This window comes from Mucilaginibacter flavidus, from assembly GCF_024055575.1.
Classification (GTDB): Bacteria; Bacteroidota; Bacteroidia; order Sphingobacteriales; family Sphingobacteriaceae; genus Mucilaginibacter; species Mucilaginibacter flavidus.
The window spans coordinates 57672-115342 of sequence record NZ_JAMXOE010000017.1 but is presented as its reverse complement, the minus strand read 5'-3'; the positions used below and the strand labels follow the sequence as shown (position 1 = coordinate 115342).

General features: G+C 42.3%; 53 protein-coding genes and 1 pseudogene (2 of these 54 cut by a window edge). 35 read left to right on the top strand and 19 right to left on the bottom strand.

Features of this window, described 5'->3' with window-relative positions:
* Both NAF19_RS21755 and NAF19_RS21750 read right to left on the bottom strand, forming a co-directional pair.
* A protein-coding gene (locus NAF19_RS21755; protein ID WP_252792450.1) for a chloride channel protein crosses the window boundary here: on the bottom strand, positions 1-589 show its 5' portion. Its footprint begins 2 nt before the window's first position; only the first 589 of its 591 coding nucleotides appear in the window; it begins with the start codon at positions 587-589; only part of the stop codon is in view: it crosses the left edge, with 1 base visible at position 1.
* A gap of 169 nt (positions 590-758) precedes the next feature.
* Positions 759-2162 (bottom strand): alpha-L-fucosidase, encoded by a 1404-nt coding sequence (locus tag NAF19_RS21750; RefSeq protein ID WP_252792449.1) that lies wholly within the window; start codon positions 2160-2162, stop codon positions 759-761.
* A gap of 107 nt (positions 2163-2269) precedes the next feature.
* On the opposite strand from NAF19_RS21750, the gene NAF19_RS21745 reads away from it, so the two are divergent.
* The 4 genes from NAF19_RS21745 (at position 2270) to NAF19_RS21730 (ending at position 6312) form a co-directional block, all read left to right on the top strand.
* Positions 2270-2800 (top strand): hypothetical protein, encoded by a 531-nt coding sequence (locus NAF19_RS21745; RefSeq protein WP_252792448.1) that lies wholly within the window; start codon positions 2270-2272, stop codon positions 2798-2800.
* 162 nt (positions 2801-2962) lie between these two features.
* Positions 2963-4273 (top strand): aspartate kinase, encoded by a 1311-nt coding sequence (locus NAF19_RS21740; protein WP_252792447.1) that lies wholly within the window; start codon positions 2963-2965, stop codon positions 4271-4273.
* A 105-nt stretch (positions 4274-4378) separates the two neighbouring features.
* Positions 4379-5578 carry a diaminopimelate decarboxylase gene (gene lysA, locus NAF19_RS21735; protein ID WP_252792446.1) on the top strand — a complete coding sequence of 400 codons (1200 nt, stop codon included), beginning with the start codon at positions 4379-4381 and terminating at the stop codon, positions 5576-5578.
* Positions 5579-5595: 17 nt separating this feature from the next.
* Positions 5596-6312 (top strand): SDR family NAD(P)-dependent oxidoreductase, encoded by a 717-nt coding sequence (locus NAF19_RS21730; RefSeq protein ID WP_252792445.1) that lies wholly within the window; start codon positions 5596-5598, stop codon positions 6310-6312.
* 78 nt (positions 6313-6390) lie between these two features.
* Here the strand turns inward: NAF19_RS21730 and NAF19_RS21725 are convergent, their stop codons facing one another.
* Together NAF19_RS21725 and NAF19_RS21720 are read right to left on the bottom strand one after the other, a co-directional pair.
* Entirely contained in the window at positions 6391-7158 is a 768-nt protein-coding gene (locus NAF19_RS21725; protein ID WP_252792444.1) for a hypothetical protein, read from the bottom strand.
* Between the two features lie 96 nt (positions 7159-7254).
* Positions 7255-7908 carry an HAD family hydrolase gene (locus NAF19_RS21720; RefSeq protein ID WP_252792443.1) on the bottom strand — a complete coding sequence of 218 codons (654 nt, stop codon included), beginning with the start codon at positions 7906-7908 and terminating at the stop codon, positions 7255-7257.
* Positions 7909-8371: 463 nt separating this feature from the next.
* On the opposite strand from NAF19_RS21720, the gene NAF19_RS21715 reads away from it, so the two are divergent.
* Both NAF19_RS21715 and NAF19_RS21710 read left to right on the top strand, forming a co-directional pair.
* On the top strand, positions 8372-8566 hold the full coding sequence (locus tag NAF19_RS21715) for a cold-shock protein (protein WP_073404972.1): 195 nt from the start codon (positions 8372-8374) through the stop codon (positions 8564-8566).
* A gap of 221 nt (positions 8567-8787) precedes the next feature.
* Complete coding sequence (locus NAF19_RS21710) at positions 8788-9174, top strand: YtxH domain-containing protein (RefSeq protein ID WP_252792442.1); 387 nt, start codon at positions 8788-8790, stop codon at positions 9172-9174.
* Between the two features lie 170 nt (positions 9175-9344).
* On the opposite strand, the gene NAF19_RS21705 is transcribed toward NAF19_RS21710, so the two are convergent.
* Positions 9345-11222, bottom strand: a complete 1878-nt coding sequence (locus NAF19_RS21705; protein ID WP_252792441.1) for a M1 family metallopeptidase — start codon at positions 11220-11222, stop codon at positions 9345-9347.
* A gap of 332 nt (positions 11223-11554) precedes the next feature.
* Between NAF19_RS21705 and NAF19_RS21700 the strand changes: the two genes are divergently transcribed.
* The 3 genes from NAF19_RS21700 to NAF19_RS21690 all read left to right on the top strand — a co-directional run bounded on the left by NAF19_RS21700 (position 11555) and on the right by NAF19_RS21690 (position 17445).
* A complete protein-coding gene (locus NAF19_RS21700) occupies positions 11555-12502 on the top strand; it encodes a Smr/MutS family protein (RefSeq protein ID WP_252792440.1) in 948 nt (315 codons plus the stop codon).
* Positions 12503-13115: 613 nt separating this feature from the next.
* Complete coding sequence (locus NAF19_RS21695) at positions 13116-16115, top strand: glycoside hydrolase domain-containing protein (protein ID WP_252792439.1); 3000 nt, start codon at positions 13116-13118, stop codon at positions 16113-16115.
* 4 nt (positions 16116-16119) lie between these two features.
* Positions 16120-17445 (top strand): DUF3472 domain-containing protein, encoded by a 1326-nt coding sequence (locus tag NAF19_RS21690; protein ID WP_252792438.1) that lies wholly within the window; start codon positions 16120-16122, stop codon positions 17443-17445.
* Positions 17446-17529: 84 nt separating this feature from the next.
* Here NAF19_RS21690 and NAF19_RS21685 read toward each other — a convergent pair whose 3' ends face one another.
* Positions 17530-18402 (bottom strand): creatininase family protein, encoded by an 873-nt coding sequence (locus tag NAF19_RS21685; RefSeq protein ID WP_252792437.1) that lies wholly within the window; start codon positions 18400-18402, stop codon positions 17530-17532.
* 72 nt (positions 18403-18474) lie between these two features.
* Positions 18475-18657, bottom strand: a complete 183-nt coding sequence (locus NAF19_RS21680; RefSeq protein ID WP_252792436.1) for a hypothetical protein — start codon at positions 18655-18657, stop codon at positions 18475-18477.
* Positions 18658-18883: 226 nt separating this feature from the next.
* Between NAF19_RS21680 and NAF19_RS21675 the strand changes: the two genes are divergently transcribed.
* The 6 genes and pseudogenes from NAF19_RS21675 (at position 18884) to NAF19_RS21650 (ending at position 24564) form a co-directional block, all read left to right on the top strand.
* The gene (locus tag NAF19_RS21675) at positions 18884-19096 is read left to right on the top strand and encodes a cyclic nucleotide-binding domain-containing protein (RefSeq protein WP_252792435.1); all 213 of its coding nucleotides are present in this window, start codon (positions 18884-18886) and stop codon (positions 19094-19096) included.
* A gap of 108 nt (positions 19097-19204) precedes the next feature.
* The gene (locus tag NAF19_RS21670) at positions 19205-19753 is read left to right on the top strand and encodes a carboxymuconolactone decarboxylase family protein (RefSeq protein WP_252792434.1); all 549 of its coding nucleotides are present in this window, start codon (positions 19205-19207) and stop codon (positions 19751-19753) included.
* Between the two features lie 176 nt (positions 19754-19929).
* Positions 19930-20346 carry a nuclear transport factor 2 family protein gene (locus tag NAF19_RS21665; protein WP_252792433.1) on the top strand — a complete coding sequence of 139 codons (417 nt, stop codon included), beginning with the start codon at positions 19930-19932 and terminating at the stop codon, positions 20344-20346.
* Between the two features lie 10 nt (positions 20347-20356).
* Positions 20357-20974 carry a pyridoxamine 5'-phosphate oxidase family protein gene (locus NAF19_RS21660; protein ID WP_252792432.1) on the top strand — a complete coding sequence of 206 codons (618 nt, stop codon included), beginning with the start codon at positions 20357-20359 and terminating at the stop codon, positions 20972-20974.
* Positions 20975-21022: 48 nt separating this feature from the next.
* A complete protein-coding gene (locus tag NAF19_RS21655) occupies positions 21023-21910 on the top strand; it encodes a helix-turn-helix domain-containing protein (RefSeq protein ID WP_252792431.1) in 888 nt (295 codons plus the stop codon).
* Between the two features lie 68 nt (positions 21911-21978).
* Positions 21979-24564 (top strand): annotated as a pseudogene (locus tag NAF19_RS21650) (DUF3857 domain-containing protein).
* 46 nt (positions 24565-24610) lie between these two features.
* Here the strand turns inward: NAF19_RS21650 and NAF19_RS30845 are convergent.
* Together NAF19_RS30845 and NAF19_RS21645 are read right to left on the bottom strand one after the other, a co-directional pair.
* Positions 24611-24964: a sensor histidine kinase gene (locus NAF19_RS30845; RefSeq protein ID WP_370362909.1), complete on the bottom strand. Its 354-nt coding sequence runs from the start codon at positions 24962-24964 to the stop codon at positions 24611-24613.
* A 7-nt stretch (positions 24965-24971) separates the two neighbouring features.
* Positions 24972-25730: a sensor histidine kinase gene (locus NAF19_RS21645; RefSeq protein ID WP_252792430.1), complete on the bottom strand. Its 759-nt coding sequence runs from the start codon at positions 25728-25730 to the stop codon at positions 24972-24974.
* A gap of 506 nt (positions 25731-26236) precedes the next feature.
* Here NAF19_RS21645 and NAF19_RS21640 point away from each other — a divergent pair.
* The 6 genes from NAF19_RS21640 to NAF19_RS21615 all read left to right on the top strand — a co-directional run bounded on the left by NAF19_RS21640 (position 26237) and on the right by NAF19_RS21615 (position 34407).
* The gene (locus NAF19_RS21640; protein ID WP_252792429.1) at positions 26237-27031 is read left to right on the top strand and encodes a polysaccharide deacetylase family protein; all 795 of its coding nucleotides are present in this window, start codon (positions 26237-26239) and stop codon (positions 27029-27031) included.
* A gap of 16 nt (positions 27032-27047) precedes the next feature.
* Positions 27048-27590 (top strand): dual specificity protein phosphatase family protein, encoded by a 543-nt coding sequence (locus tag NAF19_RS21635; RefSeq protein WP_252792428.1) that lies wholly within the window; start codon positions 27048-27050, stop codon positions 27588-27590.
* Complete coding sequence (locus NAF19_RS21630) at positions 27587-28639, top strand: acyltransferase (protein WP_252792427.1); 1053 nt, start codon at positions 27587-27589, stop codon at positions 28637-28639. Before NAF19_RS21635 ends, NAF19_RS21630 begins: the two co-directional genes overlap by 4 nt.
* Before the next feature lie 78 nt (positions 28640-28717).
* A complete protein-coding gene (locus tag NAF19_RS21625; protein WP_252792426.1) occupies positions 28718-30346 on the top strand; it encodes an ArnT family glycosyltransferase in 1629 nt (542 codons plus the stop codon).
* A 154-nt stretch (positions 30347-30500) separates the two neighbouring features.
* Complete coding sequence (locus NAF19_RS21620; protein ID WP_252792425.1) at positions 30501-32222, top strand: beta-N-acetylhexosaminidase; 1722 nt, start codon at positions 30501-30503, stop codon at positions 32220-32222.
* A gap of 283 nt (positions 32223-32505) precedes the next feature.
* Positions 32506-34407, top strand: a complete 1902-nt coding sequence (locus NAF19_RS21615) for a hypothetical protein (RefSeq protein ID WP_252792424.1) — start codon at positions 32506-32508, stop codon at positions 34405-34407.
* A gap of 73 nt (positions 34408-34480) precedes the next feature.
* Here the strand turns inward: NAF19_RS21615 and NAF19_RS21610 are convergent, their stop codons facing one another.
* Together NAF19_RS21610 and NAF19_RS21605 are read right to left on the bottom strand one after the other, a co-directional pair.
* Complete coding sequence (locus NAF19_RS21610; protein ID WP_252792423.1) at positions 34481-35032, bottom strand: ferritin; 552 nt, start codon at positions 35030-35032, stop codon at positions 34481-34483.
* A 134-nt stretch (positions 35033-35166) separates the two neighbouring features.
* Entirely contained in the window at positions 35167-35514 is a 348-nt protein-coding gene (locus NAF19_RS21605; RefSeq protein WP_252792422.1) for a hypothetical protein, read from the bottom strand.
* A 414-nt stretch (positions 35515-35928) separates the two neighbouring features.
* On the opposite strand from NAF19_RS21605, the gene NAF19_RS21600 reads away from it, so the two are divergent.
* From NAF19_RS21600 to NAF19_RS21575, 6 genes are all read left to right on the top strand, one after another.
* Complete coding sequence (locus NAF19_RS21600; RefSeq protein ID WP_252792421.1) at positions 35929-36315, top strand: VOC family protein; 387 nt, start codon at positions 35929-35931, stop codon at positions 36313-36315.
* Positions 36316-37089: 774 nt separating this feature from the next.
* Positions 37090-38268 (top strand): phage tail-like protein, encoded by a 1179-nt coding sequence (locus NAF19_RS21595; RefSeq protein ID WP_252792420.1) that lies wholly within the window; start codon positions 37090-37092, stop codon positions 38266-38268.
* A gap of 17 nt (positions 38269-38285) precedes the next feature.
* Entirely contained in the window at positions 38286-38873 is a 588-nt protein-coding gene (locus NAF19_RS21590) for a hypothetical protein (RefSeq protein ID WP_252792419.1), read from the top strand.
* Entirely contained in the window at positions 38824-39417 is a 594-nt protein-coding gene (locus tag NAF19_RS21585) for a porin family protein (RefSeq protein WP_252792418.1), read from the top strand. Before NAF19_RS21590 ends, NAF19_RS21585 begins: the two co-directional genes overlap by 50 nt.
* Positions 39418-39476: 59 nt before the next feature.
* The gene (locus NAF19_RS21580; RefSeq protein ID WP_252792417.1) at positions 39477-41276 is read left to right on the top strand and encodes a response regulator; all 1800 of its coding nucleotides are present in this window, start codon (positions 39477-39479) and stop codon (positions 41274-41276) included.
* Between the two features lie 18 nt (positions 41277-41294).
* Positions 41295-43697: a T9SS type A sorting domain-containing protein gene (locus NAF19_RS21575; RefSeq protein WP_252792416.1), complete on the top strand. Its 2403-nt coding sequence runs from the start codon at positions 41295-41297 to the stop codon at positions 43695-43697.
* Positions 43698-43836: 139 nt separating this feature from the next.
* On the opposite strand, the gene NAF19_RS21570 is transcribed toward NAF19_RS21575, so the two are convergent.
* The 5 genes from NAF19_RS21570 to NAF19_RS21550 form a co-directional block, all read right to left on the bottom strand.
* Positions 43837-44835 (bottom strand): hypothetical protein, encoded by a 999-nt coding sequence (locus NAF19_RS21570; protein ID WP_252792415.1) that lies wholly within the window; start codon positions 44833-44835, stop codon positions 43837-43839.
* A gap of 85 nt (positions 44836-44920) precedes the next feature.
* A complete protein-coding gene (locus NAF19_RS21565) occupies positions 44921-46315 on the bottom strand; it encodes an alpha-amylase (RefSeq protein ID WP_252792414.1) in 1395 nt (464 codons plus the stop codon).
* Between the two features lie 667 nt (positions 46316-46982).
* Positions 46983-47753 (bottom strand): copper homeostasis protein CutC, encoded by a 771-nt coding sequence (locus NAF19_RS21560; protein ID WP_252792413.1) that lies wholly within the window; start codon positions 47751-47753, stop codon positions 46983-46985.
* Positions 47754-47980: 227 nt separating this feature from the next.
* Positions 47981-48988 carry a glycosylasparaginase gene (locus NAF19_RS21555; protein WP_252792412.1) on the bottom strand — a complete coding sequence of 336 codons (1008 nt, stop codon included), beginning with the start codon at positions 48986-48988 and terminating at the stop codon, positions 47981-47983.
* A gap of 166 nt (positions 48989-49154) precedes the next feature.
* Positions 49155-49583, bottom strand: coding sequence for a putative signal transducing protein (locus tag NAF19_RS21550; protein WP_252792411.1), 429 nt, complete (start codon positions 49581-49583; stop codon positions 49155-49157).
* Positions 49584-49642: 59 nt separating this feature from the next.
* Here NAF19_RS21550 and NAF19_RS21545 point away from each other — a divergent pair, with 59 nt between their 5' ends.
* The 5 genes from NAF19_RS21545 (at position 49643) to NAF19_RS21525 (ending at position 52509) form a co-directional block, all read left to right on the top strand.
* Positions 49643-50605: a helix-turn-helix transcriptional regulator gene (locus NAF19_RS21545; RefSeq protein WP_252792410.1), complete on the top strand. Its 963-nt coding sequence runs from the start codon at positions 49643-49645 to the stop codon at positions 50603-50605.
* Positions 50606-50654: 49 nt separating this feature from the next.
* The gene (locus NAF19_RS21540; protein WP_252792409.1) at positions 50655-51002 is read left to right on the top strand and encodes a DoxX family protein; all 348 of its coding nucleotides are present in this window, start codon (positions 50655-50657) and stop codon (positions 51000-51002) included.
* Positions 51003-51007: 5 nt separating this feature from the next.
* A complete protein-coding gene (locus tag NAF19_RS21535; RefSeq protein ID WP_252792408.1) occupies positions 51008-51421 on the top strand; it encodes an EVE domain-containing protein in 414 nt (137 codons plus the stop codon).
* 116 nt (positions 51422-51537) lie between these two features.
* Entirely contained in the window at positions 51538-51963 is a 426-nt protein-coding gene (locus NAF19_RS21530; protein WP_252792407.1) for an SRPBCC family protein, read from the top strand.
* Positions 51964-52041: 78 nt separating this feature from the next.
* The gene (locus NAF19_RS21525; RefSeq protein ID WP_252792406.1) at positions 52042-52509 is read left to right on the top strand and encodes a GyrI-like domain-containing protein; all 468 of its coding nucleotides are present in this window, start codon (positions 52042-52044) and stop codon (positions 52507-52509) included.
* Positions 52510-52668: 159 nt separating this feature from the next.
* Here the strand turns inward: NAF19_RS21525 and NAF19_RS21520 are convergent, their stop codons facing one another.
* From NAF19_RS21520 to NAF19_RS21510, 3 genes are all read right to left on the bottom strand, one after another.
* Complete coding sequence (locus NAF19_RS21520; protein WP_252792405.1) at positions 52669-52956, bottom strand: hypothetical protein; 288 nt, start codon at positions 52954-52956, stop codon at positions 52669-52671.
* A gap of 60 nt (positions 52957-53016) precedes the next feature.
* The gene (locus tag NAF19_RS21515; protein ID WP_252792404.1) at positions 53017-54351 is read right to left on the bottom strand and encodes a dihydroorotase; all 1335 of its coding nucleotides are present in this window, start codon (positions 54349-54351) and stop codon (positions 53017-53019) included.
* Between the two features lie 437 nt (positions 54352-54788).
* Positions 54789-55430, bottom strand: coding sequence for an outer membrane beta-barrel protein (locus NAF19_RS21510; RefSeq protein ID WP_252792403.1), 642 nt, complete (start codon positions 55428-55430; stop codon positions 54789-54791).
* A 271-nt stretch (positions 55431-55701) separates the two neighbouring features.
* Between NAF19_RS21510 and NAF19_RS21505 the strand changes: the two genes are divergently transcribed.
* The 3 genes in view from NAF19_RS21505 to gldC are tightly spaced (at most 52 nt apart) and all read left to right on the top strand, a layout consistent with a single transcriptional unit that may run on beyond the window.
* On the top strand, positions 55702-57048 hold the full coding sequence (locus NAF19_RS21505; protein ID WP_252792402.1) for a DEAD/DEAH box helicase: 1347 nt from the start codon (positions 55702-55704) through the stop codon (positions 57046-57048).
* A gap of 52 nt (positions 57049-57100) precedes the next feature.
* Positions 57101-57367 carry a hypothetical protein gene (locus NAF19_RS21500; RefSeq protein WP_252792401.1) on the top strand — a complete coding sequence of 89 codons (267 nt, stop codon included), beginning with the start codon at positions 57101-57103 and terminating at the stop codon, positions 57365-57367.
* 6 nt (positions 57368-57373) lie between these two features.
* On the top strand, positions 57374-57671 hold the 5' portion of the coding sequence (gldC, locus tag NAF19_RS21495) for a gliding motility protein GldC (RefSeq protein ID WP_252792400.1). 32 nt of this gene lie beyond the right edge of the window; only the first 298 of its 330 coding nucleotides appear in the window; the start codon lies at positions 57374-57376; its stop codon lies off the right edge, out of view.

Below are 57671 nucleotides of genomic sequence, written 5' to 3'. Positions count from 1 at the left end.
ATTTTGTTTCTTTGGTGATTTTTAACGGGACGAAGTGACGCGTGGTATCATTAGTTTTATCGAGCGTGATCAATTTGTTCTTGTTTTTAAGCAGGGTTTTGCCGACCCAGGGAGATGCCGATCTATCATACGCCAAAAACAAAGTATCACCTTTTTTCGAATACATGCCGGTAAACCACTTATTATATCCGAAAACTGCCTTAGAGTTTATTTCAAAGGTGCGGTTTCTCCTGAACTTGGCAATAGTTTCATTTTGTTTCCCCTGGTAGCTGGCAACTATAATCGCATCGCTTTCAAACGATTGGGAACCGGGTATTATGGCACACAATAAAAATGTTATGATATAAATTAATGCAGGTAAATGCGTTCTTAAAGTCGATTGCTTTCTTTTTTTGATGCTGCGCCTTACGCTTTTTATAAAAAACACAACTGTTGCCAGGAACAGTATCAGCATAAATACCGTCCATGCGATGAAATTTATTCCGTTAAAGTAAACGTCGATGTTATGATTGAAAATTGTGAATATAAAAAACAGGCTGCAAAAAACTACTGCGCTGAGCACCCTTGTTTTGTTCGGTTTTTCGGTCATATAAACAGGTCAATTTGTTTTCTTGTCGTCCGTAGGTGGCTTAGTTTGCTACCAGGTAGCCAGCAGGGACTTTCCATTCGAATTAAAAACAAAATTCCTGCCATAATTGGGATAATCAACACTTTAACTGTGTGCAAAGCCATGGTCTAAAAACTCCCCACTTACCAGCCTACCTTTGCTCGTCATAAACCCCAAACTCGGCAATTGAAGCCTGGTGGTCCGATTTTTCTATCCAGATACGCACTTTGCTGCCGTAAACCCGGTTAAAGCGGTTTATTTTTACGCGTTTGCCGTTTTCGCCATCGAACAATGGCTTCCAGGTGCTGTTTTCATAATATTCCAGTTTATATTTGGTGATGTTGGCTTTCTCTTCGGCAATGCTGATAGTGTTAAAGGCGCGGTCGCTGGTAAAATCAATTTCATACCATGGCTTATCGACTGTGGGGTTTGATATCCATGAGGTAGTAAAGTCATCGTCATTTGCCTGGTCCATAATATTGCTGTCGTCGGCCCAACTTGAACTTGATGGTTGTTTTTTGGCGATGTTCGACGAAATAATCGGGGCATCAAGTTCTGGCAGTTTCTTTAGGGCACCTTCGTTGTGCCACAATTTGCCAATCTCTTTCAGTCCGGCTAAGGCATTGTCATCAAACAAACCGTCCCGGTTTGGCGCAACATTCAGTATGAAATTGCAATCCACCTTGTTCAATGGGATTAAAGTTTCATTCACAAGCTTTGCAGCATCCTTAACAGGTTCGGTTGGAAAAGCTTTTTTCCAAAACCATGCTTTTTGGATCGGCAAACAAGCTAACGCCGGCATGTTATTGCCATCTTTCGATACGCGCTGCCCGGCGCCCATTTCAAAAGTTTTTATATCACTGTAGTACAATCCTTCTGCAGGGTATTTGGCGCCGTTTAAATCCATCAGCACACAATTTGGCTGTAACGATTTTACCAATTTGTAAATATCCTCAAATGGGATATCGTCATAACTTATGCGCGACCATGGCGCGTCCCATCCATCAATTATCAGTGCAGATACCTCGCCGTAGTTGCTTAATAACTCAGTTATCTGTGCCTTTACCATTTCAATATGCTTACGCGTTATCATATTTGGGCGCAGGCGGTGGTGTGTATCCAAAATGGAATAATACAGCATTACTTTCAGTCCGTTTTTTCGGAAAGCATCTGTAAATTCACGAACAACATCTTTTTTAAGCGGGCTGTTCATTACGTTGTAGTCGGTTGTTTTGGTATCCCAGATACAAAAGCCGCTGTGGTGTTTGGTAGTTAAGCAACCATAGCTCATATTGGCCGATTTGGCGGCTTTGGCCCATTGGTCGCAGTTGAGTTTTGTTGGGTTAAATATAGCTGGTGAAGCATCTGGATCAGGCCAGTCCTGGTCCATATAGGTTGGGATATTAAAATGGATGAACATACCGAAACGCAAATCGACAAATTGTTGTTGCAGTTGTGAAAGCGGTGTTGGTGTAGCAGTTTTTTGTGCGATTGATAAAGATGATAAATGTGCAAAAGCAAAAATCAGCAGGCAAATGGTCAGTTTTTTGTTCATGCTCAAAGCTATAAAATTTACGAAAATGGTTTGTAATAGCATAAATATAATTTTTGGTTATAAATTTCCCGTCAAACCCTTATTATTGCATAAACCTAATTATAACGATGGAAAGTTCTGGCTCAAAAATTAATGTAAGATTGATGGTAATCCATTTTATAGCATTTTGGCTATTCATCTTTGGATTTCAAACCCTTGCCTATTTGTACGATTTTAACTTTTTGATTTTTTTGCCGGTAGAGGCAAGGATAAATGATGTGCCGAGGACTAATCTTGATATGAAGATTGTAGCGCAGGCGGCATTAGTCGGAGCAATTGTGGCTTATATCATATCGTGGCGCATCTCATTGAAACGCAATTGGTTTTGGCTGAACTCCGTTTTTATTTTTGTACTGATTTATATTTTAAAACTGTACGACTTTTTAGGCTGGAGCCAGCTGCAAAAAGTGTTCTTGTTGCCCGGCAGTATATTCCGTTTAAATACACGTACATATTACGTAACCAACGGTGCTGTTATGCTAGCAATAGGTTGTTTTTTACTTTTTTCGGGCAAGGTGAAGAAGTTTATTGATGGGAAGCGTTCCGGAAGCCCGGAACCGGCTCGTTCGGTTAAGGTAAAAGCCGCGAAAGCTAAATAAATAGGCCATTCCCAATATTTTCTTTGGTTGTCATAAATCTTTGGCAATCTGTTCCAAATTTTATTTGCCCATCATTAGCTATCAACCGTTTAAAATCCTAATTTTAGCGCCTCAAAATTAGTGCAATAAATATTGCATGTTTTGAATGAAGAGGAACAAAAAATGAAGGTTTTAAAATTTGGCGGAACATCTGTTGGCAGTCCCGAAAGAATGAAAAAGCTGCTGGATATTATCAATCCGGCTGAACGGCAGATTGTGGTGTTGTCCGCAGTATCCGGTACTACCAACAGCCTGGTTGAGATTGGCAACGCATATCTTGAAGGGGATAAGACTAAGGCGGCCAGCCTTATCGCAGCTTTAAAAAACAAATATGAAGATTTTATAAAAGAGCTTTTCGCCAAGCCTGAATATCTGCAACAAGGCCGTGAAGTGGTTGACTACCATTTTGCGTTATTAAGCGGCCTCGCGAACGACCTGTTTACCAATATTGAACAGAAAATAATACTGGCGCAGGGCGAACTTCTTTCAACAACCTTATATCACGTTTACCTTAAAGAAATTGGTGTTGCGTCGGTTTTGTTGCCGGCGCTTGACTTTATGAAGACTGATGAGGATAGTGAACCTATCGTCGATTATATCACGTCTCACCTTACTCCATTGTTGGATAAGCACCCCGATAACAAACTGTTTATTACCCAGGGCTATATTTGCCGCAACAGCTTTGGTGAAATTGATAACCTGCGCCGTGGTGGCAGCGATTATACCGCGTCGCTGATAGGGGCGGGCATCCGCAGCGAAGAGGTGCAAATTTGGACCGATATTGACGGTATGCACAACAACGATCCACGGATTGTAAAAGGTACTAAACCCATTGCTCAATTGTCATTCGACGAAGCTGCGGAACTTGCCTATTTCGGTGCGAAGATATTGCACCCGCAAAGTGTTTTCCCGGCGCAAAAATACAAGATTCCGGTTAGGCTGTTGAATACCATGGAGCCTGACGCACAAGGCACTTTAATATCCGATGCCAGCGAAAAAGATGGCATTAAATCCATTGCAGCAAAAGACGATATCACCGCCATAAAAATACAATCGAGCAGGATGTTGCTGGCGCACGGCTTTTTACGGCGTATTTTCGAGGTCTTTGAGCGGTATAAAACATCGATCGACATGATTACCACTTCAGAAGTGGCTGTATCGTTAACTATCGATGATACCACTTACCTTGACGATATCACCAAAGAACTGCTGAAGTTTGGTTCGGTCGACATAGATAAAAATCAAACCATTATTTGCGTGGTAGGTGATTTTGGCGCCGAAAAACATGGCTATGCCGCACGCGTACTGGAAGCCGTAAAACACATCCCAATCAGGATGATATCCTACGGTGGCAGTGACCATAATATGTCGTTACTGGTAAGTACCGGCGATAAAACAGAAATATTAAGAAGTTTACATAACAGGCTTTTTTAGCCTCACCCTGCCCTCTCCAAAGGAGAGGGTTCTAAAAAATGAGCGAAGTTAAAGTCCTCTCCTTTGGAGAGGATTTAGGTGAGGCAAACAACGAAACAAATTACAATGTTCAACACAAATACCATATCCCGTTTTCAGCAATTAGAAACGCCTTTCTATTATTATCACCTCGATGTTTTGCGCAACACTTTAGATGCTTGCCGTGCGGCATCGTCAAAGCATGGTTTTCATGTGCATTACGCCATGAAGGCAAACTTTAACCCCCGGGTGCTTGATATGATAAAGGCCTATGGTTTTGGGGCCGATTGTGTGAGCGGCAACGAGGTTAAAGCCGCCATTGCCCATGGTTTTGGCAAGGAAAAAGTGGTGTTTGCCGGTGTAGGAAAATCGGACAAGGAGATTAACCTTGCGCTTGATGAGGATATTTTTTGCTTTAATGCGGAGTCTGTTCAGGAATTATTTGTGATTGACGAGCTGGCAAGGGCTAAAAGCAAAGTGGCCAAAATAGCCATCCGTATAAACCCGAATGTTGATGCGCATACCCATCATTTTATAACAACGGGGCTCGATGAAAATAAATTCGGCATCAACACCTGGCAACTGCCCGAAGTTGCCGATGCGCTGCGTAAATGCCCTAACCTGCAATTTTTAGGCATACACTTTCACATCGGTTCGCAAATAACAGATATGGAGGTTTATAAGAACCTTTGTAACCGTATAAATGAAATACAGGACTGGTTTGAAGACCACGGTTTTGCAGTAAAAGTGCTGAACACCGGCGGTGGACTTGGAATTGACTACCATCACCCGGATACCAACGGCATCAGCGATTTTGAGAGCTATTTTAAAGTATTTAAACAGTTCCTCAATGTTCGTCCGGGGCAGGAGGTTCACTTTGAATTAGGCAGGGCCTTGGTTGGCCAATGCGCCACCTTAATATCGAGAGTCCTGTATGTTAAAAACGGCCAAAAGAAGAACTTTTTAGTGCTTGACGCCGGTATGACCGAACTGATAAGGCCGATGCTTTACCAAGCGTATCATTTGATAGAGAATATTAGTCGGGGGGAGTCGGAAGTCGGAAGTCGGAAGTCTGAAGTCGGAAAAGAGTTGACTCAGGACTTGATAAAATATGACGTGGTTGGGCCGATATGTGAAAGTACTGACTGTTTTCAAAAAGATGTGGAGTTGCCCGAGTCTTTCCGCGGAGATTTGATTGCCGTGCGCACCGCCGGCGCGTATGGCGAGGTGATGGCCTCAAGTTATAACTTGAGGGACAGGGTCAGCAGTGTTTATTCGGGAGAATAGTTTTTAAACAACAACAAATGAAGAAAGCAATTGTAGTCGGCGCATCATCAGGTATTGGCTATCAACTTGCTGTTTTGTTGGCCCAAAACGGCTACAAGGTTGGCATAACAAGCAGGCGCGACCAATTGCTGCTGAATCTGCAGGCCACCAATCCTCAACAATTTATAGTCTCGGTTTTTGATGTTACCGATATCGCCTCAGTTCCACAACAACTAAAACAATTGACGGATGAACTTGGCGGGCTGGATTTATTGGTGCTAAGCTCGGGCACCGGAAAAATCAACCCGGAACTCGATAGTAAAGTTGAACAGGATATTAACGCTCTAAATGTCGCTGGCTTTACGGCTGTTGCAGACTGGACTTTTAACTTTTTTCAGAAACAGGCATTTGGCCAGTTTGCGGCTATCACTTCAATAGCTGGTATCCGCGGCAGCAGGCAGGCTCCCGCTTACTTTGCATCAAAAGCATATCAAATAAATTACCTGGAGGGCTTGCGCCAAAAGGCGAAGAACACAAAGCTGCCTATTCATGTAACAGATATTCGCCCGGGTTTTGTCGATACAGCCATGGCCGCCGGAGAGAACTTATTTTGGGTAGCATCGGTAGAAAAAGCTGCAAAGCAAATTTACATGGCTATCGAAAATAGGAGGGATGTAGTTTACATAACCAAACGCTGGCGCATCGTCGGTTTTCTCTTTTGGAAATTACCGAAATTTATCCATAAAAGACTTTAAAAGAGAATCAAGAATCAAGAGTCAAGACAGGCTCAAATTCTTCTTTTTACCTTGGCTCTTGAATCTTGGTTCCTGGCTCTAAAATTTATATCCAAACCTCAAAAAAATATTGCTTCCTGCTTCAAACGTGCCGAAGTAATTTTTGAAGGTGATGAAGTAACTAACTTTTGGAAAAATTTTGTGAAACATTTTGGAAGTAGCATCATCATTGGCGTAGTAGGTATCATCCAAATTGCTGTGCCCGACGGTTGTGCCTAAAAATCCGCGGATGCCGTGTTGAAAGGTGGCGTCGTCTCGGTTATGGAAAATTACCTCGGTTGTAAGGCCGATGGAAAAAAGGTCGGTACGCGGATCTACATAATAACCACCCTGGGTATTAAGGTTTTTGCGGAAAGTGGCATAGCCACCAAACTCATGGCTGTAGGCCATTTCCATACCTATAAACCTGATGTCTGCCCTGCCGGAGGTAGTAAATGCGTTTATCGAGAACCGCCCCCCAACCGCTCCGAAAAATTTATCACTGAAATAATTGGCTTTGGTTTTATCATTCGAGCCATTCTGGTAGTCGCCAAAAACGGCGAAGCCCCCATAGGCGACGTTGAAACCATCAAAAACATAGCCCTGGCTTAAGTTGAGTTGTCCGCTTATCAAAACATCGTTAAAATTGGTATTGGTATAGCCATTCACCCCGGCAGAAACATAGGTTAATGATTTCGCCGTATCAAACGACGTTGGTTTTGGCTGGTAAACAATATCCTGGTGGTACAATGCAGGTGTGTAAACATGCGAGCACGACGCAAATATTATGGCAACGCCCAGTAACAAGAAAGTATATTTTAATTTCATATAGCAGATTTACAGGTTCAATATATTATATAATTCCTTACGGTACGTAATTGTTCAGTTTGCTGATACAATTTTGCTGTCGCGACTGTTTTTCAATCAGTCGATCAACGCTTTTACTGCTGCATCCTCAAAATCTTTTGCAAAACATATAACGTTATTTAAGTAATTAAATTCTGCCTGCTCATGGGTGGTTGTTATTACAACGGCCTCCATACCTGCATTTGCTGCTGCCTCGGTACCCTTCGGTACATCTTCAAAAACAATACAATCGGTCGGCATTACATTTAACAAATCGGCAGCCTTTAAATAAGTTTCGGGGTGGGGCTTACTTAAAACCACATCATCGGCACTAACAATCACTTTAAAGTAATGTCTTATGTTTAGGTTATCCAGCACAAAATCGATATTAAAAGGAATGGCTGCAGAGCCAATTGCCATGGGGATGCCCTGCTGATAAGCATTTTCTAAAAATTCGTTCAGTCCGGGTAATAACTTAAGATGGGGCAAAAACTCAATTTGATACTTCTTTTCTTTTTCCAGCGATAACCGGTTCATCTCATCCATTGTGAAGCGGTCGGGGCCGAACATGCGTACCAATACCTCAGGGTTTTTTCCATACATCTGCGGTTTTACCTCTTCCCAGGTAAAATTGCCGCCAAGTTCGTCGTTTAAAAGTGTTTGCCAGGCACGGGTATGGTAGATCATATCGTCGATCATAGTGCCGTTGAGGTCGAATATAAAGGCCTTCATTTGTATAAATTAGCTGTTTTGATGCTTGAACAGCATGTATAGTTTTGGCGCAAAAATAGCATTAAATAAAGTTAGGGCGCGAGAAAACCTCCGGCCATTTTTCAACGTATTTAATATATAAGACTGTAGCATACAAAGTATTATTTGCGAATAGATAATAAGATATTTAAGAAGTGGCTAAATGATTAAGGATTGCGCGCTGGGGCGATTTGTGCGATTAATTAATATTTAGCAAAGCCCGTTTAGCGAGAGCTGGAGGGCTTTTTTCTTTTTTGGGATTAGTAAGATTAGAAAGTGATTTCACCGATTATTAAACGTTGATTTATTTGACTGCGATGAGTATCGACTTCATTTTCTCAACTTAATCAACCACTCACTTAATCAGCCTAATCAATCCCTTGCCAACAAAAAGCTTGCGTTCCGGATAATTATGCCTACCTTGCCGACTTTAATAAATAAAATAATGCAAAAAGAAGGAACAGTAAAATTTTTTAATGAAACAAAAGGGTTCGGATTTATTACACCAAGTGCTGGTGGCCAGGACGTATTTGTTCATTCAACAGGTCTAATCGATGAAATCCGTGAAAATGATAAAGTGGAGTTTGAAGTAGAGAACGGAAGAAAAGGCTTGAATGCGGTAAATGTAAAGGTTATTTAATTATAATATAATCATTAAACGTACAAGGCATCCATTTATGGGTGCCTTTTTTCGTGGCCTCAACCTTCCCTCACCAAAGGATCTGGTTCTAAAAAAGAGCGAAGTTAAGTCCTCTCCTTTGGAGAGGATTAGGTGAGGCCCGAAGAAGATTCTTTTAAAAAACTCAAAACAAAACGGTGGCATTGTTATTGTATTAGTGTATTCAACTAAATTGAAAACTTATGAAAGACAAGACAAGAGTAATAGCAGCGCTACTAATAGGTGCAGCAGCAGGGGCGGCATTAGGATTATTGTTAGCACCTGAAAAAGGCGAAAAAACACGCGACGATATAGCAGGGTATATTAACGATTTGGTTGATGCTGCTAAGGAAAAAGCGCAAACAGCAAGCAGTGGTATTAAAGACTACGGCAGTGATGTTTATGACAAAGCCCGTTCGCGGTTTGCAGGGGTGGCTGACAAAGTGTCTGATTATAAAGACACCGCCGTAGAAACAGCAAAGGCAAAAGCAAACGACCTTAAAGATAAGGCGCAAACCAAATTTGAAGAAGCCAAATCAAACGCCAAAAACGGCGCGAATGATTTGAACCATTCCGTTCAGAATTCTTAACATTAATTGATTATATAAAACAAAAGAACCCGGCCAAAAGCCGGGTTTCTTCGTTAAAACGCCTTATTGTCATTGCGAGCGAGGAACGAGCGCGGCAATCGCGAACTTTACAGAGCGGTTCTGCATAGTTCGTGGTTGCTTCGTTCCTTACAGCAATGACAAATGGGGTATTATTTTGCTTCCCATTTATTGTTGGTAGTATCAGCATCCATAAATATACCCCCATCAAGCACAGCTGATTTTATTTCTTTTGTGGTTTTGATGTTTACTGTAATTTGCTTCTGGTCTTTCTCCCAAACGGCAGGCGTTTGGTGGAAGCTTTCAGTTGTACCATCAGCATACGTTACTTTAACGTCAAACGGATTTGCAAACCCACCTATATTTTGTATAGCAAGTGCATAGCCATTAGCCGCCTTTGTTACCTTCTGTAAATTTAAGTCGATATAATAATTGGTGAAGAACCAGTTATTAAAGAACCAGTTGAGGTTTTTACCCGAGCCGCTATTCATGGAATTGAAATAGTCCCATGGGATAGGGTGCTTGCCATGCCAGTTATCCATATAAGTATGCAACGCTTTTTTAAACAGGTCGTCGCCCAGCATATCTTTTAATGCAAAATAACTTAATGAGGGTTTGCCGTAGGCGTTATTACCGAAACCACCCCTTTCTTCGCTGGTAGGCACAATAATTGGCAAGTCTTCAGCCTGCGATGGGTCGTTTATCCAGCCTTCAACACGGAATGGTTTATATAAAGCTTCGGCTTTTTCTTTACCAACCTCAGCAGTTCCTATCAATAATTCGAAAGTAGTTGCCCAGCCCTCGTCCATAAAAGAGTAGCGGCTTTCGTTGATACCCATATAAAAAGGGAACCAGGTGTGTGCAATTTCGTGATCCTGTACAAATGCCGCAAAACGAATATCATCCTGGTGGCTATCATTTACCATCATTGGGTATTCCATATCGGCAAAACCCTGGAAGGCCGTCATTTTAGGGAAAGGGTAGGGCACTCCGGGCCAGTTGTGCGACAGCCAGCCTAATGAATTGCGGCCTGCTTGCACAGAATGATGAAAGTCGGCTGCGCTATCTAAAAACGCCGCCTGCATGCTTGCACGGCGATGGGTTTTATCGTCAACAACAACGCTGGCAGCATCCCAGTCGTAATGGTCGCTCACACCAACGGCCATATCACTGATGTTGGTTGCGGTCCATGTCCAGGTATTTACTTCGTTTTGCGCGGTGATATTCTTCTTTGCCAGGTCTTCTTTGGTAGCTATATGGATGGTTGAATCGCTGGTGAACGATTGCTCGAGCCGTTTAGCATATTCGGGTTGCAGCACTTTATTGGCATTTTGCAGGGTGCCGGTTGCCCAAACCAGGTAGTTTTTAGGCACGGTTACATTCAAGGTATAGTCGTTAAAATCGTTATAAAACTCCTGTGCATCTAAAAATTCCAGGGTATCCCAGCCGTTGTAGTCGTCATAAACAGATACACGTGGATAATAATAGGCCAGGTAATAGCTGGTTGAGTCGATCATCCCTTCGCGGCCGCTTTCCTTTGATATCTCGAAATGCCAGGTAATATTCAGTTTAACCGAATCGTGTGGCGCTAATGGTTTTGCTAACCCTACCATTTGATTGGTTCGCGATGCCCGTGCGTTGTCCCATGGTTTTTTTGTGCCGTTTATAAATATTGAGTCGACCTGTATGCCGGGTGTAAGGTAGTCAGGGTTCGCACCAAAAAAGCGTGCGGCACCGGGGCGGTGGATATTCAGTATCAGCTTCATATTAAGCCTTTTCAGCGTATCCGGGCTATTGTTAAAATAAACTATCTGCTCAACGCCTTTAATGTTGCGTTCAGGCGGCAGGGCGGTGATGGATATATTGTACCGGGCATGGTTTTGCCAGTAGTTTTTGCCAGGCTTGCCATCCATTGAACGGGTGCCTTTATTAAATGCGCCTTGAACGTCGCGCGGGATGTACAGGTTTTGCGCCTGCGCCTGGTAAAATACCAAACTGCAAATAACGCCTACGATAATTGATTTAAGCATTTGATGTAAAATTTGTGTGCAATCTATGCAGATTTAAGGTTGTACAATGTGGCAAAACCACCAATTTGGCGAGATTTATTTTCGTTAAGACGTTTGTGTAACATGAAAAGTTACATAGCAATGAAGAAATTTAACAGTGAAAAAATTTGCAGTGCAATAAATATTTTTTTAATTTGCAGCCAGTTATTTTAATAGGGGTATTAAATAACTAATTTCTAACCATCTGCCTTTGGGCGGGTGGTTTTTTTGCTTTGGGGGATTACACCGATTTGAATGATTTAAGATGATTGTCTTAATCGGTGTAATCATTTAAATCGGTGAAATCATAAAAAATGAAATATAAGTTAGGCGATTTTGTGCGTTTTGTGGACGAGAAGATGGAGGGCTTTGTAACCCGCATTATCGACGACCAAATGATAGGGGTAACCGGCGAAGACGATTTTGAAATCCCGGTGCTGGCCAGTAAGGTAACTACCGTGCACGGCTACGAGGCTCCGGGAAGTAAAAAGGCTGCCGAAGCTGACGAACAGCCCATCTCAACAGGCGAGTTTAAGGCCAAAGGGGTTTATGTTGGCGTGGTTGCCGATGCTAAGGCAAATTCGGTGGTGCATTTATATTTAATTAATGATACTTCGTTTCAATTGCTGGCATCGTTGACTACCGAGAAGCAATCTGTTTTTAAGGGTGAGTTTGGCGGAATTGCCGCACCGGGTACAGCTACCAAAATCTATTCGGCACAACTGGCAGACTTGCAGCTCTGGCCGCGATTGATTTTTCATATTGTATACCATACCAAAACCAATACCGAACCACCTTCGCCAATTGTTATTTCAGAAAAATTTAAAGCAAAAGATTTCTCTGGTTCGAAAAAAACTATCCCGGTATTAAACCAGGCCGGTTGGCTTATTCGGCTGGATGAACCAGAGATGGTAATAGACGCCCAAAAATTGAAGGAAAGTTTTTTTCAATCGGCAGATGAAAAGGCCGTAGTTGAAAAGCCCAGGACTGAAGTTGATCTGCATATTGAAAAGCTGCGTGATGATTACCAGTTTTTAAATAGCGGAGAAATGTTAAAGGTGCAACTTGATGTTTTCCATAAAGCGCTGGATGCGGCCATTGTGCATCAATTACCCGAGATTATTTTTATACACGGGGCGGGCAATGGTGTTTTAAGGCACGAGATTCATAAACTATTGGGTAAGCATCAAAAGATTCAAACGTTTATGGATGCCCGAAAGGAGAAATTTGGGTATGGGGCTACGAAGGTTTTGCTGAAATAAATCTTCGTTGAAAATCGGCGCTGCAATTTCCATCGCTGGATTAAGATCCGGCGCTACAATATTGGCCGAGCCTATGGCTCTTTAGCTAATAGGGTAGCGGGTAAGTAACATCTTATTTTACCTTGAGTTCGATATGAGAAATTGTGTTAAATTCTAAAATGCCTGATAATGAGTGTGTTTCACAGCGTTCCGGGTGTTCCGATTGCAAAAATGGAACGCGCTATCTAATGAAAATGTCTTTTTGAACCTCGCTCTCACGATAATTACCAGGACGAACAGGCGTTTTGGGGTGAGGCGCAAGTATGCTTATATCGGGCTTGCATTAAATTAATGTTAAATTTATGTATGAATTTATGTTAAATATATAAATATTTGATAATGAGCATGTTTCATAGCGTTCCGGGTGTTCCGCTTGCAAAAATGGAACGCTTTTCCGGTAAGGCGACGAAGCTAACTTCGCTTAACTTCGACCCATGTTATAGTGCTGGATTTTAATCGAGGGCTACAAGACATTGCAAGAGATGTCCTGGTAAATCTTAGCGCAAACGATTGCGCGGCATACGTTTAACAGGTAAAGTATTTCTTAATTTAGCGTTCCCTTATAAACGCTATAATGAATAAATATTTTTACTTAGCCATTTTTACGCTCATTTGCCAGGTCTCTATCGCGCAGCAAATCAAATACGTTACAAAAAATAACGATTGGGATGCCGACTCGCTGGGGAATCACCGGGTAGTATTAACCCTGCAGAACGCCAATACCCACATTGCCAAAGCGGTAATAGCATGGCGCCGTAACGACTATCACCCGGAATTAAAGCAATTGTTTGTGGTGGATTCAGCCACCAACAAACGGGTAATGAACGTATTTGTAGCCGCAATAACCCGCGAGGCTTGTATGCTTTATTTTGAACCCAATACAGGCGACAAAAAGTATTTTGTATACTATATGCCTTATCATGTCGATAGGAAATCGAACTATCCCAACGTGAAATATTTAAAGGCCTCTCAAACTGCCTCGGGCGATTGGTTACAAACAATTGAAGGCAGCAAGGATATTGAAGGCGCTAAAGTAGAGTGTATTCAATCCGTAAATGCTATGAACAGCTTCTATCCCATGGAAGTAATAGCCACGGATACAGAAGTGAAGAACTTGGTTCAGCAAAATGCGGGCAAAACCTATTTGGTGTTCCCGGAAGACAGGTTGAATATTATAAAAATGAAACATGATTTGCCGCAACGCTGGATAACTAACGGTGCGCAAAGTGTTTTTGACGGCGATGCAAAGCGTGGCGAAAATTATTCGTACCAGTTAGGTGTTTATCCAACAGCAAAAGACTTAAGCGGTGTTAAAGTTTCGTTTTCGGATTTAAAAACCAAAACGGGGCAGGTTATTTCATCAAAAGTGATGTCATGCATTAATAATAGCGGAACGGATTACAAAGCAAAATCGTTTAACAAACTGGTTGATATAGCCAAAGGCGAAGTACAGGCTATGTGGTGTTTGGTAAATATTCCATCAACTGTTGTAGCAGGTACTTATGAGGGGATAGTAACAGTATCCGCCAAAAATGCCGAGACCACCAAAATTGGTATTCGCATTAAGGTGGGCGCAACCGCGGCGGTTAACGGCGGCATCAATGAACCATGGAAGGAAACCCGTTTAGCCTGGTTAAACTCCACCCTCGCCCAACAAAACGATATCATAAAACCATACACACCCCTGGTGGTGAAAGACAACAGCGTTGCGCTGCTGGGCCGTAAGGTTACGTTAGATAAAACAGGATTCCCGAAAAGCATTCAAACCTTTTTTACGCCTGAAATGACTTCGTTTTCAGCAAAGGCAAAAGAGGTGCTCAATCAACCGATAAAATTAATTGCTGAAAATGAAACAGGGGCGGAAGCCTGGCAACCCAAAGGCTTGAAGTTTACCGAAACCCAACCCGGAACGGTTAAATGGACAGCTACCAATACTTCGGCTGATTTACAGATGGATGTAAACGGCTCGATAGAATTTGATGGTTTTGCAGCATACACAGTTAAGGTAACCGCATTAAAAGATGTGGATTTGAAAGATATTCGCATGGAAATACCTTTTAATAAGAATGCCGCCAAATATATGATGGGGCTTAACTTAAAAGGTGAGAAAAGACCCGACAACTACGAGTGGAAATGGGATGTCGCCCACAAAAACCAGGATGGCGCCTGGATTGGCGATGTAAATGCAGGGTTGCAATACTCATTGCGCGATGAAAACTATGTGCGTCCGTTAAATACCAATTTTTATCTGCAAAAACCTTTATTGCTGCCAACATCATGGGGTAATGATAACAAAGGGGGTATTAACATCAGCGAGACGAATAACTATGTTATGGTAAATAACTATAGCGGTGCGCGCAGCATGAAAAGAGGCGATGTATTGTACTATAACTTTACTTTGCTGATAACCCCTTTCCACCCAATTAATACCGACTTCCAATGGTCAACCCGGTTTTATCACAAATACAGCAGTTTGGATAGCATTAAACAAACCGGCGCTACCGTGGTAAATATCCACCATGGCACACCTATAAATCCTTACATCAACTATCCATTTATCAGGTGGCGCCAGATGAAAAGTTATATCGATTCAGCACACCAGTTGGGTTTGAAGGTGAAGATTTATAACACAGTGAGGGAACTCTCCAACAGCGCTTACGAAACTTTCCCGATGCGCAGCCTTGGGCACGAGATTTATTCGACGGGCAAAGGTGGCGGCTACTCATGGCTGCAGGAGCATGTTGCGGATGATTACATTGCTGCCTGGTACGTACCCGAATATAAAGATGCCGCCCTGATAAACAGCGGAATGAGCCGCTGGCACAACTATTATGTAGAGGGGATGAATTGGCTGGTACAAAATGTAGGCATCGATGGTATTTACCTGGATGACGTAGCCTTTGACCGCATTACCATGAAACGTATAAAGCGTGTGCTGACTAAAGATGGCCACCCCGGTATCATCGATCTACACTCGGCTAACCAATATAACAAAAGCGATGGCTTTAATAATAGCGGCAATTTGTACCTCGAGCATTTTCCATACTTAAACAGGCTTTGGTTTGGTGAGTATTTTGATTATGAGAAAAACACCCCCGATTTCTTTTTAACCGAAGTGTCGGGCATACCATTCGGTCTGATGGGCGAAATGTTGCAGGGTGGCGGCAACCCGTGGCGCGGTATGATTTATGGCATGACTAACCGCATGCCATGGAGTGATAACGCCGACCCGCGACCTATATGGAAGGTTTGGGACAATTTTGGCATGCATGGCACAAAAATGGTTGGCTATTGGGTTGAAACCAATCCTGTAAAGACCAACAATCCCGAGGTGCTGGCAACCATTTACAAAAAACCGGGAAAGGTGTTGGTGTCCATAGCAAGCTGGGCTGCCGATGATGTTAACATCAAGCTTAAAATAGATTGGAAAGCGCTGGGCCTAAACCCGGCAACCGCTACCATTACCGCGCCGGAAGTTAATAACTTTCAGCAAGGCGCTAAGTTGAAGGACGGGCAGGAGATAAAAGTTGAAAAGGGGAAAGGCTGGTTACTTATAATCACCGACAAAAAATAAAATAATGAAACTGAATAAATTTATAATCGGCACATTGTTAATTACGGTAACCTGTATGGCGATGAGCTTTACTAAAATGGTGCGGCAAACCCCACTCGCCGCTAAAAGTTCTGACAGCTCTATAACTATTCCCCTGGGCGGCAATGCCTGGCGCATAGCTAACGATACTACTGGCGGCACCATTACCAATGACGGCATTGTGGACTGGACAAGCAGTAAAGTGACGTTTAAAGCTTATTTCCGGATAGCCGTTAAGGGTAAATTTAAACTTTGGTTAAATGTGAAAGTAGCCGATGGTAAAAGTGTTTTAGCTGTTTCCGCATTAAAATCAACAAAAAATATAACCGTATCTGGAACGGTAGCTAAAGACTATTATGTTGGCGAATGGAACGCAGCCGACACCGGCTATATTGCAATCGATATAAAAGGACTTAACAAAACAGGCAAAACTTTTGCCGATGTTAGCAGCATAAAACTGGTAGGCGCCGCTATTAATGGCAAAACCGCTTACGTGCCAAATAACGAGGGTAATTATTTCCATTGGGGGCGAAGGGGACCGTCGGTACATTTAGCGTACGAGTTGCCTAATACCAATATAGAATGGTTTTATAACGAAGTGACGGTGCCTGTTGGGAACGATGTGTTAGGGTCTTATTTTATGGCAGATGGTTTTAATGTAGGCTATTTTGGCATGCAGGTAAATTCGCCAACTGAAAGGCATATCTTGTTTTCGGTTTGGAGTCCGTTTAGTACAGATAACCCAAAAGCCATACCCGACAGCCAGAAGATAGTTATGCTAAAAAAAGGCCCCAATGTGCATACAGGAGAGTTTGGCAACGAAGGCTCGGGCGGGCAAAGCTATATGCTGTATAACTGGAAAGCTGGCAACACTTACAAATTTTTGGTACAGGCCAAACCCACCGGCGACAACCATACTACTTACACCACCTGGTTTTTTGCGCCGGAGCTTGGCAAATGGCAATTAATAGCCAGCTTTAGCCGCCCGCAAACAAATACTTATTTAAAGGGACTGCATTCGTTTTTGGAGAATTTCGAACCTGAAAATGGCATAACAACCCGTCACGTGTTATTTAACAACCAATGGATTGCCGACAACAACGGCCATTGGACCGAAATAAACAAAGCCCATTTTACAAATGATGCCACCGCAATGAAGGGCTACCGTATGGACTACGCGGGTGGTATTGATGGCAATTCATTCTACCTTAAAAACTGCGGATTTTTTAACACTTATACCAAACGCGGGATAGAGTTAGTAAGGCCAATCGGTGGCAAAGCGCCGAATGTGGAATTGGATAAATTACCATAAATCATCAAAGTAAAATGGCGTTAAACTTCCGAATTTTAACGCCATTTTTTTATAGACTTCATTGCAAGCTTTGGCGTTTATACACTATTTATTTAACTTATCCACCCGGTCAAAAAACTCGTTCTGCAGTGGTATAGTTTTCGTGTCATCCTTCACTTCTTTTAATGCTTTTATAAACGATGCAGTTTCATGGTCGGTAATAAACTTGCCGAATTCGGTGGTTGCTTTGTCGCCTTCTCCGGCATAATGGTTAGGATATGATGAGTACCACCATATTGGTGTATAAAGACCGGGCAGATCGCTTCGTTTTTGATCAGCGCCGCTTTCATTAGCAGCACGGTCCATGCGCATCAGATCAGGCCGGTAATACATTAAAACAGATGTTTCGGATTCTCCCGCGTGCTGGTCGTTCGCTGTAGGTGATTTATGCATCTGGCGGTATTGTTTGTTATAATCGGCATCCTCGCGACCTGGGCTATACAGGTACACCGCATAATTATGCCGCTTATTCAGCAGCGACTGCATAAAAAAGTGCAGGAACTCGGGGTTACCGCCGTGACCGTTTAAAATAACAATCTTGTCGAATCCATTGCGGGCAATTTCATCGCAGGTAGCTTCCAGTAATTTGTAAATGATATCGCTCGGCAGGGCAAATGTTCCCGGTTGGTGACGTGCCTCATTTATTTGCCCGTAAAAATAATCAGGAAACACCACAGCATATTCCGATTTTACAGCCCGTGCAGCCCATTCGCGCACATGGATTAAATCAGTCCCGATGGGCGAGTGTGGTCCATGCTTTTCCAATATCCCGATAGGCAGGATACAGGTTTTCGATGATTTTTCAAGGGCTTTCGGAAAATCGCTGGCCACAAGCTCATCCCAGCGGGCAGGAATATCCTGCGCAAACGAGGTTGTCGAAAATAGCAGGGCAATTAAAAGTGTAAGATAGGTTTTCATATTTTAGGTTTTTATAAATACTTAACCGGGAGTTTTGTGATAGCGACGGATTTTAAACCCATTGCTATGGTTTTACTTCTCCAATATAAAAGTAATATTCGTCCAGCTACCCACAAGTGGGCTATGTATAGTTTCCTTAATCACCCAGCCCTCATCCAAATACTTATTTACAAAATTAACTTCGTAAGCCGAGTGCCTGTTGGTCACCGATTGCTCATAAACATTAATATTTACTGTTATTACTTTTTGTGCCATGATGTTTTTAGTTAGTTTTCAAAGGTATGTAATAGAGTCAAGAACCAAGAGTCTAGAACCAAAAATTTAAGAGCCAAGAATCAAGAGCCAAGAGTCACGATAAAAATGATAACGTCCGCGAATTTTGATTGACGACAACTTTTTGTTCTTTTCAAATCTTTTAACGTTATTTTGGCTGACGCTTGGTTCTTGGCTCTCAATTATGCACGATATTTTAAGAAATTATTTGGCACAAAGTATAAATTTAACTGAGGAACAATGGGCCTTCGTATTAAATTGCTGTAAGCCAAAAAAAACTAAACGGAACGAAAAACTTTTAGAAAAAGGCAAGATAAGCCAGTATATGTATTTTGTTATAAAAGGCTGCCTGCGGATATTTTTGATTGATGACGAAGGGCAGGAAGCCACCCGGTTTTTGACGTTATCAATGGTTTGTTAAGGGTTGAGGTAAAATTGTCCATGCACTTGCGTGCATCATCCATGTTATAAAATTAGCAGTCGTTGCACATTTGTACTGTCAATAACGACAAACAAATTATCAAACAAAATGACACGTTTAAAAGCAATAAACCCTGAAGAAGCCACAGGCAAAACCAAAGAATTATTTGACGCAATACAAGGCAAATTAGGCATGGTGCCAAACATGATGCGTACCATGGGTAATTCACCAGCCTTGCTGGAAGGTTACCTGAATTTGAGCAGCATACTCAGCCACGGTAAATTAGGCGGTAAAACCGGCGAACTGCTTGCCCTGACTATTGGCGAAAACAATAGCTGTGATTACTGTTTATCGGCGCACTCATTTATCGGCGAAAAGCTTGTACATATTGATACTGCCGTTTTACAAAATGCCCGCAGCGGCGAATCGGCTGAAGAAAAAACCGCAGCAGTTTTAAAATTTGCCAACATATTGCTCGATAAAAAAGGCCGGGTTAGCGATGATGATGTTGACGCTGCAAAAGCCGCGGGTTTAACTGATGGTGAAATAGGCGAAGTTGTAGGGCATGTGGGCCTGAATGTTTTAACCAACTATTTCAATAACGTCGCCAATACTGCGATTGACTTCCCGGTTGTTAGGGTTGGGCAATTGGTGTAAGCTGCCGTATGCCTCACCCTGCCCTCTCCAAAGTAGAGGGTTCTAAAAAAGCGCGAAGCTAAAGTCCTCTCCTTTGGAGAGGATTTAGGTGAGGCCTAAATCTCATCACACAGTAAAAGTTAGGGACACTTGCCTTAGCTTTTGCTGTATTGGTTAATTTTATAAAAAATATTCGCATGGAAAATAAACGATATCCTTTGCCTCCGTTTAATATGGAAACTGCACTGCAAAAGGTGCAGGCTGCCGAGGACGCCTGGAACACAAAAGATCCCGAAAAAGTTTGCCTTGCCTACACCATCGACACCGAATGGCGCAACCGTACCGACTTTATAAATGGCCGCGAAGAAGTAAAACAGTTTTTAACCCGTAAATGGGAAAAGGAACTGGATTATAAGTTGAAAAAGGAATTATGGGGCTTTCGCGAAAACCGGATGGCCGTGAGGTTTGAATATGAGTGGCACGATGCCTCTGGTCAATGGTATCGCAGCTATGGTAACGAGCTTTGGGAGTTTGACGAAAACGGCCTGATGCAAAAGCGGTTTGCCAGTATTAATGATTTGGAAATAGAAGAAACCGACAGGAAGCTGTTTTAAATTTAAACTGATGAATTATCCAAAAACTGCATTTTCGGAGGCATCGAAAAGGTTCCAGGAGCGTTATGGCAGCCGGGCCAACTATGCCAGGATGGAAGGGTACAGAGATACCAATGGCTTAACCGAAGATGAGCGTGATTTTATAAGTCGCCAGGATAACTTTTATATGGCGACCATCGGCGAAAATGGGTTCCCATATATACAGTTCAGGGGAGGGCCAAAGGGCTTTTTGAAAGTATTGGATGATAAAACACTGGGATTTATTGATTTCGGCGGCAATAAGCAATACATATCAATAGGTAACCTGGCGACAAACAATAAGGTATCGCTGTTTTTGTTGGACCAGGCCGCTAAAGCGCGACTTAAGATATATGCTGAAGCAAAAGTTTTGGAGATTGATGACAACCCGGAGTTGTTTGACAAACTCAATTTGGACAATTATAAATTTCGGCCCGAAAGGATAATATTGTTAAATATAACTGCTTACGACTGGAACTGCCCGCAACACATAACAGAGCGTTATACCCTTGAAGAAATACGGGGTGAATTTATGGCGCAGCACGAATACATTGAGAAACTTCGCGCAGAAAATGCAGCACTAAAAAAGCGACTGGACGATCCGGACTAACCGCTGTTCAACTAATCTCCAGTCTCCAACCTCTAATCACTAACCCAAATGCTCAATAATCAAACAGCTTTTACTTTAGTTAACCCTCAAACTGGTAACCTTACTTTCCGACTGTTTTCGTTCGATGATAATAGCAATTTCGACCACCTGCAGCGGCATAATTATTACACCATTATTTGGGTTACCAAAGGTAAGGGTAGGTTGCGTGCCAGTTTTTCCGAATACGATTTTGAGGCGAATTCGCTGTTTGCCTTTGCTATTTATCAGCCGTTTATGATTATTACCGGTGAACAGTTGGAAGGTTTCGCGCTGAATTTCCACCCGGACTTTTTTTGTATCCATAAACATGATAAAGAGGTGGCCTGCCACGGCGTTTTGTTCAATAATATTTATGAGCCACCAATCGTCAGGGTCGACGAGCCTTGCGTGCCTATTTTTAACATGGTACTGGAGCAAATGAAAACCGAAATGCAAAACCCGGCGCTTGCGCAATACGAGCTGCTAATGTCATACCTTAAGATATTTTTGATTACCGCAGTGAGGCTAAAGACCGAACAGCAGCCCGGCAACCACAAAGTGCTTTCGGAGCGAAAAGAACCCTTTATACTCCAAAACCTTAAGGACGCTATCGAAACCCATTTTAAACAAAAGCACTCTGCAAGCGAATATGCCGATATGCTTAATATTTCACCTAAGGCATTGGCAAAAATGGCAAAAAACCATTTTAACCGCACGTTAACAGACATGATTGCCGAACGCATAGTTATTGAAGCTAAACGCGAATTGTACCTTACCAATAAACCCGTTAAGACAATTGCTTTTGAATTAGGATATGATGATGAATACTACTTTAGCCGCTTTTTTAAAAACAATGCCGATGTATCGCCGCAACTTTATCGCGATACGGTGGGAGCGGGCAGGGCTGAGGTGGCTTAAGTGCAGGGATTTGAAAAATTTAAAAAGATGTGGTTATTTCATCTGATTTATTTATTTTCAAAGCCAGTATGCGTAGATGTTTTTCAAGGGCGGGTAAATTTATTTTAACCTTTTTATTTGTTGTGGTAAGTTTTGCGTTTGCAAAAGGTGCGCAGCCGGTTGTTCATATTTCCGCCAAGCCGATCTGGCTGAGTATCTGCAAACCATACAATCAAAAGCCATCGCTACGAACGGTTGAGGACGGATACTACTTTTCTATCATCGAACACCAGGTACACATTGAAAAACAAGCTGATTATCGACATAATGTGCGCGAAATAATATCTGAAACGGGCATTCAAAACGGGTCGCAAATATCTGTCAGCTTCGACCCAACTTATGAACGACTCGATTTTCACGAAATAACTGTTTGGCGCAATAACAAACCACAAAATAGGCTCAAGGCATCCGCCTTTAAAGTTTTGGCCGATGAGAAAGATCTATCGAACTTTATCTACCAGGGCACCTATTCGGCGCTCTGTATTCTCGATGACATCCGCAAAGGAGACAGGATTGAATACTCGTATACTATCACCGGTCGCAATCCGATATTTAATAACAAGTACAGTTCGTTCCTATACCTGCAGTATTATCAAACGGTTGCGCACCAGTATACTGCTATTATTTTTTCGACCGGCCGCAAAATAAATATGAAACTGTTTAATAACGCTGCAAGCCCGGTAATAAGCCAGGCCAATGGGTTGAAAAAATACGAATGGGAAGGTTTTCAAATAAAGCCTGCGCTGTATGATGAAAACGCACCATCCTGGTACGATGCCCGCGACTATATACAACTAAGTGATTACAACAGCTGGGCAGAAGTAACGGATTGGGCCCGGGGCATTAACCCTGCCCAAACAAACATACAAGGCGAACTGGCTGAAGAAATAGCCAGGTTGAAATCATTATCGGGCAACAACAAAGAAAAATACTTTCGCAACGCTGTAAAAACCGTGCAGGATGAAGTGCGGTATATGGGGATTGAACTTGGCCAGTATTCGCACCGGGCCAATAATCCGGCAAAAGTGTTCGCCCAACGGTACGGCGATTGTAAGGATAAGTCGCTTTTATTGGTGAGTATGCTGCGGGCAGACGGGATTGATGCTAATATGGTGTTGATAAACTCCGGTGGGGATGACCTTGACAAATGCCTGCCGGCGCATAATCTTTTTGATCATGCGGTAGTTGTGGCACAAATAAACGGCAAGCCGGTTTGGGTCGACGCTACGATAGCTTATCAGCGCGGCACCGGCGCCAATATTTACTTTCCAGCTTACAGCAAGGGGCTCATCTTAAAGGCCGGCAATACCGGGTTAACCAAAGCCACCGAATCAAAATTAGGCCGAGTAGTTTGCATCGACAGTTTTACGGTTAAAAATGCTAAATCGCCGGTGCAATTTCAGGTTAAAACAACCTACACTTTAAACCAGGCCGACAGGGAACGCGACAGGCTGGCATCATCGGGAATGGCCGAAACAGAAAAGAATTATTTGAAATACTACTCCGAGATTTATAATAAAATTGAAGCGAAGGATTCGGTTGTGGTTATCGATAATGAAGAAAAAAACGAGCTTACCACAATTGAAAAATATGAAATAACCGACTACTTTAAAAAGGATTCGGTATCGGGGGACTACTCCGCAAGCTTTTATGCCAACCCGATAAAAGAGGAATTGCCTAAAATAACTAATCAAACCAAAACGCCGGTTGCGGTGAATGGGTCTTTTGACGAAGACTATACCGTTAAAATGTTTTTCCCGGCTGGCTGGGACATCACCCCAAAAACAAACGAGATAAAACGAGACGGCTACGAGTTTACATCCGATTATTCATCGTCGGGCAAGGTGATGACGTTAGACTATTCGTTTAAATACCTTAAAAGCTTTGTCCCTGTTGATAAGTTAAGCCAGTTTAAGCAGGATATAAAAGAACTGACAGATAACGCCCTTTCTTATTCCATCAGTTTTAACCCCGATGCCACTGCCGACTCCGGCCCTTCCAATGTAAACCAATGGATGCTGAATATGGCACTGGTTATTGTTTTGATTGCCGGTTTCGTCGCGTTTCGTATTTACCGGACAGAAACCCCCGGTATTGTGTTTGAATACGGCACCACCTTTGTGCCGCTTGGCGGTTGGTTGATTTTACTGCTCATTGGTTTGTTCTTAACGCCCATAGTTATCATAGTAAACCTTAATGACACCAAATATTTTACCGTAGATGTTTGGAATTCCATTAGTAAATATAGCTATGCTACTGGCCTGAAGGCACATATTATTTTTAAGGTTGCGGGTTCAGTAATATTAATGGCCTATGCATTGTAATGCCTGGTATTGTTTTTAAACCGGCGGGACATATTGCCCAAATACATGATTGGCTATCTTGTTTATGGAATTGTATTCCGCGTGGCCGATTTAATTTTTGTGCATAGCGTATCACGTTTGGCAATTTCAAATCAATTTTCAGAGGCAGTTATATCTTCAGTTGTCGCCGGTGCTATTTGGATACCATACTTTTTGAAATCGACCCGGGTGAAGGAAACGTTTATAGTACCTTATCCATCATACAACTATAGTTACGAAAAACACCGGCACGAAGAGTTGCCAAATGGTTGAACGCCTATACAGGCCTAAAATTAAAATTAGAGGGTCTAATTTGCTATTACACCTTACTTTTATTTGTTGACAAGTCCGGGTATTTACCGTTTTTATTAATATCCTGCCATAATTTGAAGGTAACATAAAATGTGGTTCCGGCTCCTGGTTTACTTTCAAATGTAATTTTCCCATTCTGCGATTCGGTAAATTCTTTACATAATAGCAATCCCAGACCTACACCCTTTTCGTTTTTGGTTCCTAAAGTTGATTGGGCCTTTAACGAGAAAATTTCATTTTGCTGTTCATACGGGATTCCAATACCACTGTCTTTTATCGTTATACGGCAATCGCTGCCGGCAATGTCTGCAGATATTATGATTTGCCCGCCGGGATTTGTGAATTTAAGGGAGTTATTTATCAGATTTCTATTTTAGCTGCATCATATCCGCATCAGCTAAAATAGAAATTGAATTATTTATCTGCTCTGTAAATTGAATGCCTTTTTCGGCCGCTACAGTTTTAAGAATTTGCAACGTAGTTTGCAATGTTTTTTTCAGGTTTAGCTTAACCATGTTTACGGTTACGCCCTTCATTTGCGATTTACTCCATAAAAGCAAATTTGCAAGCATCTCCTGCGTATTTTGGGTAGAAGTTAGCAGTTCCTTTTGTATAGATATTCGTTCGTCATCACTTAGCTTAAACGCTGAAAGCACATCGAGGAAATTTTCTATCGATGCCAAAGGCGACCGCAGGTCGTGTGCAAGGATAGAAAACAGTTTGTTCATGGTATCATTTGCATAGGCCAATTCAGTTGCTTTTTGCTCAACCAATTTTTTTTCAGTATGATAGCTTTTTCTTACCGCCGTAGTGATCATGAAAATAAAAAATACATCGATGATATAGGTGTAGCCAATATCAATAAAACGGTGTTGTTTATCGGGGTAAGTATTCATAATTTCACCCGGGTATTGAAATTCATACACTAGCAATGCCATAACAATAAGAATGTTAAGCGTTATCCAAATCCAGTATTGCTTTTTAGGCACAATGGAAATGGTAAGGAAATATGTAAGAATAAAAATCAGCAGGGTAGGCCCATTAATGCCGGAATTATATTTATAGTTTACTACGATAAGTATATTAGTAGCAATCATGTATGTTATGATGCTACTATTTAGCTTCATTTTAAAACGGGAGAAATAATAGCAGAGAACCGAGATAATAAATACAGCCCCCATTAAAATAGCTAACTGGGATATACCCAGCAGGGAGTTTAAAAAAATATTCAGAAATAAAGCAACAGCAGATGCAAGGCAAATAGCATTAAATATCCGCGCTTCTAACGAGAAAACAGGGGGGGATCCAAAGCATTTTTTCCAAACGGATTGCATTGTTTTAATTGAATAACTGTTGTTGTAACTTAAAAGTGATAGCGGTTAGTTCGCTACAAATTGCAACGGCTAATAATTAATTAAAAATAACACTAATGGTTTGAATACGTTGACTTTATTTGCTTTTTTTTGAATTGGTTAAAGATGCACAATATGTTTATAGCGTTACAACAAATGATAGCGCTGGCAATTAAATGGTGAATTTGAAAAGCGGCGTACGCATATCGATATTTATTGGATAAAATTTAATGATAACTGGTAAATGTTTTATTTCTTTACTTTATTATCCATCTCCTGTGATGAAAAGGCTTACCCTGTTTTTTCTTTTATTAAGTACGGTTGCAACGGCCCAGCGCAAAATAAACTGGCCGGATCATAAAAAAGCGGTGATTGTGCTTACTTATGACGATGCGCTCGATTCGCAATTAAAAACGGCCATCCCGCAACTGGATTCATTGCACCTAAAAGGGACCTTTTTTCTGACCGGTGAACTTAACAGCAATAATATTCTCCAATGGCGCAAAGTGGCCCAAAAAGGACATGAGCTGGCAAACCATACGCTTTTTCATCCGTGTTTGAGCACCACCATGCCTGATAATTTAGTTAATGCGGCCGAACGGTATACAATATTCCAGATTTTGCGTGAGATATACACCATGAACGGTATGCTTTACGCCATTGACGGCAAAACCACGCGTACATACGCTTACCCGTGTACTGAAACCGAGGTAGGGGGTAAGAGTTATATTGACTCGTTGCGGAAAACCGGCATGATAAAGTACGCCCGTATAGGCGGCGACGTGGATGATGCCATTATTACCAACTTTAAAAAACTCGATCCGATGCTGATACCGTCATACGGTCTTGAAGAAGATACCCCCGCAAGCAAGCTGATTGATTTTGTAAAAAAAGTTAAGCACCGTGGTGGGATGGGGATATTTATGTTTCATGGGATAGGCGGCGACTTTATAACTACCTCGACAAAGGCACACTGGGAGTTATTGGAATATCTTGCTAAAAACAAACAGGAGATTTGGGTTACCACGTTTCAGCAGGCCATGGATTATATCACAAAAGCGAATAAAGGGGGCTGAGCACTACCGGTATATTATGATAAATAAATTAAAAAGTATTTTTACCGGGACGAGGTTGGTTTTGGATTATATGTATGATAACGCCCATCGTATAATAACCGGGCTGCCACGTTTAAACCGTTCGCAAATTACTGCACATTTGTTTTTGGGCAGTCAATACAACCTGATAGGGCTAAAAAAATTAAAGGCCCTGGGAGTTACTGCCATAGTAAACATGCGTATGCATAACGACTACAGCGATGCCGAACACGAAGGGATAAAATACCTGCACCTGCCAACTGTTGATAATACGCCGCCACCTTTGGAGGTGTTGTTAAAAGGTGCCGATTTTATAGATAACGAAATTAAAAACGGCGGTAGCGTTTACGTGCATTGCCGGCAGGGCCTTGGCCGTGGGCCAACTATGGCGATGGCTTATTTAATAAAAACAGGTTTAACTTATGCTGATGCCTATGCCATGATAAAACGGGTAAGGATATTTATAAACCCAAGGCCCGGGCAGATAGCGAAGTTGAAGGAATTGGAACTGTATTATAACGATATTACTGATAAAAAATGATGCCCCCTGCCAAACCTCAAAACATCAACTGGATTAACAACCTCCGCCTGGTTGCGCTGTTTGCGGTAATAATGTTGCATAGCAACAGCGTATTGCTGTTACAATATGGCAAGATACCGATGAGCGACTGGGTGGTAGCGGATTGTTTTAATGCGATAGTGCGTTTTGCAGTGCCGGTATTTGTTATGGTAACCGGGGCATTGCTGTTGCACAGGGAGTATGAAATTGGTGATTTTTTAAAGAAACGCACGGTAAGGGTAATTGTGCCATTTGTGTTTTGGAGCCTGGTTTATATTGCCTATTCTGTATATAACGAAGACCTTGTATTGAAAAGTACAGTTTTGGCGAATGTTAAAATGGTTTTGCGTTTACTGGCGTCAGGCAGTTCGTACCATTTGTGGTATGTATACATGTTAATTGGGCTTTATTTCTTTATCCCGGTTATAGGGAAGTTTGTGCGCAACGCATCGGAAAAGGAAATACTGTATTTTTTGGTGGTGTGGTTTGCCGTAATTTTGATAAGCCAACCTTATATGGCACGCTACGGATCATCTGTTGATATGCATTATTTTGCAGGGTTTGCAGGCTACCTTGTGTTGGGCCATTACCTGGCCTTCAAGAATTTTAAGATTAAACATTTGCGCTTATGGATGATCCTGCTGTTTATAGCAAGCCTGTTGTTGATTCCTGTTGGCTCGTGGTTAATTGTTGACAGCAAACAATGGCCGGGTGCCATGTTTTTTGAGCCACTTTGTCCGCTGGTTGTATTGCTTGCAGCCAGTGTGTTTATGATTTTTAAATTATCTGCGCCAAAGCTATCGCCGGTAGTAATTCGAATCCGCGATTTTGCTGGCAGCTTTAATTACGGCATCTATCTTGCGCATGCACTAATATTATATCTTTTGGAAGACCCGCTTGGAATTAGTTATAAACTCTGCACACCGGGAGTCTCGATTCCATTTACAGCGCTGATTTGTTTTATTATAACGCTGGCGTTGGTTTGGGTGGTTAATAAAGTACCATTTGTGGGGAAATGGATTTCGGGTTAATCTCCCAATAAAAACCCTGATAATTAGCGATTTTTTTAAGAGATTTGTACCCTTGCAAACTGTGCTCATTTTATTTTAATGAAGAAACTTACAGAAGATAATGCAGCGAGGTCCGCAGCAATATTAATCTTTATAACATTCGTGCTCCGCTGCTTAATTGCAGGCTATACAGGCCTCGGCATCGGCGAATCCTACTACTTCCGCGGGGCGCTAAATTTCGATTTAAGCTACTTCGATCAGCCGCCTTTGTTTTTTTGGTTGAGCGGGATCAGCGTAAAAATATTCGGGTTAAATAATTTCGGGCTTAGGTTCCCTGCGGTGCTGCTGTTTGCCGGTACCAGCTGGCTGATGTTTTTGGTGACCAGGAAACTGTTTACCGCGAAGGCTGGTTTTTGGGCTGTAGCGACAATGAATTTAAGCGCTGTGTTTACCGTGGCGATAGCTTGCTGGTTTCAGCCCGATGCGCCACTGATGTTCTTCTGGATGCTGGCAACCTACTATATTGTTCAGTTAATGGTTGACCCCGGCGCCGAGAAATCGGAAGCCACGCGTTATAGCCGCAGAACATGGCTGCTTTGGTTGGCGGTGGGGGTAAGCATGGGCTTCGCTACGTTGAGCAAATACCACGTACTGTTTTTATTTGCCGGGGTATTTATGTTTGTGGTTACCAATAAAAGCCAGCGCCACTGGCTCCGTCATCCAGGGCCGTATTTAGCTGTGCTTATCACAATTATTATGGCGTCGCCGGTATTATTGTGGAATGCACAAAACGGCTGGGTTTCTTTCGTTTTCCAGGGTTCGAGGGCAGGGGCAAGCGGTGAACATTTTAAACTGCATTTCGACTGGTTTTTTCGCAGTATAGGCGGGCAGGCAGCGTTCCTGCTGCCATGGATTTGGATACCCATTGTTCGGCAATTGTACATTTCTTATAAGCTGCGCAAACAATTGCTGGCCTATAGTTTTACGTTTTGGATGGCCATACTGCCACTTGTGTTTTTTACGGTGGTAACCCTATGGTCGAACCTTCAATTTCACTTCCACTGGCAGGCACCGGGCTATATGATGCTCTTTATACCCCTTGGTTTTGGTATCGACAGGTGTTTAAGTACAACGGGCAAAGGCACTGTGCTAACCCGCAGGTGGCTTAACTTCTCAGTTTACTTTACTTTAATTACTATAGGCGTGCTGGGTACCCACATGGTCACCGGGTTTTGGCAATGGTATGGTCCTAAATGGATGGTATATCATTTTCACGGCGACAATAACGATCCAACTATTCAAGGGGTAGATTATACCGACATAAAAACCCGCTTTGATAAAGAAGGCTGGACAAATAATCCCAACATATTTACCGGTACCCCGCGCTGGTGGTTAACCGGCAAAGTCGACTGGGCGCTTAAAGGGACGAAGGACATCACGGTGTTTAATAACGACCCGCGCAACCTGGCCTTTATGGTTGAACCGAAAAAGCTGGTAGGCAAAGACGCCATCATCATTAGCGACCAGGAGCAGCTGGATGTTAATGCCGATGCCAAACCATTTTTCGACAGTGTAACACAATTACCGGACATTGATATAGTCCGCAGTGGTAGGGTAGAATATAAGCTGCAGGTTTTTTATGGGAAAAACTTTCATTTGCCGGCTGCTAAACGCATGGATTTGCCATTGTACAGGCAACTGGTTGGTTTGCCGCCATTTGGAAATTAAGCACGAATTTTCACGAATTAAGTCGAATTGCACGAATTAATCAGGCATGAATAACAAAACTATTATCCACTAATTAAGAATGAATTTATTGAAAGTTAGAACTCAAACATTAGATAGAACTGTCATCCAAAATTCGTGTAATTCGTTAAAATTCGTGTCACCTCAATTCGTCAAATTAGTTTTCCTTTTAATTAGCGTCCCGTTTTTTCTATCTGCACAAAATGTAAATATTATCCCCCTTCCAAAATCGGTTGTTAAGGCTGAAGGGCAGTTTGCAATAAGCAACAGCACTGTCATTGGGGTGAACGACAACTCGTTACTGCCGCAGGCTAATTATTTACAAACAGAATTTCAAAAATATAACGGGACACCAATAGCGGTTGACCAGGATGAAACCAAAGCAACCGTTGATCTGCAGCTGCTGAAAAGGGACGAATTGCCCGGCTCGTACAGGTTGAAAATAGAATCAACTAAAATAACTGTTAGTTCGGCCAGCAGCGAAGGCGTCTTCTATGGATTAGTGTCGCTCTTACAACTGATACGCGCTCAGCCACAGGGACTAGTTAATTTGCCGGCGGTTGAAATAAACGATGCACCGCGTTACCAGTGGCGGGGCTTTATGCTTGATGAATCGCGCCATTTTTTTGGGAAGGAAAAGGTTAAGCAACTGTTGGATTGGATGGCCTTTTATAAGCTGAACAAATTTCACTGGCACTTAACTGATGTTAACGGTTGGCGTATCGAAATAAAAAAATATCCGTTGTTAACGACTGTAGGTGGTATCGGAAACAAAACCGACACACTTGCACCAGCAAAATATTATACACAGGCTGATATTAGGGAAATCGTAGCCTACGCGGCGGAGCGGTTTATAACTGTTGTTCCTGAAATCGATATGCCGGGCCACGCCACCGCAGCCAATAAAGCCTATCCCGAATATACAGGTGGTAGCGTAGCCAAATATCCAAACTTTACATTCGACCCAGCCAACGAGAAAACCTATCAATTTTTGACGGATATTTTAAAGGAAACTAACTCATTATTTCCTGCAGGAATGATTCATTTAGGTGGTGATGAAGTTGCACTGGGTATGCAAGCGTGGGCTGGGCGACCAGCTATAACGGAGATGCTTACCAGGAATAAATTCACTTCGCTGGCAGATTTGGAACACTATTTTTTTCGCCGCATGGCCGACTCGGTCAGCAAAATGAACAGCAAAATCTTATGCTGGGATGAGGCCGCGGAAACTGACTTACCCGCTGATAAAACAATAGTATTCTGGTGGCGGCAAAATGTTCCCTCGCAATTAAGGCTGGCCTTGCAGAAAAAATACCAGGTGGTACTGTGCCCAAGACTTCCCATGTATTTTGATTTTGTACAGGATAAAAGCCATATCGCCGGCCGCCGTTGGAGCAGTACGCAATTTAGTACGGTGGGCGGCGTTTACAATTTTCCTTACAAGGAATTCCCGGCAGAAGTAGTTCAATCGCCCCTGATACTTGGTGTTCAAGCAAATTTGTGGACTGAACTGGTTGAATCGCCAAAGCGTCTTGATTTTATGGTGTTCCCCCGCCTGGCAGCGCTATCGGAAGCAGCCTGGACAGACTCGGCACGTAAAGATGAGACATCATTTAATGAAAGGCTGAAACTAAATTTTTCGTGGTACGATAAGGCTGGTATTTATTACTTCAACCCATTTGATATAACCATGCACCCTGAGCCGGTTGATTTTGCACCAAAGATTGTAGTGAAGCCCGGGAAGCATAAAAAGCACGGACATGGGCATAAATCAAAGGCTAGCGGGCATCACAGCAAAAAATGCGAAGCTAAAACCGGGGTTAAAAAGCATCATACAAAAGGTAAAAAGAGAAAATAATATTTCCCCCTGGTCATTTTTTATCACAGAGCCTTAATGGTGAAAATTTCACGCCATTGTTTTTTCTCCGTGCTCTCTGTGTCTCCTCTATATCTCCGTGGTTATTTTTATCCCACCAAATGATGCAAAATTCCGCTTATCAATTTCCGCAATATCATTAACAATTAAGCTTCAAATAGCGTTACTTTTAAAGCTGAAATAATTGTGAAGCGTTTTGAGAAACATCCTTAATAATTCTAAAAGAACAAGGCCTGTATTTTTATTGGCGATAATCATATCATTAATGGCATCTGTAAAAAATGCCTATAGCCAGGCTGAGGTTGAGCCCTGGGGCAACATAACAGGCATCCGCAAAAGCGGGCAACTATTTGATTTTGAAACCAGCCTGCGGGTGGTAAGCACCGACAGGAAACACGCAGCATCAACTGCAAAAGAAAAGCAGCAGCCCCACTACAAACGCGTAAACGACGATGAGCAGGAAGTAACCACCAGTATAGATAGCTTGCATTTTACGGAAAATGTAAAAGACAACGGCAGCGGGAAGATAAAAGTAACCGTTCGATTAACCGCACATAAGGACACCATTCTGCAGGGTGTCTATTTCGTGATAGCCCTACCCAATGAATTTTTAAACGGCGACCTGCGTTATTCAGGTGGCGACAAACCTGAACTTGACCGCTTTGTTAAGGCCAGCCCTGCCGAATATGATGATAACGCAAAAAAGCTGGAGCTGGAAACGACGACCCGGAAATTTAGCGTGAAGCCCAGCGAAAAATCGCTATTGATGGTACGAACTGAAAATGTAAAAGGGCAAAATAAGCTAACGCTATTTATCCCGTTAAAACTCGGCGAAATAAAAAATGGTGAAACCGTTGAAAAGGATTTTGAAATAAGAGCCTCGGGTGAAATTGACAAGACCCCGGTTGCAATTGCGATAAATACCACGCAACAAGGCCGGGCGCTTGAAGGATTGGGCGGTAACTTTCGCTTGCAAAACCCCAAAAACGACCCGCAAGTTATTGATTATTCGCTTCAAAACCTGCGTGTAGCATGGGGACGTGCAGAGATGCCCTGGCGTTTTTGGCAGCCAAAACTTGATGCTGACCCAACACTGGTTGCCGACTCCGGTAAAATTCATCCTGCTGTAAGAAAAGCTATGGAAATGGCACATCGGCTGGACAGCCTGGGCATCCCGGTAATTCTTTCAGCGTGGTTTCCGCCAGACTGGGCAGCCGAGGGTAAGCTCAATTTTCGCCCGGTTAATGGTATTTGGGGCAATAAACTGAATAAAGATAACATGGAAGCGATTTACAAATCCATAGCCGACTATATTATTTACCTGAAAAATAAATATGGCACCGAACCAAAGCTATTTTCGTTCAACGAGTCGGATTTGGGCATAAATGTTAGGGTAACCGCGCAGGAGCATGTTGACTTTATAAAAGGCTGCGGTGCTTATTTTGCTGCGCATGGCGTAAAAACAAAAATGCTGCTGGGCGATAACTCCGATGCTACAACTTATACTTTCATCGACCCTGCTTTGAACGACCCGGATGCTAAGCAATACATTGGTGCCATATCATTCCACTCGTGGCGTGGCTGGGATACACCGATATTGCAAAAATGGGCTGATGCTGCCACCAAACTTGGCGTTCCATTATTAGTTGGCGAGGGCAGTATAGATGCCGCAGCCTGGAACTACCCGGATATTTTCCAGGAACCAACCTATGCGCTGGAAGAAATAAACCTGTATACCCGCATGCTGGCCATTTGCCAGCCCGCATCTATATTACAGTGGCAGCTAACGTCGGACTATTCGCCGTTAATAGGAGGCGGGATTTTTGGTAATAACGAGCCATTGCACCCCGGTCAACGTTTCTGGAACCTTAAGCAGCTATCAATAACACCAAAAGGACTGTGTGCTATGCCGATAACAAGCAGCAAAGCAGATGTTTCGTGCGCAGCTTTGGGTGATAATAGCAAAGGGGCGTACGCCATCCATTTGGTTAATAACGGCTCGAAACGTAAGGTGACTTTAACAGGCCTTCCCGCGGGTGTAAAAGAGCTAAACGTTTACACAACAAACAAAGAGACAAGCATGAAACAAGGCAGCGTGAAAATAAAAAATGGCGCGGCAGAATTTAAAATGCCGGCCACGAGTTATGTGACCCTTATAAGTAAGTAATCTTAAGCCCAAAGTCGAAAGTCTTAGGTTGAAAGAGAAATCTGAGTTAAGACTTTCGACTCTCGAATTAAAACTACGGTTTTTCAACAGTTGTATCCTGTGCCAATACTGCATCGTCAGGAGTTGTACCCAAATCCTTATCAAGATTGTAAAGCGCGTCGTCATCGGCATTTGCACCGCCGGCTTTTTTGATTTTGCCGAGTAAATCAAGCGCCATGGTTTCTTCTTCGGTTTGTTCTTTCACAAACCATTGCATAAAGTTCCAGGTTGCCCAGTCTTTTTGTTGCAGGCTCATATCTACAATGTTGTAGATCCTGGTAGTATTCTCCACTTCCGAGGTAAATACTTTTTCAAAACAATCGTTTACGCTTTTAGGATCAGGCCCGGGTTCGGGTATGGCTGTTACAACAACCTTTCCGCCGCGCTTTAAAATGTATTCCAAAAATTTCATCATATGGTTGCGCTCCTCGTTCGAGTGGCGGAACAGGAAATTGGCAATGCCATCATAGCCTTTATCGCTGGCCCATGCTGCGTAGCTCAGGTAAATCTGGGCGTTATGCGCCTCGTTGGTCATTTGGTCGTTAAGGGCTTTTGCAAGCGAGTCGGATAGTCGATTGGTGTTCATGTCAGATAGATTTATCCACTAAACCAACCTGGTGCAAAAAAGTTTACGGAACAGCGAGATATGCAAGAATATTTTTTGCAAACAGAAGCAGGATACCTGTTGTATCCCGCAGAAATAACACGAAGTTGTATGAGCTAAACTTCCTTATAAGCCGAAATGTGGGTTGTTTTTATCGACAACATGAAAGATTTGCCTACACTGATTTTGATGCTTTTATTTTGAAGCATGGCTTTTATAGCTTCATCAGCTTTAAGAGCCTCGTACAAATCGCGGGCTACAGCCGAGCCGCTGATATTGTTGGTGACCTTTCCGTTTTCTAAAGCTATGTTAAAGGTATAGCCCGATTTACCGCGGTCGCCGGCTGATTCAAAGTCAGTGATATTCAGCTTAAATTGCTGTTCTTCGTTAAGACTTCTTTTTAAGTGCAAACGGATAACGGGGATGTACCTTTTCCAGGTAGTTAAGTATTTTCTTTCTTCCATTGTAATGCAATAAAGGTATCATTAATAAAATAGTAATTAGCCAAACACGGCATATTAATGCTTAGTTAACTTGTTTTGAACGAATTAAAACAAATTAATGGCACAATTTGTATAGTAAATTGGCGTGTTTGCACCCTTGGGCGGTAGTTTTAGACTTGTAGATTTGTTTATATTCAATGGAAATACGATGGCAAATGAAAATAAAAACTTGAGAATCTGCGAGAATGGCCACAAATATTACAAAAGCATGGGATAAAAACGGTGAAGCAGCTTTCGGAATTTGCCAAAGCTGATATTTTATAATTTCACTGGATGGGTCCGGCCTCGATGCCCAAATTGCTGGAGGCATTAACTGCCGAAGGATTATCATTTAAAACCAGGGGTAAATGAACACCCTCATAAACCAATTAAATTATGTTTAAAAACACCAAAGGATACAGCGGTTTTTCGGTAAACGATATGCAAAAGGCTAAAGAATTTTATAATGACACGCTTGGTATTGAGATTTCCGAAAATGAAATGGGGATAATGACCTTGCTTATAGCGGGCGGTACCAAAATTATTGTTTACCCCAAACCCAATCATGAGCCGGCAACATTTACCATCCTCAATTTTAATGTTGACGATGTGGATAAAGCAGTTGATGGGCTTATAGCCAAGGGGATTAAATTTGAGCAATACGATTTCGGGCAAATAAAAACTGACGAAAAAGGAATTATGCGCGGCAACGGTTATGGTCCGGATATCGCCTGGTTTAAAGACCCTGCCGGGAATATTTTATCGGTGTTGAAGGGGGAATAGTTGACTTAGGCGTTGGATATCACATGTCTGTAATATCATATTTTTGTGATTATTGGTGATGTTAATTAAACATCAATATATTGCGTTTATCATCCAATGAAACCAGTATACGACATCATTGGTAAAACCTATAATACTACCTGACTGGCCGACTCGTATATTGCAGGTCGTTTATTATATTTTTTAAATCTTCACCCATCTGGCACGTATCTTGACACTGGCGGCGGAACGGGTAACTACAACCTCGCCCTTAGTAAAAAAGGCTGGTAATAACCGAACATCTTTACCAAACAGCGCTTTATTGCCCTTCAATATAAAAGCTTTGCTTATTTAAAATTGCAGCAATTGGTTGCCATATCCTTAATTTTCATACACTTTTGATACTTCCTGCTTTTGGCCGGCGACATATGTGATACGGCTATTGAATAACAAAAATAACTCTCCGTAAAGTAAAGCCATTTTTGTGAAATTATAATTTCCGTCAGAAGATTAAAATAGTTACAAAAATCGAAAAAAAAGTGACGAAAATACCAACTTATCTGGCCGGTTTACGTAAAAGGGATTGAGTGACCTGAAAACGTGGTGAATGCCTTAATGAAAACTTACGATTTATGAAAAGGATTAATTGAATTTTTTATAGCAATTACTTTCATAATCGTATTTAACAGTGCATTTGCACGTACCTCCCGCACCGATAATAATTTGATAATCAATTGTTTAATGCTATGCGTATTTCATTATGATTATTTTAACTTCTATTAATCTATAAAGAATATGAAAAATCTTTTTAGCTTGTTTGTTTTTTTTAGTTTTTGCAGCCAGGTCTTTTCGCAAACAGTGGTTATTACAGATGATGCGACGTATACTACCGGTAATACATCTTCGGTACTGGACGTCAAATCTGTTTTAAAAGGGTTTTTAGCACCGAGGATGACCCAGGCCCAGCGTACTGCTGTTACTACCCCTCCGGACGGCTTACTGGTTTACCAAACAGATGCTACCAAGGGGTTTTATTACTATAACGGCACAACTGCCGCTTGGGTGCTGCTGGCGGCAAGTGCCGGTACCAATTGGAGTTTAGCCGGCAACGGCGCGACAAATCCAAATACCAGTTTTTTAGGCACAACGGATAACGTGAGTTTTAAAGTGCGTACCAATAACACACAACGCTTTTTGGTTGATAGCGCAGGTAATGTTGCCGTTGGCACTGCCCCTGTATTTACTGCCGGCACGCCCCGCGAGAAATTCCTTGTAGACGCCGGTTCTTCTTCCAATCCTAATACATCCTTTAACGTGATCTCCGGTAAAGGCTATATTGACAATTACCTGCAATTAAATATCCAAAACAAGGCTGCTACTGCCAGCGCTAGTTCGGATGTGGTGGCCAGTAATGACGCAGCCACTGAATTAGTGAATTATGTGGATTTGGGTATTAACTCAAGCGGATATACCGGAACAGGTGTGATTGGCGGCGCAAGTAATGGATATCTATACTCCACCGGTAACGATTTCGCCATCGGTAATGGTACTGCGGGCAAAAACTTAACATTTTTCACCGGTGGCGTTGGCGCCAACGAACGTATGCGTATTGACGGCAGCGGAAATGTTGGTGTCGCAACCACCACCCCAACTGCAAAACTGGATGTTGGCGGCACTTATAAACTTGGAAGCGCAGGTACAGTGCTGACCAATATGATCAAAACCAGTTTTAACATTAATGATAATTCAACATTTGCGTATGGTTCTCCGACGCAAGTAGAGAGTGTGACTGTAACCGGCGCTACTGTTAACGCAACGGTGATTGTTAATCCGCGAACAGCATTACCCCAGGGTATTTCTATTGCCTGGTCGCGGGTAACAGCCACTAATACTATTAATGTTGGTTTTGTAAACGCTGATGCTACGCTGCGCGCTATCGGCAACATTACTTTTGACGTGACAGTGATCCAATAGTGATAAAAATATAAAGAATGAAAAGGTATCCTCCTAAAACAATCAACGTTTACCTCACGCTCGACCAGCTTGTGATGCAGGGTTATTTTAACCCGCACGATCCGGCACCGATTTACAAACGCCAGCTAAGCCATCATTTTGCGCTTTATATAATGGAAAACGTTGCTTTATTTAAAAGGTACGACGTCATCTTTTACAAATTCAAGTACGCAAACGAGATAGATAAACAATATGCCGAACCCATGATGTACGCTATCCGCCGCCATTTCACCGAGTTGAAAGAGGATAAAATAAAGAACTTTAAAAAATACAAACGCCGCAACATCATGATGCTTGTTGCGGGTACCCTGATCGTAACGCTGTTCCACATCCTGATACCAATGGTGTTTACTGCGGGCAAGGGCATTAGTTCGGCGCTTAGTAACAGTCTCGATGTATTTTCATGGGTAATATTATGGCATCCTATTGATGAGCTTGTTTTTAATTGGAACCCGCACCTGGCAAAAATCAACCTGTTTAACAAATTGGCAACCGCGGAATTAATAATTATCGAAAATGAAAAAAAGGCTGCTGTTGACAATAGCGCTCTCAGGGTTGTCGCTTAAATCGTTTAGCCAGTCAAATGGCTTCTTTGAGCAAGACTATTATTGGGGTGGAAACAGACCTTTTTCCTGGGTGCCCGTTGCGGGGTATTGTACAGCCGGCAATTGGTACTTTGAGGCCCGTGGTAATTATGAGGCCATCAATACAGGGTCGTTATACTTGGGGAAAGCCTTCCGAAAAAAGGCGTTGCTATCCTATTCAATCACCCCGATAGCCGGAGTTGTTATGGGCGGGTTTAACGGAGGCTCTGTTGGCGCAAATGTTGTGCTGGATTATAAAAAAATATCGTTCTCATCACAATCACAGTACACGTTTTCAATAAAAAACCCGGCAGCAAATTTTACTTACAGCTGGTCTGATCTAACTTATCAGCTAAATGGGTGGATGGCCGCCGGAGTGTCTTTACAGCAAACAAGGGGACTATTTGAAAAAGGCATTTTAATAAAAGGCATATATAAAAATTTGAGCGCCCCACTGTATGTTTTTAATCCCGCGACAAGCAAAAGATACTTTGTGCTCGGATTAAATGCAGAATGGGGCCGGTAAAGTAAAAATGGTTTAGCTAAGTGCTAAAGCAATAAACAAATAAGTTTTAATAAAAAAATATGTTTACAAGTAATGAGCTTTTTATAGATACCGGCAATACTTTGCTTATTGCTTTTTACGTAACGTGGTGGTTTTACGTGGCAATTTTTTTTGTTGCCTTTATAGTTGGATATTTCTACCACCGGTTAAAAATAGAAAAGCTTTTAAACAGGATTGCTGAACAGCAAAGCGAAATTCACCAAAAGGATGAATTACTTACTTATGCCCGGCGAAACGAACAGATCGCCCGAGGAGAAGCCCAGGCTGCTAACGCTAATAAAAGCCTTCTTTTGTCACAAATAAGCCACGACATACGCACCCCCATGACTACCCTAATGGGCATGGCATCGCTGCTCACCGAAACTTCACTTACCCCCGAACAGCAAGAATATACTTCTGCCATCCTGCTTTCCGGCGAAAGTTTGCTCGGACTGATCAATGATATATTGATGAAAGATATACTTGAATACTCAAAGGTGCACACGGGTAAGGAGCTGGATGTTAAAGAATTTAACTTGCGTAACAGCATTGAAGAAGTATTTGATGTTTTTGCTGTCAAGGCAGCGCATGCAGGTTTGGACCTTGTTTACCGGATTGAAAATAAAGTCCCGGTTCAAATTGTTGGCGATAATCAGCGCTTTCGGCAGATATTGATGAACCTGGTGGAAAATGCCGTCAGGTTCACGCACAGAGGACAAATTTATATAGGCGTACAGTTTATTGAAGCCGATGCGGATAACCGGGTAAAACTGAAGTTCGAAGTGAAAGACAGCGGCATTGGCATATCAGAGGCCAAAATCAGAGAATTATCAAGAGAGCTAATGCAAACAACGCCGCTAATAAAGGTTGAAGGCACCACCGGCGTTGGATTGGTGATTTGTAAAAACCTGGTGATGCTGATGGGTGGAACCATAGCGGTTGACAGTGTAGAAAATAAGGGGACCAGTTTCCAATTTACAATGACGTTTCGAACAAACGTACAGCCCTTATTCCCGCCAATCAGTATCGATATTAAAGGAAAAAAAGTATTGATAATTGACGATAATGCCTCCGTGAGGGATATGCTCAGAAATAGGTTCGAAGGCTGGAACATGATACTATCAGAGGCTGGTTCCGGCAATGAAGCCCTGGAAATATTATCAAACAAGCCGGATTTGGATTTAATAATTACCGATCTGCAAATGCCGGAGATGGATGGTATTACACTAACTCAATCAATACAAAAATTGTACCCAAACACACCTGTTATGCTGCTGAACAGCACAGGAAATGAGGACCATAAAAAGCATCCCGGGCTTTTTAGTTCAGTTATAAACAAACCTATCAGGCGGCACATTTTGAAAGAGCAAGTGATTTCAATGATCAGGCAGACTGAGAAGGTTACCTTGATGAGCGACAATAGCAATAAGCAAAAACTATCTGTCGATTTTGCTAAACAGAACCCGTTAAGTATTCTGGTAGCCGAAGATAACATCATGAACCAAAAAATAGTCGGTAAGATATTAAATAAGCTTGGCTATGAACCTAAAATGACCAACAATGGTAAAGAAGTGCTGGAAGAAGTGAGTAACAAATATTATGATGTGATACTGATGGACGTGCAAATGCCGGAAATGGATGGGCTTGAGGCAACTAAAATGATCCGCATTTGCCTGACTAATCAACCGGTTATTATTGCCATGACGGCTAATACATTGCAGGGCGACCGTGAAGTATGTCTGAGGGCCGGAATGAACGATTATCTCGCCAAGCCCATTAATCTTGGAGAACTTGTAAACTTACTTGAAAAATGGGCCATACACAGCTGTACCCAAGTATAAATTAAAAAAAATAAGGCCATGAAAACTAAAGTTAATATCATATCATTAATCCTTGGATTGGTACTTATTCCGTCATTGTTATTTGGGCAGGGCATAATAATTTCGTCAAATGCTTATGTAATTGCTAACAGCGGCTACGTTGTGGTAACCGGAAATGCGGCAAATTCGGGTACTTTAAACCTGCAAACCGGGAGTTTCACTTTGTCGGGCAATTATACCAATAGCAACATTTACACTCAGGGCACCGGCAGCATCACTTTTAATGGTCAAAACCAGGTTCTCATTGATAACGGCTCCGGCACTATGTTTACCAATGTGTTTTTTAGCGGTAACGGCGGCTCAGCCAATCCGGCCGTTATGAGTTCGGGCAATTTTTCAGTTTCAAGTCAGGGTGTACTACAGATGGTTAATGCAACTTCTTTAAATGCGAATGGCAATTTAACCTTGAATTCAGATATAACCGGTTCAGCAACGGTGGCAGCTATACCTTCAGGTTCGACAATTACTAACAACGTAAATGTACAACGTTATATCAGCGGCGGTGCTTCCAAATACCGAGGGTTCCGCTTTTTATCATCACCGGTATATACAGCGAAAGTGGGGATCAATTATTATTTCGATTTGAGTTATCTTTCATCGTACGCGCCAATTACGGGCAGCCTTGGCGTAGCGGGAGGAATGAGTAAAATAGGTAATCCAACTATTTATTTATACCGGGGCAATATTTTATATAGCAACGGATCATTCAACGGGGGGAATTTCAGGGGGGTCAACAAAATTAATAACTCTACGCTTTATTCGGTAGGCGTTGATTATGATGGAACTTTTAACCTGTATGCAGGCACCGGCTTTTGGTTTTTTTATAGGGGCGACCTGACTAACATCAGCACAAAATATTTTTTAACCACCATACCTGAATCAAATACCTTTGTATCCAAAGGTACATTGAATCAGCAAACAGTAACATTTGTTCACTGGTACACCGGTTTATCCAACTTACAATATGCGGTAGTTCCAGGCAATCCTGCTACTTATGTAGGTTACAATATGGTTGGCAACCCCTATGCCAGCTCAATTGACTGGGATACCTTTAGCGCAACCATCTCAACAGCTGGCATTTATGGACCACAGGTAAATAAAACAATTTATATATATAACGAGGCAACAAAAATTTATGGCACCTATGACGGTACCTTTTCATTAAACGGCGCCTCGCATATCATCCCAAGCGGGCAGGGTTTTTATGTGCAGGCAAAAGACGCAACTGCGCAATTGATTTTTCAGGAATCAGCAAAAACAAATGCCCAGGTAACCGGATCGAACCTGTTATTAAGTAAAAAGCCGGTTAATAGCGGCCCGGTGTTGCAATATGTACGTATGGCAATGTCAAAAGATTCGGATAACATAGAAGAAGCGGTTATCCGGTTTGAAAATACCGCAAAAGACGAATTTGTGATAGATGAAGATTCAAAACATATGGCAGGAACCGGTGGTGTGAATTTTTCAAGCTATACATCGGATAACATAACTGCTTCAATAAACGATATCCCATTACCAAAGAAGAGTCAGACAAAAATTAGATTATATGTAAGTACAACTGCTGATGGTTTATATAAAATAGAGAAGACCGAACTGAAAAACCTACCCGATATTTATGAAGTATGGTTGATGGATGCCTACAAAAAAGATTCGCTGGATATAAAACACAATTCCGTTTATCAATTTAATATATTAAGGAGCGATACAAATAGCTGGGGTGCAAACAGGTTTAGCCTGGTGATCCGTCAAAACAAGGCACTGGGCTTGCATTTATTAAATTTTGCCGCAACCAAAACAGCCAAAGGGGCTGAATTGGTATGGAAAACCGAAAACGAAGAAAACTATACCAACTTTACGGTTGAGAGAAGCGCAGACAATGGTAAAACGTTCAATATAGTTGGCGGCTATGCTTCAAGCAGCGAGGGAACCTATAGTCTGCTTGATAAAAACCCACCGGTTGCAACAGACTTGTATCGCCTAAAGCTGGAGGACTTAAATGGCGCTATAACTTACTCAAATATGGTTGCGCTGGTTTACGGAAACGGAAACAATTCTATTGCCGATAATATTAACGTTTACCCAAATCCGGCAAGTGGGGTAATTAATTTAACAATCAATCAAGGCAGTGTAAATTCCATCAATGCTAATTCGCCTGTGCTTCAATCTCTTAGTTCATCTACTGCTACTAAATCAAGCACAGGCACACAATTATATGATATTAAAATAATAAGTATAGGGGGGGCAATTATTACAACGGCTACCTCATCACAACCAACGTGGCAAAATGATATTAGCCATCTGATGCCGGGTACCTATATTATCCAGGTGACTAATAATGGTGATAAAAGCCTTGTTGGAAAAGCGACTTTTATAAAATTATAATCATTGTTTTTAAGCATGATGTGCAAATTATGAAGTAGTGAAACGACTTAAGGTTATATGTCCTGACACGTTTTCTTTTTAAAAGAACTGTTTTTTTTGGATAACGGTATTGTCATAAGACCTAATTCGGGCGTCATTACTAATCAAAATGATTTGGCAGCAACTCAACGTCGCCAACAAAAAGCCTTTTATTATTCTTAAGCATAAAGGCTTCTTTTATATTAAGCCGAAGCATTTGTTTGTCAACATCCTCAACTTTTACATGCTTTTTAAAATGAATCAGCACCCGGTCGCCTTTTTCCATCATGTACGGGTTTTGCTGCGTACCCGAAACCTTTTCAACGGTAACGGCTTTTGTTTCGACAGGTAATGGTTCGCCATCTTTTGTAATATCCAGCGCATCAGGGGTAATCTGAACCTGGAAGTCGGCGTGGTTTACTATAAATAACTCAGCGTTGAGTGTGTCTTTTAGATAGAAATTTTTTAAGCGGAAATTAAGACCGCAAACGGCTATTTCCTGGTCGCTTAAAAATACAAATTGTGGTTGGGGTAGTTGTTTTAATGTTTCGAGATAACGTTTTTGTTTTTCGTTAAAGTCATTCCTGGTATTAAACGAATAGCCAATTACAGACTTCGCATGCTTTTTACTGTACGCCAGGAAGTCATTGTTTTGTGCAATTGACTTTAGTGAAAGCGTGTAAATACTTCCGCTGCCGGATTTGCTGTACGAAATAACGATGTTATAAGCTGGTTTAAAGCTGCCATTCATGCCTGTAACCTGATATAACCTTGCATCATTAAACGGGTTGAATTTTAAATTAAGGGTGGTGTCATTTCCCTGCTTTAACAAGAAGGGGGTAAAAGCAGTTGTCGGTGTCGAATTTGAGCCATCAGGAATATTCACGGTTATTTCCTGTATCTCTATGTCTTTTGCTTCGGCATTGGAAAGCTTAATTTGTAAACTTAGGTCCTGCTGTTTGATATTCCCTTTTAAGTCGGGCTCTATATGCAACGGCCCGGAATTTATGCCGGCGGTTTGGTAAACTAATTGGTTTGTATCGGTTTGTTGTTTTTTATTACCGATACAACCGGGCAATAGGATGGTGCAGAGTAACAAAAGGAGGAGGGATAGCTTCATTTTTTGATTTTAGAAAGTACTTGAATTAAAAATAAACAAAGAAACATGGCTTTACCCATGTTTCTTTGTTTGGGGGAAACGATGATCAATAACCTGTAATTGACCAGATTGAATAGGCGTGGGGCGGTGCCTGGATTAACACGCGGCCATCAGCAGCTACTGTTTGCACCCAGCCCGAAGCGCCTGTATATTCTTTAATTTGTTTATTTGCCCAGTTGGAAGTTACCCATTGCTGTTGCCAATAGTCGCTTCCGTTAAAATATACAATTACACCGGGCGCGGCACCATAGCCATTTCTCCTGTCGATGTATTGGTCGCTGGCGGAGTATAGATTAGTAGTTGTGCCGCCCGCTAAGGTGCGGTGTATCCATATCAGGTTATTCATCCTGCTTTTGGTGAGCCAGGTTTCATAGTCGTTATAAAATACGCAGGGATAACCTTCGTGGGTCATTATATATGCGTAAGCGGAGTACTTGTCGCCAATAATATCAGTATCATGATTGGATACAAATGTTACTGCTTTGGAACCGTTCCTTTTCAATAACATGTCGTCATTAAGATGGGTAAGGTCGTGGCTGTCAAATGCGTTATGCATGGCGTAAAAACAGGCAAAATCAAATGCGGAGGAGGTTCCTCCTGTTGCATTTACCCAGTTTTGCAGGTTGGCTGCATTGCCGTCCCAGTCTTCGCCAACGGCAAAGCCACCCACGCTGTTCACATAATTTTGAACAACCCAGGCGCCATAGCCCAATACATAATCAAAGCGCCATCCATCATAATGCATGGTGTTTTTATAGTACCTCGACATGCTGTAGCTGGCATTATATACCCAGTTTGAAACATTGGCCTGCGCGTGGCATAAGTCGGGAAAGCCACCGAATGCGCCCTCGTCTGATGCATGGATGTTATTGGGGTGAAAGTCGCTGTAGCTTCTTGGAAATTTACCCGACAGCGGAACAAACTTAGTGTAGGTATTTGTACCTGTATATGGGTTAGCTTCTAAATCGCCGCCACTGCAATGGTTTAGCACCATATCGGCATAAACCTGTATATTATGAGTATGCGCGTTTGTTATTAATGTATTCAGATCGGTTAAATTGCCAAACCGGGTGGTTACCGACCCCATTTGGTTGTAAGTGCCAAAATCAAAATAATCAAAAGGATCATACCCCATGCTCGAACCACCACTTTGGCCTTTTGTTGCCGGCGGAAGCCAGATAGCCGATATACCGGCTGCATCCCAGGCGGCTATTTTACCGTTAACCGTGCCCCACCACGATGTGCCGGTTGGCGTATTCCAGTAAAAAGCCTGCATTAATACGCCGCCGCCGGGACCGGGCGCCTCAAGAGGCGTAGTGTTTTTGATTTTAAGATCGACCGCGGGTGCGGTTGCTTTCACATCAGTTTTTTTGCATTCCGAAAAGGTGAGCAATACCACTAAAAGTAGCGCCTGGCTTAATCTGTAGAATTGTTTTCTCATAATAATTGGTTTTAAGTGTTATTTACAATTGGTTTTTAACTGTCTTTCTAATCACTCCGGGAACGTTCCCGGAACTTTAGATAAATTATCGGGTACAATTTTTATATCACAACCTGGTTTAACCCTGCGCCACTAAAAACATGACAAAAACATGCTGACGAGTATTTCTTATTACTTAAGTGGCGGGTAAGCCGATATCACATTTAATTTAAAAAGAATAGGGTATTACTATTGTAATTGGTTTAGCAATTGGTGTAAGCTATGTAACGAAACTAAGTTACAGGAATGATTAATAATTGCAAATTAATTTTTAGTAAATGTTTAGAATTGTTATTGACTATAAATTGTGTTAAGTATTAATTTAAAGGAAAATATTAAAATTGAATTAATATACGTTTGTCGAAACCCTGTTTTGCCGGGTAGTTTGATGCAAACGATATTTTAGGGGCGGATAACCTGTATAAAATACACTAACTATTTTTTACCGGTAGTTAAATTAGTTTACGGTAACGTTCCCGGAAAATTGAATTAAATTTGTGATTAGCTAATGTCGAAAAGAGATGGAAGGCGCTGGTTTTCTGCGTGAATTTAACTTGCACTTCGAAATTTTGATCCAATTCACCAACGAGGAACCAGCTGATTGGAAGTGAAAATGCTGTTTACTTTATCAAAAGGAATTGGCTAGTTGGATGATGTCTTTCACCCGGTCGATGTCAGTAACGTCGTTGCTGTATTCGTCGCCGGGATTGGCGCCCATAATAATATGGTCGTTTTTGTATGTCATTTTACTGGGAACCTTCACCCTTGCAGATGAGTGGATCTCGGTAGCACCTGTAAAACGCACTAAATCTGCGGCATTTTTTTCATTAACGCCGCTGCCAGCCATGATTTTTATGCGGCTGGCTGCTGTGCTGATTAACCGTGCAATGTTGTAAGCACCTTCCATAGCTGTGCTTTTGCCCCCTGAGGTTAATATACGCTCACAGCCCATTTCAATGATTTCTTCCATCGCCGTGAACATATCGGCACACATATCAAAGGCGCGGTGAAACGTTACCCCCAGGCCCCATTGCCTGGCCAGGCTTACCATTTCAGAACACCGCGCTTTGTCGATCGTGCCATCGGCATTGAGCATGCCAATTACCACGCCATCGCAGCCGGCTTCTATACAGTAGCGTATATCGGCCATCATAATGTTAAATTCCAGGTCGGTATATAAGAAATCGCCGGCGCGGGGCCTTATCAAAACGTATAGCTTAATGTGCAGCAGTTTACGGGCCATCAATATCTCGCCATATGAAGGGGTAGTGCCGCCCTCGAACAAATTTTCACAAAGTTCAACGCGCACCGCGCCCCCGGCCTGCGCGGCTAAGGCCGATGTTACAGAATTGGCACAAACTTCCAGCGAAACGGGAAGATTTTTGTGTTCATTGTTCATAGTTCATAGTTCAGGGTTTATAACTGGGCCGGCCACAAACCTGCGATGTAAAAAATAACGCTGCGTTAAGCTTTTAAACGAAAATTAAACGCGAATGGTTCTAAATTAGTTCATAGTTGATGGTTCATAGTTCATAGTAGGAAAGGCAAACTATGTTGGGTTTTCGTAGACGCTTTAACCAACAGCGGTCCCACCATGAACCATGAACTATCAACCATGAACCAGCATCAATAAAAACTCTTACCTGGAATCAACAAATCCTGTTTATCCGCATTACAAACCGCAAACGAGAAACCTTGCTGGATGGCATAAGCGCCATATTCACCTTTTTTGTTAATGGCCAAAAAGCCAACTTGTATATTTTTAGCTGTATCGGGCTTCTTTTTAATGATACGTTTAACAGCTTCTTTGCAGGCATCCTCGGGCGAGAGACCCTGGCGCATCAGTTCGACTACCAAAAAGCTGCCAACATTACGGATAACTTCTTCGCCCACACCTGTGGATGTGGCGCCGCCTACTTCATTGTCTACATATAAGCCCGCACCTATTATAGGGCTGTCGCCCACACGGCCATGTAATTTAAAGGCCATGCCGCTGGTGGTGCACGCGCCTGATATATTACCTTTGGCATCAATAGCAAGCATGCCGATGGTATCGTGATTGTATTTGCTGCCGGGCTGGTGTTGTTTATTTTCAATATTCATCACCGGCGAATATTTAGCGGTTTTGAGCCATTCTTTCCATGCCTTTTCTGATTCAGGGGTGAGCAGCTTTTCTTTTTTAAAGCCTTGCTCAACGGCAAATTGTGTAGCGCCATCGCCAACAAGCATTACGTGCGGCGTTTTTTCCATAACCGCGCGAGCTACAGATATTGGATGAGCTATGTTTTCCATGGCAGCCACCGAGCCGCAATTACCGAACTCGTCCATTATACAGGCATCCAGGGTAACGTGGCCGTCACGGTCGGGATAGCCTGCGCGGCCAACAGTGTGGTTATTCATATCCGCCTCCGGAATTTTAACGCCAGCCTCAACTGCATCGAGCGCGCGGCCGCCTTTTTCAAGCACCTTCCAGGCTTCTTTATTAGCAGGAATACCGAAATCCCAGGTTGATATTACGATTGGAACGCCCGCGGCCGGTTTATAAGCCACGGCCTTTGCGATTTTTGAACTTGACAACGCCGCCAGCGAAGCGCCGGCAGCCGATATTTTTATAAACTTACGGCGGTTAAACATGGCCGCTAATATATAAATTAGCTTCGCATTATCCCAGTTTTGTATCTTTATTGATACATGTTTAAATTATAGGTAATATTCTTGTTGGGAATATTCTTATTGGAAGCTTTTTAATAAAAATTTTTAAGCTGATTTTGATTGACGGATGAGTCATCGGTAGCCCATTTCATTCAAAATCCTGCTGACAGTTATTGCAGTGCCAGTTTTTTTGACTCGAAAACGGGTTTATCAAATTCACAAATGAACTTAACATCCCGGTTTCGTTTTCATCTTTTTCAATACTGGTTACGTTGGTAGAAGCGCAGTAGGGGCATACCACGTAGGTATTGTTTTCGTTATCAATTTCAAAATGGTCGCTTTCGTGTAAGTCGCCTTCGGTGGCTAATATTTCACGGCAGCGTTCGATGTCTTTTTCGAATATTTTGAGCTTGACACCGCCCACGGCATTATTGTACAGCGGGTTGGCACCAATTATATTCTCGTCGGCAATAAAACAGCTGATGCCGTTGGCTTCCAACCTGCTGCGGATGATGTGCGCCAGCATAGGGTCGTAGTACGATTCGAATGTTATTATTTTATCGTTATCCTCGCTCATGTTATGCAAAATAATAAAATTTGGGCTAAGATACTTGGTTTTTGCTTAATTTGGGGCACATGAACCGTATCGACAGAGTTTCGGCAATATTAATTCAATTACAGTCGCGCAGGGTGGTTAAAGCCAGCGATATAGCCGGGCGCTTTAACATAAGCCTGCGAACGGTTTACCGTGATGTAAAAACTTTGGAAGAAGCCGGCATACCGATAATAGGGGAGGCTGGTGTTGGGTATTCCATCGTTGATGGCTACCGGCTGCCGCCGGTAATGTTTACCAAAGAAGAAGCGACCGCCTTTTTAACTGCCGAAAAGTTCGTTGAAAAACTAACGGATAATGCCACATCCGAACACCATAAATCGGCCATGTACAAAATACGGGCGATTTTAAAAACAGCTGAAAAGAACCTGCTGGAAGATATAGATAGCAGTATTGAGGTATTGCCCAGCCATAGCCAGCTAAATGTGGACAATAAGGACCACATTCAAACCCTGCTGAACAGCATTGCCAAAAAGAGTGTAATTTGTATCGACTATTTTGCCCTCCACAGCCAGGAACATACCAAACGCGAAATTGAGGCGATAGGCATATTTTATAAAAGCGGCTACTGGCACTTAATTGCCTATTGTTTGCTGCGGAAGGATTATCGTGATTTCAGGCTCGACAGAATTATCGCTATTGAATCTACCGGTAAAACGTTTAACAGCAAGCACCCCACGTTAAAAGCTTACATAGCCCAAACCGCCAAAGACCAGGAACTGGATATGGTGGTGATTCGGGTTGAAAAATCAATTCACGGCCACCTGGAGTACCAAAAATATTATAGTGGTTTCGTATCCGAAAAAACAGTTGGCGGCTACATTGAAATGACGTTTTTGACGGCGTCGATGGAAGGATTTGCCCGTTGGTTTATGATGTACGGCGACCACGCCGAAATTATAAGCCCGGATAGTTTAAAGGAGACAGTAGGAACCATAGCAGCCGCAATTTCTCAAAAAAATCTACAATTGATAAATTCCTACTGACATAGGGTTGTCATTCGCCTGTCGTTAATTTGACTAAACAACTAACGATATGGAAACCAAAACTATCATTTTTTGGGTATTAATAGCAGCTTATATAATACCCGGCGTTATTTTCGGCTTTAAAAAACTAAGCGGCCATCCTGATTCGGAAGCATATTTTAAACGATGGGGTTACCCATTATGGTTTATGCACCTGCTTGGGTTTACTGAAGTTGCATGCAGCATATTGATAGTATTTAGTCAGACCCGAATTTATGCAATAGGCATATTTGCAACCCTTGTTATTGGCGCCTTTTATACCCACGTAAAATATAAAGACCCCAAAAAGGACGTGATGAAGCCGGTGTTTGTCGGCATGCTTTTGGCCGTTATATTTTCATTCACCTTTTGGATATAACTTGTATGAAATACTGGATAGTAGTAGTATCAAAAGATCATATTGCCCGCGGCGTTGCAGGCGGCTTTATGCAGGCCAACCATGGCAAAGAAGGGCCATTGAAACGCATGGCCGTTGGCAATGGCGTGATATTTTATTCGCCAAAAAAAACTTATGGGGGTAACGAGGTATTGCAGGCATTCACTGCAATTGGCGAGGTGGCGGATGACAAAATTTACCAGCATAAAATGGCAGATAATTTTATCCCTTACCGCCGGAATATTAGTTATCATAGATGCAAAGAAACACCCATAGCACCGCTGATAAATCAACTCAGCTTTATTGAAAATAAAACTTCGTGGGGTTATAAATTCCGCTTTGGATTTTTTGAGATACCAGAGGTGGATTATGAGCTAATTCGTTCTGCAATCGTTGATTAAGTTAGTCCGAAAGACGAAGTGGTTTTCAATCCGGTATTTAACCCTTCAACTTTCCAACATTGCAACCTTTCAACATTTACAACAACTACAACATTTACAACTTAACAACTGAAAATATGAACACACTGACATCAGAAACAACCGTAACATTTAAGGCACCAATCGCTGAAGTTTGGAAAGGTCTTACCGATCCGGCAATTGTAAAAGAATATTTTTTCGGCACTAATTTAAAGTCGGACTGGAAGGTGGGGAACCCAATTACATTTACCGGCGAGTGGGAGGGGAAGACCTACCAGGACGGCGGAATTATCCTCGACATTTATGCACCGAAATTTTTAAAATACACCTATTGGAGCAGCATGAGCGGTACCGAAGACAAGCCGGAAAACTACAACAATATTACCTACGAGTTGAGTGAAACGTGCGATGGAACGACGTTGGTTATTGCCCAGGACGGCGTAAAAAGTGAGGAAGCTGCCTATCATTCGGAACAAATGTGGACATCTGTTTTTGATGGCCTGAAGAAAATTATTGAAAAATAAACTGTTAATGTAAATATTTAGTTAATGTTGTTAAATAATTCATTAAAAGTTTTTTATAAGTCGATATAACAAAAAGTAATGATAGCCAAAACCGAAAAATCAAGCGAAAATAAATTTTACCTTATGGGGATTTCTGCAAGGACGACTAACAAAGACGGGCAATCTGGCAAAGACATCGGGGGGCTGTGGACACGGTTCATCACCGAAAATTTAATTGACCAAATTGCCGACAGGATTTCAGATGATATGTACTGCGTTTATACCGATTATGAAACCGACTATACCGGCCCATACACGGCCATATTGGGCTGCAAGGTTAGTTCATTGAATGGCATAACCAGCGGCTTTACCTGTGTAACTGTACCCACCGGCGAGTACCTGGTTTATTATTTGGAAGGGCAGTTCCCGGTCAATATTGGTGCCGCCTGGCAAAAGATATGGGCAAGCGATATCGATAGGAAATATGCTGCGGACTATGATTTTTATAAAGCCAACCCGAAGAGTTTTGAAGAGACGGAGGCGAGGATTTATTTGGGGGTGAGATAAAATTCCATTTTGTCATTCTGAGCGCGACCGAAGAATCTTATAGAAGCGATATTTACGCAGGACAGATATAAAAGCGATTGTTGTGGTGCATACCTGTCGGACGCCTACCCGCCAAAAATATAAGATTCTTCACTATCGTTCAGAATGACAAAAAGGTTTTCATATCGCCGCCACCAATTTGGCGAAATCCACATCGCTAATTCCGTCTTCCGTTGCAGGATAATATTTCTCCAGCAGCGTTTTTATAAGCAAATAGCTTTGGGTTGATTGCAATAGCGGCGAGTTTAACTCGCTTATCAACGATCCGATTAATTGGTTCTTTTTAGTTTCGTATTGTTTTATCAGCAATGCCGATGTGCGTGCTTTGCGACTGGCGGTAATCAAATCTTCAACCTTCTTTATCTCCTCAACCAAGTCCATCAGTTGAAACAATTTAACTTTCTTCATTTATATTTTTATTGCAGAAACGCTGCCTGAATTATTAAACCCCGATTTAACTATAACGAATTACCGTATAAAACTCAGCCTTTTACCGGCCTCACCTTCAACCAAACTTCCGTTGGCCCACACAACGTTGCCCGATACAATGGTATAGGCAATTTTTGATCGAAAGGTTGTACCCTCAAACGGGCTCCATTTGCATTGATACAAAATATTGTCTTTGTTTACCTTCCAGGGGGCATTTAAATCGGCCAATACAAGGTCGGCGTAGTAGCCTTCGCGTATAAAACCACGTTTTTCTACCTGGAAGCAAATGGCCACGTTGTGTGCCATTTTTTCGGTTATTTGTTCAAGCGTTATTTTACCCTGGTGATAAAGTTCGAGCATGGCCGGCAGGGCATGCTGCACCAGTGGCCCGCCGGATGGGGCCTGCAGGTAAGGCAGTGATTTTTCTTCAATGGTATGCGGTGCGTGGTCGGTAGCTATTACATCTATACGGCCATTAAGTACGGCTTTTAAAATGCCGGCGCGATCATGTTCTGTTTTTACTGCCGGGTTCCATTTAATCAGGTTACCTTTAGTTTCGTAATCCTTATCACTAAACCAAAGATGGTGGATACAAGCCTCCGCGGTAATCCTTTTATCTTTCAGGGGGATGGAGTTATCAAACAGGTAAGTCTCTTTTTCGGTAGATATGTGCAGGATGTGCAGCCTGGTGTTATGCTTTTTTGCCAGATCTACGGCCATTGACGACGAGATATAACAAGCCTCAGCGCTGCGAATTTTTGGATGCAGCCTTACCGGGATGTTTTCGCCTAATAATTGCTTATAATGTTCAAGGTTGCTTTTTATGGTTGCCTCGTCCTCGCAATGGGTGGCAACCAACATTGGCGATTGCGAGAATATCCGTTCGAGCGTAGTGGGATTGTCAACCAGCATATTGCCGGTGGATGATCCCATAAAAACTTTTATGCCGCAAACGTTGGCCGTATCGGTGCGCAGCACCTCGTCGATGTTATCATTTGAGGCGCCCATAAAAAACGAGTAGTTAGCCAGCGATGTTCGGGCAGCAATGTCATACTTATCCTGCAATAACTCTTGTGTTAGCGTATTTGGCACGGTGTTGGGCATCTCCATAAACGAAGTTATGCCACCGGCTACCGCCGCGCGCGATTCTGTGTATATCTTAGCTTTATGTGTTAAGCCGGGTTCGCGAAAATGTACCTGGTCGTCAATACAGCCGGGGAAAAGGTGGAGGCCTTCGGCGTTAATAACCTTGTCGGCAGTAGTATCAATCTGTTTATCAATTCGCTCAATAAAACCATCCTTCACCAAAATATCAGCTACAAATTGCTGATTTTCATTTACCACTGTTGCCGATTTTATAAGGATTGAGCTCATGTGGCAAAGATAGGGTTTTGGAAGGATGTGCGGATGTGCGAATTTGCAGATGTGCGGATGAGTCCGGAAAGTCAGTCCGAAAGATAGGAAAGTGATGGAGTTGACCAGGCTGTGGATTTATTCGAAAGGTGAAAGTAATAAATCGTTAGTTTTGTTTGGATATTTGTTAAAAATGGACAAAAGTCAAGTGAAATCAATTCCTATAACAAAAGGCAGTAAAAAAATCAACCCTAAAAGCCTATTTGGCATTTGGTCGAAAAAGCCGAGAACCATTGAAGCCATTCGTGAAACGGCGTGGGGAAAAAAGCCCGGGAATAAATAAGTCTCCCCCAGTAGGAGGAGACTTCATAAAGTACTTTTAGATAATTCCGAAATTGAAGGTCTGGAATCAGAAACAACCATCCGCACATCCGCACATCAAAAATCCACACATCTATTTATTTTCTTCCCCAAAAATAGTTAAGGCCGAAAGAGATGTTATCATTTAAGCCAAGGTGTAGAGTAGCATCCTTTGTTTTGTAGTCAAGATTATAAGCTGCTCCGCCAAAGCCAAGGTTAACGCCAAGCTTTGGTGATGGGAAAAACACAAAATTTGGTGTACCGCCGAGGCTGAAGGTGCCGTATGAAAAGTAGGTAGTATTGTTTACCGTGCTAATGCCAAATTCAGGGAAGAAGCCAAATTTGTCGCTTATCATGCAATAGTAACGGGCATGTACGCCAAAACCCACCACATCGGTATGGTATTTATCGCTCGATGTGAAGTTTGTTGTGGCATCGGTGTAAGAGTGGAAATCCGAAGTTTCTGTTCCGCCGTTGCGCGAGTAAACGGGCTGAACGCCTATCGACCATTTGTCGCTTATAAAAAAGCCAAACTCCGGGCGGAAGCTGAAATTGCTGATTTTGCTGGTGGTATAATTGGTGTAGCCATCTGCAAAATTAACGGTGCTCGACGAGCCAAAGCTGCTGTAGTCATACGCGAGGCTGCCACCAAGATAGTACTGGCCTTTATGGCCCTGTGCTGCTGCCGGACCAACCAAAGCAAACAGGAAAAAAGAAAAAACGAGTAATTTTTGTTTCATGGGATTAAAATTTGTGTGCAAGATAAGGTGTTGCATTTAATTATTACGCAGGGATGGGATGAATAGCTACAATGTATCGATGAAAAAAGAACCGGGATTAAGCGGATTTAATGGATTTTAAGATTTGATTTAAAAATTCCGCAATCGGCATTCCGAATTCCGCATTAATCAAATCCGAAATCGGACATCCGAAATGCGAAACTGCGTAGCTCTTCGAGCACCCTTGAAAACAGACAACAGCGAGGAAATCAAAAAAGCTTATCTTTGCGCCATGGGCGTACTTTTCGAAGAATTTAAATTTAACCGGCAAATTTTAAATGCCATTGCCGATGCCGGTTATATGGAGGCAACGCCTATCCAGCAAAAAGCTATTCCGCCGATATTAAACGGGCAGGATGTTATGGGTATAGCGCAAACAGGTACCGGTAAAACCGCGGCCTACGTGTTACCTATACTCATGAAGCTTAAATATGCGCAGGGCGAAAATGCCCGCGCGCTTATTATTTCGCCGACGCGCGAGCTGGCCATGCAGATTGAGGAAAATGTGAAAGCCTTTGCCGCCAATACCGATTTGCGGGTGGTAGTTTTATATGGTGGCCTCGGCCCCAAAACACAAATTGAGCAGATAAACAAGGGCGTTGATATTATAGTGGCTACGCCGGGCCGCTTTATGGATATTTACCTGGCTGGCCATATTGTTACCAAAACGTTGCAAGTGCTGGTGCTGGATGAAGCTGACAAAATGATGGACATGGGCTTTATGCCGCAAATAAACCGCATTTTGGAAGTAGTACCGGTTAAAAGGCAGAATTTGCTTTTTTCAGCAACCATGTCTGATAAAATTCACGAGCTCTCTAACAACTTCCTGGAGTTTCCGACGATTATAGAGGTAACACCGCAGGCTACACCGGCGCAAACGGTAAACCAGCATTTGTATTTTGTACCCAATGTTAGGACAAAGATAAACCTGCTTAAAAAGCTGCTTGATGTTGAGGATGATATCAAAAAGCTCATCATCTTCTGCAAAACCCGCATTGCCGCCGAAGACGTTTACAAATTTTTGCTGCGCAAGTTCGGCGAAAAAGAGGTAAAGGTTTTACATGCCAATAAAGGGCAAAATACACGTATCAATGCCATCAACGCATTTAAGGCGGACGAAGTGAAGATATTGGTAGCAACTGATGTGGCCTCGCGCGGAATTGATGTTAGCGATGTGAGCCATGTGATAAATTTTGATGTGCCGGTGGTGATTGAAGATTATGTGCACCGCATAGGCCGCACGGGCAGAGCTTACCAATCGGGTGAGGCCATTACTTTCTGCGGGCCTGCCGAAGAGTATTACATCAGGAAGATTGAAAAGCTGATTAAGCAGACCATCCCGGTAACTGATATACCTGCAGACGTATTTGTGGAGGAAACCCCTTACGAAGAGCGCCAGGAACAGGCGAAAGAAGTGGATATGCAAAAGCGCAAGGACGACCCTGAATTCAAAGGTGCCTTTCATGAAAAGAAAACTTTGAACCAACGCAAAAAATTTGATGCTGCCAAAGCTAAAACAACCGGAAAGCCGGCTGCGAAGCGCACAAAATCGCCAAAATCATATAGAAAGAAACGTTAACGCTATCCAGACTTACGAAGTTTAACAAACTTCGTAAGTCTTAACTAATACCATGAAACTAAGGATTACTCCACTAAACTTTGCCACCGCATTTTTATTGTTTGTTGCTGTTTACAGCTGGATATATGGCGTGCAAATTTCAGGCACACATTTTAAAACTATGACCACTGCCGTGGGCTGGATTTTTATACTATTTGCAGTTGTAGTGTCATTTATGGATATTATGTTCCGTAATTTCTTTCCTGAAACCAAAAAATTATGGATAGTAGAGTTAAGCTTTATAACTTTGGCGGCTATATTATTTTTACTCGTTAAATAACCATACATGAAGACTGCTGAAATAAAGCTTACTATACAACTTGACGACGATAACGTTCCTGAAAACATTATGTGGGAATCGACAGATGCGCAAAACAAGGAAAAGCTGCCTGTAAAATCAATGATGCTGGCCTTGTGGGACCAGAGCTACAAAAACACGCTGCGAATTGATCTTTGGACGAAGGATATGCCTGTTGATGAAATGAAACGTTTTTTTTACGAAACCCTGCAAACTATGGGCGACAGCTTTTTGCGTGCAACCGGTGAGACGAATATAGTGGAGGACCTGCGCGATTACTGTGCCC

Bases quoted from the DNA above. Each gene is read 5' to 3' on its own strand.
- NAF19_RS21750 (WP_252792449.1), bottom strand. From the start codon at position 2,162: ATGAACAAAAAACTGACCATTTGCCTGCTGATTTTTGCTTTTGCACAT.
- NAF19_RS21745 (WP_252792448.1), top strand. From the start codon at position 2,270: ATGGAAAGTTCTGGCTCAAAAATTAATGTAAGATTGATGGTAATCCAT.
- NAF19_RS21740 (WP_252792447.1), top strand. From the start codon at position 2,963: ATGAAGGTTTTAAAATTTGGCGGAACATCTGTTGGCAGTCCCGAAAGA.
- lysA (WP_252792446.1), top strand. From the start codon at position 4,379: ATGTTCAACACAAATACCATATCCCGTTTTCAGCAATTAGAAACGCCT.
- NAF19_RS21730 (WP_252792445.1), top strand. From the start codon at position 5,596: ATGAAGAAAGCAATTGTAGTCGGCGCATCATCAGGTATTGGCTATCAA.
- NAF19_RS21725 (WP_252792444.1), bottom strand. From the start codon at position 7,158: ATGAAATTAAAATATACTTTCTTGTTACTGGGCGTTGCCATAATATTT.
- NAF19_RS21720 (WP_252792443.1), bottom strand. From the start codon at position 7,908: ATGAAGGCCTTTATATTCGACCTCAACGGCACTATGATCGACGATATG.
- NAF19_RS21715 (WP_073404972.1), top strand. From the start codon at position 8,372: ATGCAAAAAGAAGGAACAGTAAAATTTTTTAATGAAACAAAAGGGTTC.
- NAF19_RS21710 (WP_252792442.1), top strand. From the start codon at position 8,788: ATGAAAGACAAGACAAGAGTAATAGCAGCGCTACTAATAGGTGCAGCA.
- NAF19_RS21705 (WP_252792441.1), bottom strand. From the start codon at position 11,222: ATGCTTAAATCAATTATCGTAGGCGTTATTTGCAGTTTGGTATTTTAC.
- NAF19_RS21700 (WP_252792440.1), top strand. From the start codon at position 11,555: ATGAAATATAAGTTAGGCGATTTTGTGCGTTTTGTGGACGAGAAGATG.
- NAF19_RS21695 (WP_252792439.1), top strand. From the start codon at position 13,116: ATGAATAAATATTTTTACTTAGCCATTTTTACGCTCATTTGCCAGGTC.
- NAF19_RS21690 (WP_252792438.1), top strand. From the start codon at position 16,120: ATGAAACTGAATAAATTTATAATCGGCACATTGTTAATTACGGTAACC.
- NAF19_RS21685 (WP_252792437.1), bottom strand. From the start codon at position 18,402: ATGAAAACCTATCTTACACTTTTAATTGCCCTGCTATTTTCGACAACC.
- NAF19_RS21680 (WP_252792436.1), bottom strand. From the start codon at position 18,657: ATGGCACAAAAAGTAATAACAGTAAATATTAATGTTTATGAGCAATCG.
- NAF19_RS21670 (WP_252792434.1), top strand. From the start codon at position 19,205: ATGACACGTTTAAAAGCAATAAACCCTGAAGAAGCCACAGGCAAAACC.
- NAF19_RS21665 (WP_252792433.1), top strand. From the start codon at position 19,930: ATGGAAAATAAACGATATCCTTTGCCTCCGTTTAATATGGAAACTGCA.
- NAF19_RS21660 (WP_252792432.1), top strand. From the start codon at position 20,357: ATGAATTATCCAAAAACTGCATTTTCGGAGGCATCGAAAAGGTTCCAG.
- NAF19_RS21655 (WP_252792431.1), top strand. From the start codon at position 21,023: ATGCTCAATAATCAAACAGCTTTTACTTTAGTTAACCCTCAAACTGGT.
- NAF19_RS21645 (WP_252792430.1), bottom strand. From the start codon at position 25,730: ATGAAGCTAAATAGTAGCATCATAACATACATGATTGCTACTAATATA.
- NAF19_RS21640 (WP_252792429.1), top strand. From the start codon at position 26,237: ATGAAAAGGCTTACCCTGTTTTTTCTTTTATTAAGTACGGTTGCAACG.
- NAF19_RS21635 (WP_252792428.1), top strand. From the start codon at position 27,048: ATGATAAATAAATTAAAAAGTATTTTTACCGGGACGAGGTTGGTTTTG.
- NAF19_RS21630 (WP_252792427.1), top strand. From the start codon at position 27,587: ATGATGCCCCCTGCCAAACCTCAAAACATCAACTGGATTAACAACCTC.
- NAF19_RS21625 (WP_252792426.1), top strand. From the start codon at position 28,718: ATGAAGAAACTTACAGAAGATAATGCAGCGAGGTCCGCAGCAATATTA.
- NAF19_RS21615 (WP_252792424.1), top strand. From the start codon at position 32,506: ATGGCATCTGTAAAAAATGCCTATAGCCAGGCTGAGGTTGAGCCCTGG.
- NAF19_RS21610 (WP_252792423.1), bottom strand. From the start codon at position 35,032: ATGAACACCAATCGACTATCCGACTCGCTTGCAAAAGCCCTTAACGAC.
- NAF19_RS21605 (WP_252792422.1), bottom strand. From the start codon at position 35,514: ATGGAAGAAAGAAAATACTTAACTACCTGGAAAAGGTACATCCCCGTT.
- NAF19_RS21600 (WP_252792421.1), top strand. From the start codon at position 35,929: ATGTTTAAAAACACCAAAGGATACAGCGGTTTTTCGGTAAACGATATG.
- NAF19_RS21595 (WP_252792420.1), top strand. From the start codon at position 37,090: ATGAAAAATCTTTTTAGCTTGTTTGTTTTTTTTAGTTTTTGCAGCCAG.
- NAF19_RS21590 (WP_252792419.1), top strand. From the start codon at position 38,286: ATGAAAAGGTATCCTCCTAAAACAATCAACGTTTACCTCACGCTCGAC.
- NAF19_RS21585 (WP_252792418.1), top strand. From the start codon at position 38,824: ATGAAAAAAAGGCTGCTGTTGACAATAGCGCTCTCAGGGTTGTCGCTT.
- NAF19_RS21580 (WP_252792417.1), top strand. From the start codon at position 39,477: ATGTTTACAAGTAATGAGCTTTTTATAGATACCGGCAATACTTTGCTT.
- NAF19_RS21575 (WP_252792416.1), top strand. From the start codon at position 41,295: ATGAAAACTAAAGTTAATATCATATCATTAATCCTTGGATTGGTACTT.
- NAF19_RS21570 (WP_252792415.1), bottom strand. From the start codon at position 44,835: ATGAAGCTATCCCTCCTCCTTTTGTTACTCTGCACCATCCTATTGCCC.
- NAF19_RS21565 (WP_252792414.1), bottom strand. From the start codon at position 46,315: ATGAGAAAACAATTCTACAGATTAAGCCAGGCGCTACTTTTAGTGGTA.
- NAF19_RS21560 (WP_252792413.1), bottom strand. From the start codon at position 47,753: ATGAACAATGAACACAAAAATCTTCCCGTTTCGCTGGAAGTTTGTGCC.
- NAF19_RS21555 (WP_252792412.1), bottom strand. From the start codon at position 48,988: ATGTTTAACCGCCGTAAGTTTATAAAAATATCGGCTGCCGGCGCTTCG.
- NAF19_RS21550 (WP_252792411.1), bottom strand. From the start codon at position 49,583: ATGAGCGAGGATAACGATAAAATAATAACATTCGAATCGTACTACGAC.
- NAF19_RS21545 (WP_252792410.1), top strand. From the start codon at position 49,643: ATGAACCGTATCGACAGAGTTTCGGCAATATTAATTCAATTACAGTCG.
- NAF19_RS21540 (WP_252792409.1), top strand. From the start codon at position 50,655: ATGGAAACCAAAACTATCATTTTTTGGGTATTAATAGCAGCTTATATA.
- NAF19_RS21535 (WP_252792408.1), top strand. From the start codon at position 51,008: ATGAAATACTGGATAGTAGTAGTATCAAAAGATCATATTGCCCGCGGC.
- NAF19_RS21530 (WP_252792407.1), top strand. From the start codon at position 51,538: ATGAACACACTGACATCAGAAACAACCGTAACATTTAAGGCACCAATC.
- NAF19_RS21525 (WP_252792406.1), top strand. From the start codon at position 52,042: ATGATAGCCAAAACCGAAAAATCAAGCGAAAATAAATTTTACCTTATG.
- NAF19_RS21520 (WP_252792405.1), bottom strand. From the start codon at position 52,956: ATGAAGAAAGTTAAATTGTTTCAACTGATGGACTTGGTTGAGGAGATA.
- NAF19_RS21515 (WP_252792404.1), bottom strand. From the start codon at position 54,351: ATGAGCTCAATCCTTATAAAATCGGCAACAGTGGTAAATGAAAATCAG.
- NAF19_RS21510 (WP_252792403.1), bottom strand. From the start codon at position 55,430: ATGAAACAAAAATTACTCGTTTTTTCTTTTTTCCTGTTTGCTTTGGTT.
- NAF19_RS21505 (WP_252792402.1), top strand. From the start codon at position 55,702: ATGGGCGTACTTTTCGAAGAATTTAAATTTAACCGGCAAATTTTAAAT.
- NAF19_RS21500 (WP_252792401.1), top strand. From the start codon at position 57,101: ATGAAACTAAGGATTACTCCACTAAACTTTGCCACCGCATTTTTATTG.